General features: G+C 60.6%; 50 protein-coding genes (2 of these 50 cut by a window edge). 13 read left to right on the top strand and 37 right to left on the bottom strand.

Going from position 1 to position 57671, the window contains the following annotated elements; genetic code table 11:
• The 19 genes from BUB69_RS23565 to BUB69_RS23475 form a co-directional block, all read right to left on the bottom strand.
• Positions 1-2533, bottom strand: partial view of a motility hub landmark protein FimV gene (locus tag BUB69_RS23565; protein ID WP_073171328.1) — the 5' portion only. Its footprint begins 299 nt before the window's first position; 2533 of the gene's 2832 nt are visible here — the first part of the coding sequence; the start codon lies at positions 2531-2533; its stop codon lies off the left edge, out of view.
• Positions 2534-2641: 108 nt separating this feature from the next.
• A complete protein-coding gene (locus BUB69_RS23560; protein WP_073171324.1) occupies positions 2642-3652 on the bottom strand; it encodes an aspartate-semialdehyde dehydrogenase in 1011 nt (336 codons plus the stop codon).
• A gap of 85 nt (positions 3653-3737) precedes the next feature.
• Positions 3738-4298 (bottom strand): DUF1285 domain-containing protein, encoded by a 561-nt coding sequence (locus tag BUB69_RS23555; protein WP_073171320.1) that lies wholly within the window; start codon positions 4296-4298, stop codon positions 3738-3740.
• An 8-nt stretch (positions 4299-4306) separates the two neighbouring features.
• Positions 4307-4909, bottom strand: a complete 603-nt coding sequence (locus BUB69_RS23550; protein ID WP_073171376.1) for a DUF4823 domain-containing protein — start codon at positions 4907-4909, stop codon at positions 4307-4309.
• A 103-nt stretch (positions 4910-5012) separates the two neighbouring features.
• Complete coding sequence (locus tag BUB69_RS23545) at positions 5013-5675, bottom strand: TetR/AcrR family transcriptional regulator (protein WP_073171316.1); 663 nt, start codon at positions 5673-5675, stop codon at positions 5013-5015.
• Positions 5676-5829: 154 nt separating this feature from the next.
• On the bottom strand, positions 5830-6480 hold the full coding sequence (locus tag BUB69_RS23540) for a LysE family translocator (protein ID WP_073171313.1): 651 nt from the start codon (positions 6478-6480) through the stop codon (positions 5830-5832).
• Positions 6481-6817: 337 nt separating this feature from the next.
• Entirely contained in the window at positions 6818-7603 is a 786-nt protein-coding gene (locus BUB69_RS23535; RefSeq protein WP_073171310.1) for a TatD family hydrolase, read from the bottom strand.
• Positions 7604-7617: 14 nt separating this feature from the next.
• Positions 7618-7974: a PilZ domain-containing protein gene (locus BUB69_RS23530; RefSeq protein ID WP_073171307.1), complete on the bottom strand. Its 357-nt coding sequence runs from the start codon at positions 7972-7974 to the stop codon at positions 7618-7620.
• Between the two features lie 31 nt (positions 7975-8005).
• Entirely contained in the window at positions 8006-8992 is a 987-nt protein-coding gene (locus tag BUB69_RS23525) for a DNA polymerase III subunit delta' (protein ID WP_073171304.1), read from the bottom strand.
• On the bottom strand, positions 8985-9617 hold the full coding sequence (gene tmk / locus BUB69_RS23520) for a dTMP kinase (RefSeq protein WP_073171301.1): 633 nt from the start codon (positions 9615-9617) through the stop codon (positions 8985-8987). The genes BUB69_RS23525 and tmk overlap by 8 nt, the downstream gene beginning before the upstream one ends.
• Before the next feature lie 19 nt (positions 9618-9636).
• Positions 9637-10773 carry an endolytic transglycosylase MltG gene (mltG, locus tag BUB69_RS23515; RefSeq protein ID WP_073171298.1) on the bottom strand — a complete coding sequence of 379 codons (1137 nt, stop codon included), beginning with the start codon at positions 10771-10773 and terminating at the stop codon, positions 9637-9639.
• 3 nt (positions 10774-10776) lie between these two features.
• Positions 10777-11592, bottom strand: a complete 816-nt coding sequence (gene pabC / locus BUB69_RS23510; RefSeq protein WP_073171295.1) for an aminodeoxychorismate lyase — start codon at positions 11590-11592, stop codon at positions 10777-10779.
• Positions 11592-12836: a beta-ketoacyl-ACP synthase II gene (gene fabF / locus BUB69_RS23505; protein WP_073171292.1), complete on the bottom strand. Its 1245-nt coding sequence runs from the start codon at positions 12834-12836 to the stop codon at positions 11592-11594. Before fabF ends, pabC begins: the two co-directional genes overlap by 1 nt.
• Positions 12837-12949: 113 nt before the next feature.
• Positions 12950-13189, bottom strand: coding sequence for an acyl carrier protein (acpP, locus tag BUB69_RS23500; protein ID WP_073171289.1), 240 nt, complete (start codon positions 13187-13189; stop codon positions 12950-12952).
• Positions 13190-13381: 192 nt separating this feature from the next.
• Positions 13382-14125: a 3-oxoacyl-ACP reductase FabG gene (fabG, locus tag BUB69_RS23495; protein WP_024685224.1), complete on the bottom strand. Its 744-nt coding sequence runs from the start codon at positions 14123-14125 to the stop codon at positions 13382-13384.
• A 15-nt stretch (positions 14126-14140) separates the two neighbouring features.
• Entirely contained in the window at positions 14141-15079 is a 939-nt protein-coding gene (gene fabD / locus BUB69_RS23490; RefSeq protein ID WP_073171285.1) for an ACP S-malonyltransferase, read from the bottom strand.
• 114 nt (positions 15080-15193) lie between these two features.
• Positions 15194-16216, bottom strand: a complete 1023-nt coding sequence (gene plsX, locus BUB69_RS23485) for a phosphate acyltransferase PlsX (protein ID WP_073171282.1) — start codon at positions 16214-16216, stop codon at positions 15194-15196.
• Positions 16217-16220: 4 nt separating this feature from the next.
• On the bottom strand, positions 16221-16403 hold the full coding sequence (gene rpmF / locus BUB69_RS23480; RefSeq protein ID WP_003179396.1) for a 50S ribosomal protein L32: 183 nt from the start codon (positions 16401-16403) through the stop codon (positions 16221-16223).
• A gap of 13 nt (positions 16404-16416) precedes the next feature.
• On the bottom strand, positions 16417-16944 hold the full coding sequence (locus BUB69_RS23475) for a YceD family protein (protein ID WP_004884585.1): 528 nt from the start codon (positions 16942-16944) through the stop codon (positions 16417-16419).
• A gap of 106 nt (positions 16945-17050) precedes the next feature.
• Between BUB69_RS23475 and BUB69_RS23470 the strand changes: the two genes are divergently transcribed.
• Positions 17051-17629 (top strand): Maf family protein, encoded by a 579-nt coding sequence (locus tag BUB69_RS23470; RefSeq protein WP_073171278.1) that lies wholly within the window; start codon positions 17051-17053, stop codon positions 17627-17629.
• A gap of 54 nt (positions 17630-17683) precedes the next feature.
• Here the strand turns inward: BUB69_RS23470 and BUB69_RS23465 are convergent, their stop codons facing one another.
• Genes BUB69_RS23465 through rluC form a run of 3 tightly spaced genes read right to left on the bottom strand, consistent with a single transcriptional unit; the run spans position 17684 to position 20315 of the window.
• A complete protein-coding gene (locus tag BUB69_RS23465; RefSeq protein ID WP_073171274.1) occupies positions 17684-18682 on the bottom strand; it encodes a S49 family peptidase in 999 nt (332 codons plus the stop codon).
• A gap of 24 nt (positions 18683-18706) precedes the next feature.
• A complete protein-coding gene (locus BUB69_RS23460) occupies positions 18707-19369 on the bottom strand; it encodes an HAD-IA family hydrolase (protein WP_073171271.1) in 663 nt (220 codons plus the stop codon).
• A complete protein-coding gene (gene rluC, locus BUB69_RS23455; RefSeq protein ID WP_073171268.1) occupies positions 19359-20315 on the bottom strand; it encodes a 23S rRNA pseudouridine(955/2504/2580) synthase RluC in 957 nt (318 codons plus the stop codon). The genes BUB69_RS23460 and rluC overlap by 11 nt, the downstream gene beginning before the upstream one ends.
• 725 nt (positions 20316-21040) lie before the next feature.
• On the opposite strand from rluC, the gene rne reads away from it, so the two are divergent.
• Positions 21041-24307, top strand: coding sequence for a ribonuclease E (gene rne / locus BUB69_RS23450; RefSeq protein ID WP_217654479.1), 3267 nt, complete (start codon positions 21041-21043; stop codon positions 24305-24307).
• 216 nt (positions 24308-24523) lie between these two features.
• Here the strand turns inward: rne and murB are convergent, their stop codons facing one another.
• The 10 genes from murB to BUB69_RS23400 form a co-directional block, all read right to left on the bottom strand.
• Complete coding sequence (gene murB / locus BUB69_RS23445; RefSeq protein ID WP_073171262.1) at positions 24524-25543, bottom strand: UDP-N-acetylmuramate dehydrogenase; 1020 nt, start codon at positions 25541-25543, stop codon at positions 24524-24526.
• Positions 25544-25577: 34 nt separating this feature from the next.
• Complete coding sequence (kdsB, locus tag BUB69_RS23440) at positions 25578-26342, bottom strand: 3-deoxy-manno-octulosonate cytidylyltransferase (RefSeq protein WP_073171259.1); 765 nt, start codon at positions 26340-26342, stop codon at positions 25578-25580.
• The gene (locus tag BUB69_RS23435; protein WP_073171256.1) at positions 26339-26524 is read right to left on the bottom strand and encodes a Trm112 family protein; all 186 of its coding nucleotides are present in this window, start codon (positions 26522-26524) and stop codon (positions 26339-26341) included. The genes kdsB and BUB69_RS23435 overlap by 4 nt, the downstream gene beginning before the upstream one ends.
• Before the next feature lie 17 nt (positions 26525-26541).
• Positions 26542-27537 (bottom strand): tetraacyldisaccharide 4'-kinase, encoded by a 996-nt coding sequence (gene lpxK, locus BUB69_RS23430; RefSeq protein WP_073171253.1) that lies wholly within the window; start codon positions 27535-27537, stop codon positions 26542-26544.
• Complete coding sequence (locus BUB69_RS23425; RefSeq protein WP_073171249.1) at positions 27537-27968, bottom strand: ExbD/TolR family protein; 432 nt, start codon at positions 27966-27968, stop codon at positions 27537-27539. The genes lpxK and BUB69_RS23425 overlap by 1 nt, the downstream gene beginning before the upstream one ends.
• Entirely contained in the window at positions 27965-28681 is a 717-nt protein-coding gene (locus tag BUB69_RS23420; protein WP_073171246.1) for a MotA/TolQ/ExbB proton channel family protein, read from the bottom strand. The genes BUB69_RS23425 and BUB69_RS23420 overlap by 4 nt, the downstream gene beginning before the upstream one ends.
• Before the next feature lie 42 nt (positions 28682-28723).
• On the bottom strand, positions 28724-30940 hold the full coding sequence (locus tag BUB69_RS23415) for a DNA internalization-related competence protein ComEC/Rec2 (RefSeq protein WP_073171243.1): 2217 nt from the start codon (positions 30938-30940) through the stop codon (positions 28724-28726).
• A gap of 136 nt (positions 30941-31076) precedes the next feature.
• Positions 31077-31865 carry an ABC transporter permease gene (locus tag BUB69_RS23410; RefSeq protein WP_073171240.1) on the bottom strand — a complete coding sequence of 263 codons (789 nt, stop codon included), beginning with the start codon at positions 31863-31865 and terminating at the stop codon, positions 31077-31079.
• On the bottom strand, positions 31862-32794 hold the full coding sequence (locus BUB69_RS23405; protein WP_073171235.1) for an ABC transporter ATP-binding protein: 933 nt from the start codon (positions 32792-32794) through the stop codon (positions 31862-31864). The genes BUB69_RS23410 and BUB69_RS23405 overlap by 4 nt, the downstream gene beginning before the upstream one ends.
• A gap of 187 nt (positions 32795-32981) precedes the next feature.
• Complete coding sequence (locus BUB69_RS23400) at positions 32982-33605, bottom strand: glutathione S-transferase (protein ID WP_024685242.1); 624 nt, start codon at positions 33603-33605, stop codon at positions 32982-32984.
• A gap of 163 nt (positions 33606-33768) precedes the next feature.
• Between BUB69_RS23400 and BUB69_RS23395 the strand changes: the two genes are divergently transcribed.
• Positions 33769-36216, top strand: a complete 2448-nt coding sequence (locus BUB69_RS23395; RefSeq protein WP_073171232.1) for an acyl-CoA dehydrogenase — start codon at positions 33769-33771, stop codon at positions 36214-36216.
• 96 nt (positions 36217-36312) lie between these two features.
• Positions 36313-36723 carry a PA2817 family protein gene (locus tag BUB69_RS23390; protein WP_073171229.1) on the top strand — a complete coding sequence of 137 codons (411 nt, stop codon included), beginning with the start codon at positions 36313-36315 and terminating at the stop codon, positions 36721-36723.
• 160 nt (positions 36724-36883) lie between these two features.
• On the opposite strand, the gene BUB69_RS23385 is transcribed toward BUB69_RS23390, so the two are convergent.
• The 3 genes from BUB69_RS23385 to recQ form a co-directional block, all read right to left on the bottom strand.
• Entirely contained in the window at positions 36884-39097 is a 2214-nt protein-coding gene (locus BUB69_RS23385; protein ID WP_073171226.1) for a FimV/HubP family polar landmark protein, read from the bottom strand.
• 95 nt (positions 39098-39192) lie between these two features.
• On the bottom strand, positions 39193-39627 hold the full coding sequence (locus BUB69_RS23380) for a MarR family transcriptional regulator (protein ID WP_073171223.1): 435 nt from the start codon (positions 39625-39627) through the stop codon (positions 39193-39195).
• A 92-nt stretch (positions 39628-39719) separates the two neighbouring features.
• Positions 39720-41849 (bottom strand): DNA helicase RecQ, encoded by a 2130-nt coding sequence (gene recQ, locus BUB69_RS23375; protein WP_073171210.1) that lies wholly within the window; start codon positions 41847-41849, stop codon positions 39720-39722.
• A gap of 176 nt (positions 41850-42025) precedes the next feature.
• On the opposite strand from recQ, the gene BUB69_RS23370 reads away from it, so the two are divergent.
• Together BUB69_RS23370 and BUB69_RS23365 are read left to right on the top strand one after the other, a co-directional pair.
• On the top strand, positions 42026-42613 hold the full coding sequence (locus BUB69_RS23370; protein WP_024685248.1) for a UPF0149 family protein: 588 nt from the start codon (positions 42026-42028) through the stop codon (positions 42611-42613).
• 10 nt (positions 42614-42623) lie between these two features.
• On the top strand, positions 42624-43025 hold the full coding sequence (locus BUB69_RS23365) for a YbaN family protein (protein WP_073171206.1): 402 nt from the start codon (positions 42624-42626) through the stop codon (positions 43023-43025).
• A 140-nt stretch (positions 43026-43165) separates the two neighbouring features.
• Here the strand turns inward: BUB69_RS23365 and BUB69_RS23360 are convergent, their stop codons facing one another.
• Positions 43166-46378: a VWA domain-containing protein gene (locus BUB69_RS23360; protein ID WP_073171203.1), complete on the bottom strand. Its 3213-nt coding sequence runs from the start codon at positions 46376-46378 to the stop codon at positions 43166-43168.
• 418 nt (positions 46379-46796) lie between these two features.
• On the opposite strand from BUB69_RS23360, the gene BUB69_RS23355 reads away from it, so the two are divergent.
• The 4 genes from BUB69_RS23355 (at position 46797) to chrA (ending at position 52949) form a co-directional block, all read left to right on the top strand.
• The gene (locus tag BUB69_RS23355; protein ID WP_073171200.1) at positions 46797-48152 is read left to right on the top strand and encodes a TolC family outer membrane protein; all 1356 of its coding nucleotides are present in this window, start codon (positions 46797-46799) and stop codon (positions 48150-48152) included.
• A gap of 30 nt (positions 48153-48182) precedes the next feature.
• Positions 48183-50339, top strand: coding sequence for a type I secretion system permease/ATPase (locus BUB69_RS23350; protein WP_073171373.1), 2157 nt, complete (start codon positions 48183-48185; stop codon positions 50337-50339).
• A gap of 13 nt (positions 50340-50352) precedes the next feature.
• Positions 50353-51681 (top strand): HlyD family type I secretion periplasmic adaptor subunit, encoded by a 1329-nt coding sequence (locus BUB69_RS23345; RefSeq protein WP_073171197.1) that lies wholly within the window; start codon positions 50353-50355, stop codon positions 51679-51681.
• Positions 51682-51761: 80 nt separating this feature from the next.
• The gene (gene chrA / locus BUB69_RS23340) at positions 51762-52949 is read left to right on the top strand and encodes a chromate efflux transporter (RefSeq protein WP_073171193.1); all 1188 of its coding nucleotides are present in this window, start codon (positions 51762-51764) and stop codon (positions 52947-52949) included.
• 48 nt (positions 52950-52997) lie between these two features.
• Here chrA and pap read toward each other — a convergent pair whose 3' ends face one another.
• On the bottom strand, positions 52998-54494 hold the full coding sequence (pap, locus tag BUB69_RS23335) for a polyphosphate:AMP phosphotransferase (protein ID WP_073171189.1): 1497 nt from the start codon (positions 54492-54494) through the stop codon (positions 52998-53000).
• Between the two features lie 150 nt (positions 54495-54644).
• Between pap and mnmC the strand changes: the two genes are divergently transcribed.
• From mnmC to BUB69_RS23320, 3 genes are all read left to right on the top strand, one after another.
• Positions 54645-56627 carry a bifunctional tRNA (5-methylaminomethyl-2-thiouridine)(34)-methyltransferase MnmC2/FAD-dependent 5-carboxymethylaminomethyl-2-thiouridine(34) oxidoreductase MnmC1 gene (gene mnmC, locus BUB69_RS23330; protein ID WP_073171185.1) on the top strand — a complete coding sequence of 661 codons (1983 nt, stop codon included), beginning with the start codon at positions 54645-54647 and terminating at the stop codon, positions 56625-56627.
• Between the two features lie 113 nt (positions 56628-56740).
• On the top strand, positions 56741-57409 hold the full coding sequence (locus BUB69_RS23325; protein ID WP_073171182.1) for an ABC transporter ATP-binding protein: 669 nt from the start codon (positions 56741-56743) through the stop codon (positions 57407-57409).
• A gap of 1 nt (position 57410) precedes the next feature.
• On the top strand, positions 57411-57671 hold the start of the coding sequence (locus BUB69_RS23320; protein ID WP_073171179.1) for an ABC transporter permease. 2208 nt of this gene lie beyond the right edge of the window; 261 of the gene's 2469 nt are visible here — the first part of the coding sequence; the start codon lies at positions 57411-57413; its stop codon lies off the right edge, out of view.

The following is a 57671-nucleotide window of genomic DNA, read 5'->3' as shown; positions in this document are numbered from 1 at the left end:
CCTGGCTGGCCTGATCCGATTCGATTTCGTCAGCCAGCGACAGATCAAAGTCCTCCGGCAACTCCAGGTCATCGCTGACAGGCGCAGCAGCAGTCGGCTCGACAGGGCTGTCACCAAGACCGAGCAGGAAGTCGTCCTCGTTCTTGAGTGCCGGATCCTCTTCAGTCAGGTCCAGATCGAAATCGGCCAGATCATCAGGTGTTGCTGCCGCACGAGCAGCTTCCTGTTCCTGCATGATGGACTCGAAACTGAGCTCATCGTCATCAGGTGTTGCCGCAACCAAAGGCTCATCCAACAACAGATCATCCGGGTCGGTCACCGTCGGCACTGCTGCCGCTGATGGCTCCTCGAACTCATCCAGACTCAGGTCGAAGTCATGGTCAAAATCATCTTCAGCGGCGTCTGACCGAGCAACCAGCGGCTCAGGCTCGCTGACCTCAGGGGCGGCAACCGGTTCGGGCTCGGGCTCGGCTTCCGGCTGATCAGCGTCATCGGCCAGCAGTTCTTCCACATATTTGGCATCAAGTTCAGCAGCCAGCGCTGCGGCACTGGCCGCTGCCGCGACGGCTGCAACCGGTGCTACCACAGGCGCAGTTTCAACCACTGTGGGCGCCACGACAGGCGCCACAGTGTTTCGGGTCGAGTGTGGATCTTCTAGCTGCTCGCCCTCAGCTTCACGCTTTCCCGCTGCCACCAGTTTACGTTCGTGAGCGGCATAGGCCTTGTTGTTGCCCTGCTCGGCGTAGATTTCCATCAGCTTGAGACGAATGTCATCACGCTTTGGATCGTCCTTGACCGACTCTTCGAGCAGTTCGACAGCCTGGTTCATACGCCCGTAGGCGATATGGATTTCGGCCTGCACCAGCGGATCGGCCGGTCGCTCACGCGCCGCGGCGGCCACCGAACCTGCGGCAGTCGCCGCTCCCATCCGCACATTAGGTGGTGGAACGTCCAGTCCGTCAAAGCTGGCAGGAGGAGCATTCATGTCCATGTCGGAGACGAACTCGGACTCTTCAGCCAGTGCACGCGCCATGCGGCGATGCTTCTCGGCCTCAGCCTTCGCGGCACGACGGCGCGCCAGAAACAACAGCAACAGCGCAAGGATCAGCAACACTGCGCCGCCGATGAGCCCCAGCAACACAGGGTTGTTGAGAACCTTCTGCAGCGCGTCTTCATCCTCTGGAACAGCGACCGGCTCAACTGCCAGAGGCTGATCGGACGCCGGTGTGGCGACCTGCGCAGCACCGGCAGGCAGTGCGTCTTCAGGAGCGATTTCACCCGCAGGTTTTACAGGCGCACCATTGGCATCAACCAGTGAGGCGGGTACCGCTGCGTTGGCAGGGGTGGTTGCACCTGGCGGCGTGCCAGCAGGCGTGGCGGCCGGTGGAACAGCGGCGCCGGCCGCCTGCATCTTGGCCAACTGACCGTTCTTGAGTTCAATCAGACGCTGCAGCTTGTCCAACTGGCTCTGCAAATCATTCATGCGGCTTTTCAGCTCGGCATTGTCGCGCCGCGAGGTATCCAGCGCCTCCTGGGCAACAGCCAGCTTGTTGCTCACATCGCTGTCGCCTGCAGCACCTTTGGCAGCAGGCTTGCCGCTGGCCGAGACCAGGCTGAGGTTATCCGGTGTATCGACCCGGGACGGCGCAGCACCGGCACGATCACGACGCGTGGCATCGACCTGGCGAGTGCCGGTCGGCAAGCGACGCCCTTCCCGCCAGGCGCTGTACTGTCTGGAAACCTCGGCAACGGCCTGCGGCTGTGGCAAGGCGGTGGTCTGCTGGGGCGTGGGCAGGCGCAGCACCTGACCTTTTTTCAGGCGGTTGATGTTGCCGCCGATGAAAGCTTCAGGATTGAGCGCCTGAATGGCCAGCATGGTCTGTTGCACAGTACCGCCGGTACGAACCTTGGCCGCGATTTCCCACAGCGTGTCGTTGTTGGCGGTCACGTACTGGCCCTGCTTGTCGGCAGCGGGTGGCGGCAAGGCCGCGTCCGGCGATGCAGGGGGCTGGGCAGGCGTGGCAGGCGCCGGGGCTTCTGCAGCCGGGGCGACGCTTGCCAACTGCGCAGGAGCGCCAGCGGCCGGTGCCGCGGGAGCAGGCGCAGCGGCAGCAGCGGCCGCTTCAGGGGAAAACTTCGGCGGATCCAGCAGCAGGCTGTACTCGCGCAACAGGCGTCCGTTGGGCCAGAGCACCTGAATCAGAAACTTGACGTAAGGCTCACGCACCGGCTTGGTGGACGTAATGCGCAGCACGCTCTTGCCGCTGGCATTGATGACCGGGGTGAAACTCAGATCGTTGAGAAACGCCTGGCGAGTGATGCCCGCCTGAGCGAAGTCGGCCGTCGTCGCGAGGCTTGGCACCACCTGCGCAGCGTTGACCCCTTGTGCATCGGTCAACTCGATCTCGGCTACCAACGGCTGGTTCAGGGTCGACTTGACAGACAATTCCCCGAGCCCCAACGCCTGCGCCATCCCTGATGACAGCGCCGAAGCCGCAGCGATCGCTAATACCAGTTTACGAACCTGAACCATAGCCCATCCCTTGTTTAAAGATTCTCCATTGTCTGGAGAGGTAGTCCTGCGTTGGGTGTAAGGCGTGTCGCCGCTGGAACAATTATTCAAATTGTTGCCAAGTATCTTTTACACATCGTCTTTTATCAACAATTCGCCAACCTGCACAGCGTTGAGCGCTGCGCCTTTGCGAACATTATCCGAAGTCATCCACAGATTAAGTTGCTCACTGTCGTTTATACCGGCTCGCACACGCCCTACATAAACTACGTCCTGACCGACCGCATCGCCCACAGGCGTCGGATAATCTCCGGCATCGACAAGCTCGATGCCCGCCGCTGATTCGAGTGCTGCATTCACCGCAGCCAGATCGACCGGCGCAGCCGTTTGAATCGATACGGTGAAGCTGTCACCGAAAAATACCGGCACTTGAATGCAAGTAGCAGACACTTTGAGCGATGGCAGGGCCAGCAGTTCGCGCAACTCTTCAACCAGACGTTTCTCCAGCGGTACATGCCCTGAATCATCGGGCGTACCCACCTGCGCCAACAGGTTGAACGCCATCTGACGGTCGAAGAAGCGTGTTTCCAGTGGACGTACATTAAGCAGCTCGGTGGTCTGACGCGCCAGTTCGCTGACACCTTCACGCCCCTGGGCCGAAACCGCCAGGCACGCGGTGACCGAAATGCTGCGCATGTCGAGCAATTCGCGCAGCGGCGCCAGAACCAGGGCGACGGCCGTGGCCGATGCGCTGGGGCTGGAGACCAGACGCGACGATCCGCCCGACGTCAGCAACGCCGCGTTGATTTCCGGCACCACATTCGGTGCCTGCGAAGCAGGCAGCGCGCCAGACAGGTCGATGACCAGGCAGCCAGCCGCTACCGCCTTTTCGACATGGCTGCGACTGATGGCAGGGCCGGCTGCAAAGAACGCGAGCAGGACCTTGCCGAAGTCGAATGTATCAACCTCGCGCACGCGCACGTTCTTGCCGCGAAAAGGCACCGAATGGCCTGCCGATTCGATACTGGCCAACAGATGCAGATCGCCTACCGGAAAGTCTCGCTCCTCCAGTATCTGGACAATGGTTTCGCCGACAGTACCGGTTGCGCCGACGACGGCGATATCAAAGGACTGACTCATGCAAAAACCTCAGGAAAATCAGGGAGCGGCACTTTAACCGCCGAACTGCCGACAGGCAATTGACCCCATCGGATACTCAAGCGCCTCAGGGCTCCAGCCCAATCGGGAAAAACACGCCATCACTCCACACACCCAACCAGCGCTGTCCGTCGATTTCACGGCTGACCGCCAGCTCCACCAACTGATAGAACACATTGCGATGAATCAGCGCCTCAAGGTTGCTGCGCACATGAATGTAAGGGGCGGGTTCCTGCGTCTCTGGATCAATCAGGACCCGCAACGGGTGATCGACACCGGCCTGGGCTTCATCCTCGACATTGGTCACAAAGCGCAGGACCTGCGTCTCGCCCTCGCCTGTCACATGCAGCACCACAGCGATAAAAGGCGCGTCATCGACCTTGATGCCGACCTTCTCGACTGGCGTGATGAGGAAGTAATCGTCGCCGTCACGGCGCAGGATGGTCGAGAACAGCCGCACCATCGGCTTGCGCCCGATCGGCGTGCCCTGGTAGTACCAGGTGCCGTCGCGGGCGATACGCATATCGATATCGCCGCAAAAATCGGGATTCCAGAGATGAACAGGCGGCAAGCCTTTGCTCTTGGGGATCTGCGCAAACAGATCGTTGGCCTTGCCTGAATCGGTCATGCTTACTCCTAGCGCTCAACACCCAACAAGGTACGAGCGTAGTCTTCAAGGGGCGGACCTAGCAAATCTTCGGGACTGGTGTCATAGAGCGTCAGCAATCCGCCACGGCTGCGAATACGGGCGCTGTCGATCAGGTAGCGGGTGCTGGTCTCGATCAGCATGAGCTGAATGACGCCCGAGTCTACGCCCAGACGGTCCACCGCTTCCTGATCCGACCACTGATCGCCATTCCCTATACGGTCATCGGCCTTGGCAAAGCGGGTGTACAGCAGGTAGTGCGCGCCGGCACTTCGGGCCTCGATCATCGCTTCGTCAAGGCCAAGGGGCGCAGGCGCGCGACGGACCATGGGAAAGTATTCGATGAAGCCCTTGAACGCTTCTTCAGCCACAACGTTGGGCCGCGGATAAGCGTTGCCGGGCGGCACGAAGGCACCCTGAGCAATATAGATGAAGGAGTCGGGTTGCACGCGCCAGTTGGCAATGCGACGGGTTTCACTGTGATCAAGCAGGCCAGCATCGCTGAACTGCTCGCGAACGCCATTTCCCATGTCGCTGACTTTCATACAACCGCTCAACGCCAAAAACGTCAGCAGCAGAAACAGGCTACGCATCATCCCCTCCCAAGTGCCGGTGACGGAAAACCGGCGAATGGTCGTCGGATGCAGCTTCCGCGCCATCTCTGCTCAAGTGCGCGGCGAGTCTTGATCTACCGGGTCAGGATTCGACCGGATCAGGCCTGGGTTCGTGAGGCACATCCCCGTCGCGCTTGCGCTTGTTGCCCATGCGCACGCCGATGTCCATGAGGAAGTGGAAGAAGCCTTCCTGATCTTCCAGCACATTGCTCCAGAACGGCGAGTGATACAGCGCGACAGCGCCATGCACCAGCGCCCAGGCTGCGCAGTAGTGGTAGTAAGGCGGGACGTCTTCCAGCTTGCCTTCGGTGATGCGGCCCTTGATCAGCAGCGTCAGGTGCTCGAAGTTCGATGCGCGGATCTTGTGCAATTCTTCGACCAGCTCAGGCACCTGATTGCCCTTGACCACCTTTTCTTCGAGGCGATCAAAAAGGCGATAACGCTGAGGGTCGCGCATGCGGAACTCAAAGTAGGCACGTGACAGCGCCTCCTTGTCCTTGTCGACATCGGCCGAGTGCAGCAGCTCGTTCAGATCCCGCTCGTAATCGAGCATCAGGCGCAGATAGATCTCCGCCTTGGACTTGAAGTGCTTATAGATCGTGCCTTTGCCGATGCCAACGGCATCCGCGATCATCTCGACCGTGACGCTGTCTTCGCCCTGCTCGAGGAACAGTTTTAGCGCGGTGTCGAGAATTTCCTGCTCACGGCGGCGAAACTCACGGACCTTACGAGGTTCTTTTTGCATAAAAAGGTCTGTCAGGAATCGAAATCGAAGCCGCGTATTATGCCCAATTGGCGCTAAATTGCACGGATCATCCGACCATATAGAGGGAAATGAACAATTCAGCGCATCATTCGCAAATCACACCAAGGCAACGTTGTGCCCGTGACTCGGTTATTTAGTGGCTGATGCCGGGCACAGGACCGACAAACTCCAGGTAGCCGGTAATCACGACATAGAGCGTGAAATAGGCAAATATCAGTGCCGACGCAATATAAGACATTCTCAGCATGCGTTCGCCCATCAGGCGTCCACCCTGATGCGCCAGCGCGCAGAGCGTAATTGACCAGACCACGCCTGCCGCCACGAAACCTGCGAGAAACACCGAAGCACTGGCCAGGTCCGAACCTTGCCGCGCAATAAGTGCACCCCCTACCGCCGCAAACCAGAGGATGGCGCTGGGCGACGACATGGCCAGAAAAATGCCGCGAAAGAACAGCGCGCCATTGGTGTTGCCCCATTGCACGTTCTGGCTTTCAACGCCCGTGCTGACCGTGACGGCGCTCATGACCATTCTGAAACAGAACCACGCCAGCACCGCCGTACCGCCCAGCCATAGAACGTAGCGAACCACCTCGTATTGCAGCAGCACGGCCATGCCCAACATGGCCAGTACCGCATAGGCCAGATCGCCCACACAGGTGCCCAACCCCAGCCACAGCCCTCTGGAAAAGCCGCGCTGCATGGAAAGCGTAATCATCGCGATGTTCGCCAGGCCAATGTCCAGGCACAACGACAGACTCAATAAAAAACCGTTGGAAAAACCCACGCCACACCCTCGGACAGACCGTCTGGCAGCCAAAGCCATCGGCTCACCCTGCCCCACACAACGAACGCCATGAACATCGGCTCGAACTCATGCGCGAACGCCTATTGAGTGCTCAAGAACCGGTTTAGTATTCCAAAATTGTTTAAAAAATGAACAATTGCCGCTGGACGCCCCTCGATACTGGTCAATAATTAGACCGTTGGCGCGCCATTCCCCCAAGTGGTTCGCCAGTAAAGGCGCCAAAGGACAGCGTGCCTTTGTTTTACTCCTAATGGTCTTAACCCGGCTTCACCCCCCCAGAATCCGGGTTTTTTTTGCCTGCGATTTGACCATCCGCTCAGCGGCGCAGATGCGCCAGCGGGAACAGGCGAGCGAAGTTTTCGGTCGTCTGCTCGGCAAAGCGTTCGTAGGACTCACCGCGAAGCATGGCCAGAAACTCCGCGACTTCACGCACATACTGCGGCAGGTTCGGCTTGCCTCGGTAAGGGATCGGGGCGAGGTACGGGGAGTCAGTCTCGACCAGCAACCGGTCGGCAGGCACCTGGCGTGCGACATCACGCAGTGCGTCGGCATTGCGGAACGTCACGATCCCGGATAGCGAGATATAGAAGCCCAGATCCAGCGCCGCCCTGGCCATGTCCCAATCTTCGGTGAAGCAATGCAGGACGCCAGCCTGCGGCAGCGCCGCTTCGCGAAGAAGATCAAGGGTGTCGGCGCGCGCGCCTCGGGTATGCACGATAACCGGCTTGCCGGTCGTGGCAGCGGCCTGGAGATGCAGGCGGAACGACGCCTGCTGCAACTCGGCAGCTTCCGGCTCGTAGTGATAATCCAGACCGGTTTCGCCGATGGCCACTACTCGGGGATGGTCGAGTTCGGTCAGCAGCCAGTCCAGTGCCGGCGCTTCCCCAGGCTTCAGGTCGAGCGGATGGATACCGACCGAGCAATCGACATCGTCAAAACGCTCTGCCAGCGCCTTCACGGCCCCCGCATTGTCAGCGCTGACGCCGATGCACAGAAAATGCCCGACGCCCCTGCCCCGCGCAGCCTCAAGGGCGGCATCCAGAGAGCCATCGTGCTGGGTGAGGTCAAGACGATCAAGGTGACAATGGGAATCTACAAGCATGGGCAAAAGAACAACTACATCGTGTGGGTAGGACGGTCGGACTTCAGAGCGCCGACCAGATAGGTTTCAATCAGGTTGCGAGCCGTGTTGTCACCGTCATTGAATTGCACGCCGACACCCGCCGCGCGGTTGCCCTGCGCGCCCTTGGGGGTAATCCAGGTCACGCGGCCAGTGACGGGCACCTTCTCGGCCTCATCCATCAGGTTGAGCAGCATGAACACTTCATCGCCCAGCGTGTAACTCTTGCTGGTGGGAATGAACAGTCCGCCGTTCCTGATAAACGGCATGTAGGCCGCATACAGCACGGACTTGTCCTTGATGGTCAGGGACAGAATGCCGTTACGCGGACCTGTATTAAGCGGCGAACTCATGACAACACCTCAACGGTTGATGACCGGCAGTCTACGCCTGTCCGGGCAGCCCTGCCCACTGAACCAGCAGGGCTTCAAGCAACAGCACGCGATTGAGATTGGCCTTGGACATGACTTTCTGGCGTTGAGCCAATACCCAATCCTGAATATCCAGCACTTTGCCACGCGTGGACTTTTGCGCCAGGTATTGCACGACCTTGCGCATGTCACTCAGGCCGAGCCCCTCTTCATCTTCCGTCAGTTGATAACGCAGGATCAGGTGCGACCAGTCGCAGAACCAATCGAAAAGCAACAATAACGGAATGTCCTTCCAGCCTTCCGCCAGTTGGGTCGGCGATTGCTGCTGCTTGAGCAGCTTCTTTACGCCATCTACCACCAGGGCTCGCTGCTCGCGGACACCTTGCGCATGCAGCGAAACGGCAGCCAGAGGCGATCCGGCTGCCAGCGTGAGCAATTCCAGGCGCTCCTGACCGGAGCAATCAGGCAGCGCGGTATTCAGCCATTCCAGACTCATCCGCTCATCGGGCAACGGACAGACTTGCTGTACACAGCGGCTCTTGACGGTCGGCAACAGCCGACTGGGCTGATGGCTGACCAGCAACAGCACGGTATTGCCCGACGGCTCTTCAAGGCTTTTGAGCAAAGCGTTGGCCGCATTGATGTTCATCGCCTCGACCGGCTCGATGAGCACCACCTTGCGTCCCCCCATCTGCGAAGTCTGCACGACGAAACTGACCAGATCACGCACTTGATCGACTTTGATCGGCTTGTCGGCCTCTTCCGGTTCCAGCACGTAATTATCGGGATGGCTGCCAGCGGCCAGCAGCAGACAGGATTTGCAGCTTCCGCATGCATCCAGCCCTTCGAGCCGCTGACACAGCAGGCTGGCCATCAGCCGCTCGGCCAGAGCCCGCTTGCCGATACCGGCCGGGCCATGCAACAGGTATGCATGCGCATGCTGAGCACGTCCGGCCATCTGCTGCCAAAGCGTCTGTTGCCAGGGATAGGCCTCAGCCACGTCGCAATTCCAGCAGTTTTGGCAGCAAGGCGTCCAGCGCGAGCTGGACCTGTGCCAGGCTCTGCGCCGCATCCACCAATTGATAACGCGACGGCTGCGCAGCAGCGCGTGCCAGATAGGTGCTGCGCACCGCATCGAAAAATGCCCGGCCTTCCTGCTCGAAGCGATCCAGCCTGCCGCGCGCCGCGGCGCGTGAAAGACCGACCTCAACCGGCAGATCGAACACCAGCGTCATGTCCGGGCGCAGGTCTGCCTGAACGAACTGCTCCAGCACGGCAATGCGTTCCTGGGACAGGCCACGTCCGCCGCCCTGATAGGCGTAGGTGGCGTCCGTGAAGCGGTCGCAAAGGACCACCTGACCTTGCGCCAGCGCCGGGCGAATAACCTCGGCCAGGTGCTGGGCACGCGCAGCGAACACCAACAGTAGCTCGGTATCCGCGCACATGGCTTCGTCACTGGGCGCCAGCAACAGCTCGCGAATGCGTTCAGCCAGCGGTGTGCCGCCTGGCTCGCGGGTCAGCAAAACGTCGACACCCTGCGCGCGCAACTGCGCTGCCAGGTACTCGCGGTTAGTGCTTTTTCCGGCCCCTTCCGGGCCTTCAAGGGTAATGAACAGGCCAGTCACAGATAATCCTTAGTCATATTCATTGCGAGCCGGACTCGCTTTGCGAGGGGTCCGGCACAGCAGGCGCGGGCTCTGAGGAGGCCGGATCGGGCTCGGGCGCAGAGGTCGGTACCGGGGCCGGAATCGGTGCCGGGCTGGAGCGGTAGTCGGCACGTCGCTTGATCTGGTATTCGCGGACAGCAGCGTTATGGGCATCCAGATCAGCAGAGAAGACGTGGCTGCCGTCACCTTTGGCGACAAAGTACAAACTCTCACCCGCCACCGGATTGAGCGCGGCATGAATCGCTTCACGTCCGACCAACGAGATGGGCGTCGGCGGCATCCCGGCAATCACGTACGTGTTGTAAGGCGTCGCCTCTTTCAGATTGGCTCGAGTGAGCTTGCCGTTATAGCGCTCGCCCATGCCGTAGATCACGGTCGGATCGGTCTGCAACTGCATGCCGAGTTTGAGGCGTCGCACGAACACACCGGCAATCTGCCCGCGTTCCTGCGGTACACCGGTTTCCTTTTCGACCAGAGACGCCATGATCAGCGCCTGATAGGGATCGGCATATGGCACGTCTGCAGCGCGAGCAGCCCACTCTTCGTCAAGCACCTCTTCCAGACGACTGTAGGCTTGCTTGAGCAACTCGGCATCGGTCATGCCGCGTACGTAGCGATAAGTGTCCGGGAAGAAACGGCCTTCGGGAAATACGTCCGGGTGGCCGATTTTCTTCATCAGCTCGGCATCACTCAGGCCTGCCAGCGTCTGATCGAGCTTGACCTGTCTGGACAGCGCCGCGCGAACCTGACGAAAGTTCCAGCCTTCGACCAGCGTGAGGCTGTACTGCACGACTTCCTTGCGCTTCCAGACGCCGAACAAGGCGTTCACGTCCATGCCCGGGACCATCCGGTATTCGCCGCTATGAAGCGGTTGGCCGGACAGATTGAAGCGCCAGTACAGGCGCAACCAGAAGGCATCCTTGATGACGCCGTCGGCCTGCAGTCGGTTGAGGACGCCGGTCGGCGTCGAACCGGCTGGCACATCCAGCAATTGTTCCTGAGCGACCTCAAGCGGCTGATGCAACGCTTGATACTGTTGCCAGAACGCAAAACCCAGCGCCAGGCCTGCCAGGACGACAGCGGTTTCCAGCAACACGAATATTTTTCGGATCACGAATCAGATATCCAGAAGGGCGCGAGCAATGCCTTGCAGTTTACGGGTCAGCGGGCCAACGGGCCAGCCGAGGTGTTCGAAACCGCACACCGGCCAGATGCCATAAACGCTGTTGCACAGGAACACTTCGTCAGCCTGCGCGAGGTCAGACGCGTACAGATCACGGATATCGACAGCGACGCCCAGGGTTCGTGCCTGATCCAGCAATTCGGCGCGCATCACGCCAGCGACGCCACATCGACTCAGGTCAGCGGTCAGTAATCGCCCCTCCGACACCAGAAACAGATTGCTGTAAACACCCTCGATCAGACGGCCTGACGTATCGCAGACCAGTCCTTCGGCATGCTCGGTGTCCTGCCATTCCGAGCGCGCCAACACTTGCTCAAGACGGTTCAGGTGCTTGAGGCCTGCCAGCAGCGGCTGCTCGGCCAGACGGGTCTTGCAAGGAAACAGGCGAACACCGGTATCGGCATGCGCAGCCGGGTATAGGGGCGCCGGACCACCCTGCAGGATTCGCCGTGACTGGGTATCGGGGGCCGGGCCGTAACCGCGCTGGCTGTCGCCTCGGGTCAGGATCAGCTTCATGACGCCCTCACCGAGCTGGCCTGCGAAACGGGTCATTTCAGTACGCACCAGCGCCTTATCGACCGGAATCGCCAGGCGCTGACAGGCAGTCTCAAGGCGTTGCAGATGTCGCTCGAACATCAACGGCTGCCCCGCTTTAACGGCAACGGTCTCAAACACACCGTCGCCGTAGGCCAGACCTCTGTCCTTCAAGGACACGGTATCGGCCGGGCAACCGTCGATCCAGCCGAGCATTAGTCAGCTAACCGGCGAAACACCAGCGAGCCATTGGTGCCACCGAACCCGAAGGAGTTCGAGAGTACGACGTCAATCGGCATGCGGCGGGCTTCGTGAGGCACGAAGTCCAGATCGCAACCTTCGCCCGGCTCGTCCAGGTTGATGGTCGGCGGAGCGACCTGATCAACCAGCGCCAGTACACTGAAGATCGCCTCGACTGCGCCCGCTGCACCGAGCAGGTGGCCAGTCATCGATTTGGTGGAGCTGACCGCCAGCTTATAAGCGTGATCGCCAAAGACACTCTTGATCGCAGAAGCTTCCGCCAGGTCGCCAGCAGGCGTGGAGGTGCCGTGTGCGTTGATGTACTGCACCTGATCAGGATTGACCTTGGCATCGCGCAGAGCGTTGACGATACACCGAGCTGCACCCGCACCGTCATCCGGTGGCGAAGTCATGTGGTAAGCATCACCACTCATCCCGAAACCTACCAATTCGGCGTAGATGGTCGCGCCACGGGCTTTTGCGTGCTCCAGTTCTTCCAGAACCATCGCGCCGGCACCGTCGGACAGAACGAAACCGTCACGACCCTTGTCCCAGGGACGGCTGGCACGTGTCGGATCATCATTGCGGGTGGAAAGCGCACGCGCCGCGCCAAAACCACCCAGCCCCAGACCGCAGGCCGCCATCTCAGCACCACCGGCGATCATGACGTCGGCTTCGTCGTAGGCGATATTGCGCGCCGCCATGCCGATGCAGTGAGTGGCCGTGGTACAGGCCGTAGCAATGGCGTAGTTGGGTCCCTGTGCGCCCAGATGGATGGACAGGAAACCGGAAATCATATTGATGATCGAGCCTGGCACGAAGAACGGAGAAATCCTCCCCGGCCCCTGCTCGTGCAGCAGGCGGCTGCTGTTTTCGATGTTGGTCAGACCACCGATACCCGATCCCATGGCAACGCCAATGCGCTCGCGGTTTGCGTCGGTGACTTCCAGACCCGCGTTGCGCACAGCCTGAAAGCTGGCAGCAAGTCCGTATTGAATGAAAAGATCGAGCCGACGCGCTTCTTTGGGCGCCAGGTACTCTTCCACGTTGAATCCCTTGACCGAGCCGCCGAAGCGGGTGGTGAAGGCAGACAGATCCGTGTGCTCGATAAGGCCAATGCCACTGCGGCCCGCCAGAATGCCTTGCCAACTGCTGGGCACATCATTACCCAGTGGCGACAGCATGCCCATCCCGGTGACCACGACGCGTCTACGCGACACAGGACTCTCCTTTTCTCTCGTTAACGGAACATCACAACGTTTTTTAAAGAAAAAACCGCACGCCGATTAAAGCAGTGCGGTTTTCCCGTGACAGCAAGCAGCGATTACGAATCTTAAGCAGCCTGGTGGCCGTTAACGTAATCGATAGCAGCTTGAACGGTAGTGATCTTTTCCGCTTCTTCGTCAGGGATTTCGGTCTCGAATTCCTCTTCCAGAGCCATAACCAGCTCAACGGTGTCCAGGGAGTCAGCGCCCAGGTCTTCAACGAAAGAAGCAGTGTTGACAACCTCTTCTTCCTTGACGCCAAGTTGCTCGGCAACGATTTTCTTGACGCGCTCTTCGATGGTGCTCATACCTAGTTTTAACTCCTAGTGGAAATATTCAGGCATCTGGCCAGAAGGTAAGTGTATAGAAGAGGTTTTACGTTTTTCAAGCATAACGCTCTCCCCCCTTGCCCAACCGCCCGTTTACCTATTTATAGATTGCAGCTTTATAACGGATTTTAGACAGATCGTATGACATTTTTTTGAAACAGATCGTCACATTCAGCTCATGTACATGCCGCCGTTGACCGGGATTGTCGCCCCGGTCACGTAACCCGCTCCTTCGGATGCAAGGAAGGAAACCACGTTGGCGATTTCCTGTGCCTGCCCCAGACGGCCCAGAGGGATCTGGGTGATCAGGGACTGGCGCTGTGCTTCCGGCAGCTCACGGGTCATATCTGTATCAATGAAACCTGGCGCTACCGAGTTCACGGTCACGGCACGCGAACCCACTTCACGGGCAAGAGCACGACTGAAACCTTCCAGCCCGGCCTTCGCGGAAGCATAGTTTACTTGACCGGCATTGCCCATGGCACCCACTACGGAACCAATGCTGATGATACGACCCCAGCGAGCCTTGGTCATACCGCGCAGTACGCCCTTGGAAAGGCGGAACAGACTGTTGAGGTTGGTGTTGACGACGTCATACCATTCGTCGTCTTTCATGCGCATCATCAGGTTATCGCGAGTGATGCCCGCGTTATTGACCAGAATCAACGGCGCACCGACACGCTCCTGAATGGTCGACAGAACCGAGTCGACCGACTCGGCGCTGCACACATCCAGCATCAGGCCGAAACCTTCGATGCCGGCCTCCTTGAACGCCGCGCTGATACGCTCGGCACCGGACTCGGAAGTCGCAGTCCCCACGACCACAGCACCATTGCGTCCCAACTCCAGGGCAATGGCTTGACCAATACCACGGCTGGCACCAGTCACCAGTGCAACTTTACCTTGCAGGCTCATGCAGGCTTCTCCTAATCAGGCCAGTGCCGCACGCGCGGCGGCAAAGGCATCTGGGGTATCCAGGTTGTAAGTAGTCACGCCCTCGGCGCAACGCTTGTTCAGACCGGTAAGCACCTTGCCCGGCCCACACTCCACCAACTGGGTTGCACCACGGCTTGCCAGGCACTGGATGGATTCCACCCAGCGAACCGGCTTGTACAACTGCTCCAGCAAATCTCGCTTGAGCGTCTCCAGATCACTTACCGCACTGGCGCTGACGTTCTGCACCAGAGCAATCTCGGGGGCCTGCCATTCAATGGCCTCGATGGACTGGGCAAAGCGCTCGGCGGCCGGACGCATCAATTCGCAATGCGAAGGAACGCTGACTGGCAACGGCAATGCACGCTTGGCGCCCCGTGCCTTGCACAGCTCCATGGCGCGCTTCACCGCCTCAGCGGATCCTGCGATCACGACCTGGCCCGGCGAGTTGAAATTCACCGCACTGACTACATCGCCCTGAGCCGCTTCGGCGCAGGCTGCAATGACATCGGCATCGTCCAGACCCAGAATGGCAGCCATCCCGCCCTGACCGGCAGGAACCGCTTCCTGCATCAACTGGCCACGGCGCTCGACGAGCTTGACCGCGTCGGCCAGGCTCAGGCTCTGCGCTGCAACCAGCGCGCTGTACTCACCCAGACTATGGCCCGCGACAAAGGCGGGAATCGCGCCGCCTTCCGCCAGCCAGACATGCCACAACGCGACGGAGGCAGTCAGAATGGCAGGCTGAGTCTTGTCGGTCTGATTCAGCAGTTCGGCAGGACCAGCCTGAGTCAGTGCCCAGAGGTCATAGCCCAGCGCATCGGACGCCTGTTCAAAAGTATCGAGGATCAACGGATGCTGCTCGGCCTGCCCGGCAAGCATGCCCAGCGATTGCGATCCTTGACCCGGAAATACGAATGCGAGGGATGCAGACATTTAACAAGCCCCTGAATGGTTGTCACAAAAAATGCGTTCGGCATGGCCAAACACGGTATTCAAAATTACATGACTGCTCGGTTGGATGACCGGGCAGTCTAATGCGTCACATTTTCAGACCCGGTCGTTCTGAAGCAAGGCCTCAAGCTGCCCACGCAGCCGCTGAGGCTGGTTCTCGCGGGTTTCGATCAACGCACGGTTGATCGCACTCTGAAACCCCTGAGCACTCGCGGAGCCATGGCTCTTCACGACAATACCCTGCAAGCCCAGCAAGCTCGCTCCATTATGACGGGCAGGTGCCAGATCGGCCTGCAGACGCTTCAACAACGGCAGCGCCAGTGCGCCCACAGCCTTGGTCAGCAGATTGCGACTGAACAGCATCTCGATCCGGGCAGCGATCATGGAGGCGAGCCCCTCGCTGGACTTGAGCAGCACGTTGCCGACAAAGCCGTCGCACACCACCACATCCGCCTCCCCACGGTACACACCATCACCTTCGACATAGCCGATGTAATTGAGCCCCGGAGCTGCCTGCAGCAGACTGGCCGCCCGCTTGACCTGCTGATTGCCCTTGATGTCTTCGGTGCCGACATTGAGCAAGGCCACCCTGGGCCTGACAATACCCAGCGTCTCAGCCATCACCGAGCCCATGACCGCGAACTGATATAGCGTTTCGGCGCTGCAATCGACATTGGCACCCAGATCCAGCAACTGACAATAGCCCGCGCGTGTCGGAATGGCAGCAATCATTGCCGGACGGTCGATACCCGGCAACGTCTTGAGCACAAACCGCGACAGCGCCATCAATGCACCGGTATTGCCCGCACTGACGCAGGCCTGCGCCTGACCGCTGGCAACCAGCTCCAGCGCAACGCGCATCGAGGAATCCGGCTTCCCGCGCAACGCCTGCGCAGGCGGCTCATCCATGGTGATGACTTCGTCAGCATTGATAATCTGCAGGCGCGAGCGATCCACACCAGACTGGCGGGCGATCAGTTCTTCAATCAGGGAGGCTTGGCCGACAAGGGCCAGATGAAGCGAGGGCGTAGCAGTCAGGCACGCGAGGCTTGCCTGAACAATGTTGCGGGGACCGAAGTCCCCGCCCATTGCGTCGATCGCAATGATCGGAGCGGACAAGAAATTACTCGTCAGCGCCCTTGTCGATCACTTTACGACCACGGTATACGCCTTCTGGCGATACGTGGTGACGCAGGTGAACTTCACCAGTGGTCTTTTCTACCGACAGAGTGCTTGCCTCAAGAGCGTCGTGCGAACGACGCATGTCACGGGCAGAGCGGGATTTTTTGTTCTGCTGAACAGCCATAATTGATTAACTCCTAAACGTTTGGGTCACGCTTTAACTGCGCCAATACACTGAACGGGTTGGACCGTGTCACCTCGTCCACGCTCGGTTCGGGCTCATCGAGACCCGCCGGTTGCTGGCATTCTTCCGGATGATGAGCAGGCACGATGGGCAAGGCGAGCAAAAGCTCCTCCTCGATCAGTGCCAGCAGATCCAATGGATCTTCGCCCAGTTCCAGCACGTCATAACCTTTCGGTAACGACTGGGTATTCGCACCCTCCTTCACCACAGCGTAACTGCATTCGCTGTGGATCGGCAGGGTGACCAGCTCAAGACAACGCTGGCAAACCATCTTGACCGAGACATCTATCGCACTGTGGATAACCACCGAACGGCGTTCGTCACGCTCGAAAATGAATTTGGCCTGCACCGTACCGACATTGTCGGCAAGCGGGTCGCAGAGTCTCTCCAAATCGGCCAGCAGCACTTCGCCCTGAAGGGTAGTGCCGCGATCAGCCAATTTGCGCGGGTCAACGTGAGGTGGAATCGGGTCATTCAACATAGGCGCAGCATTCTAGGGATGCCCCCTTGGCATGTCAAAGGAAATTCAGGCCTGTTCGCAACTCCGATGGATCATTAGAATCTGCGCTCAGCCCATGGAGAATCGCATGCCTTCCCTGCTTCTAGCTTCCAGCTCGATTTATCGCCGCGAACTGCTCACCCGACTGCGCTTGCCGTTCACCTGCAAATCGCCTGATGTCGATGAAAGCAGACGCCCTGGCGAGCCCGCTCTGGAACTGGTGAAGCGCCTCGCACAGAAGAAGGCACAGGCGCTTGCGAGTGAGCATTGCGACCATCTGATCATCGGCTCGGACCAGGTGGCCGTGCTCGGCGATCAGATACTCGGCAAACCTCATACCTTCGAGCGCGCACTGGAGCAACTGTCCGCCGCCAGCGGCAACAGCGTGACCTTCCTGACCGGCCTGGCCCTGCTTAACAGCAAGACCGGCGTCTGCCAGGTGGACTGCGTTCCCTTCACGGTCCACATGCGCAAACTCGACAACGCCAGCATCGAGCGCTACCTGCACGCGGAGCAGCCTTTCGACTGCGCAGGCAGCTTCAAGGCTGAGGGCCTGGGTGTGAGCCTGTTTCGCGCCACCGAAGGCAGTGACGCCACCAGCCTGATCGGCCTGCCACTGATCCGACTGGTGGACATGCTAATAAAGGAAGGAATCCCCCTTCCCTGATCCAGCAAGAAAAAACCCGACGCGCGTCGGGTTTTTTACAGGCTGCGCGTGCGATCAGCGCAGCGTCGGACCATTGAAGCCCGCCAGCATGGCCAGCCGCTCGGCAATGCTGGTCCCGAGCTTCTTGGAGAAGCGATCAAAAGGCGACTCTTCAACGGTGTAGTCGACCATATCCTTTTCGCCAATCACCTCGCGCGCCACGTAGGCAGCACTGCCCAGACCGTCCACCAGACCCAGCCCGACTGCCTGCTCGCCGGTCCAGACCAGACCGGAAAACAGCTCTGGGTGATCCTTGTCCTTCAGACGCTCGCCACGACCCTGCTTGACGCTGGCAATGAACTGACGATGCGTGGTGTCCAGCACACCCTGCCAGAACTGCGTCTCATCGGCCTTCTGCGGCTGGAACGGATCAAGAAAAGCCTTGTGCTCGCCAGAGGTGTAGGTCCGGCGATCGACACCCAGCTTCTCCATCGCACCGACAAAACCAAAACCCGCCGCCGTGACGCCGATGGAGCCCACCAAACTCGCCTTGTCGGCATAGATCTGATCCGCCGCACTGGCAATGTAATAAGCCCCGGAAGCGCCCAGATCACTGATGACCGCGTATACCTTGATATCGGGCTTCTGCGCACGCAGGCGACGAATCTCGTCGTAAACGTACCCTGACTGCACAGGGCTGCCGCCCGGGCTGTTGATGTTCAGAATCACGCCCTTGGTCTTGGCGTCTTCGAATGCAGCCCGCAGCCCGGTGATGATGTTGTCGGCACTGGCAGGCTCCTTGTCGGCGATCATGCCCTGTACATCGACCACGGCGGTATGACTGGCCCTGCGCGAGGCACCACCACTTAGATCCAGCATCGGGACGATGAGCACCGTGAACAGCACTGCAAACGTCAGGAGCTTGAAAAAGATCCCCCAACGACGCGCGCGACGCTGCTCCTGAACACTGGCCAGCAGCGTCTTTTCCAGCAACTTCCAGCTTTTCGCCTCTTCCTTGCTGTCAACGGCCTCATCCACCCTTTGGGAGGCAGGCGCTTTCCATTCGTCAGACATGCTCAACTCGCTCCAACCCGATAATTAAACGCCGCACCGGTTCAACCAGGTGCGCAGCTCCGAAAAGTGTTCGATGGCCAGACAAGGCTGGTACTCACGCAGCGAATCCAGCGATTGCGCGCCGTAGCCCACCGCAACCGAATCCATACCCGCATTGCGCGCCATCTGTAGATCGAACGACGAATCACCGATCATCAGCGAACGCTCGGGGGCAACATCACAATGCGCCATGATTTCGTGCAACATCAGCGGATCAGGCTTGCTCGCCGTTTCGTCGGCAGCCCGGGTGATGTCGAAAAAATCCTGCCAGGCGTTGGCCTTGAGCACTCGATCCAGCCCACGACGCGCCTTGCCCGTCGCAACCGCCAGCCGATACCCCTCATGACGAAACGCCTGCATGGACTCCAGCACCCCCTCGAACAAGGGCGATGGCACTTCATCCATGGCCATGTAACTGTCAGCGTAGCGCTGCCGAAAGTCGATCAGCTCGTCAGCGGTAATCAGCGGATAAAGGGTGCGAATCGCCTCCGGCAGGCCCAGACCGATAATGCCCTTGATCGCATCGTCGTCCCGCACCGGCATATCACCGCCGATAGCCGCAGTCCGCATGGCGTGAACAATGCGTCCGATAGAGTCTGCCAGCGTGCCATCCCAGTCAAAAATCAGCAGATCGTAATCACGGCGCACTCAAACGCTCCACAGTCTTGGCCCACATTTCATCAACCGGCGCCTGCAAGGTCAGCTTGCCGCCATCCTGCAGCGGCACGGTCAACATGTAGGCGTGCAGAAACAGGCGCTTGCCGCCCAGGTCGCGAATTTCGCGACTGAAATCCTCATCGCCGTACTTGGTGTCACCCGCAATCGCATGCCCGGCATGCAGCGTGTGAACGCGAATCTGGTGAGTACGACCGGTCACCGGCTTGGCCTCGACCATGGTGGCGAAATCGCCGAAGCGGCGCAGCACCTTGAAGATCGTCAGCGCCTCCTTGCCTTCTTCGTTGACTTCAACCATTCGCTCGCCGGAACGCAGATTACTCTTGAGCAACGGCGCACGGACCTGCTTGACGGCCGTCGGCCAGTTGCCACGCACCAGCGCCATATAGCGCTTATCCACGCCGTCGCCGCGCAGGGCTTCATGCAGGTGGCGCAACATGCTGCGCTTCTTGGCAATCATCAGCAGGCCGGAGGTGTCGCGATCCAGACGGTGCACCAGTTCCAGCTCCTTGGCATCAGGGCGCAACTGGCGGAAGGCTTCAATGACACCGAAGCTCAGGCCGCTGCCACCATGCACGGCAATGCCGGCGGGCTTGTTGAGCACGATCAGCGCCTTGTCCTCGTAAACAATGGCTGCTTCCAGGCGCTGCAAAAGCCCCTGCGCAACGGGCACAGGCTCGTCGCGCTCAGGCACACGCACAGGGGGAATGCGGACGATATCTCCTGCCTGCAACTTGTACTCGGGCTTGATCCGCCCCTTGTTCACACGCACTTCGCCTTTGCGCAAAATGCGGTAAATCAAGGTCTTGGGCACACCCTTGAGATAAGTGATCAGAAAATTATCGATGCGTTGACCGGCAAGTTCCGGCGCAACCTCTACCAGCTGGACGCCGGGGGTTGGAGGGGCAATATTCGTCATGCCGCAAATCATAACAATTTTTTATGGATTTGAAGCACTTAATGATTGCTGCTATAGTCGCGAACGCCGCCAAAAGCGGCCGGACAGCGGACCAACGGTTGACAACCGACCCTGACCAACGCAATTCAACAGGACGTGAGGCCGTCCTACGAGGCTTTCGGTGACAACGCAGCATGCTGGAAACGTAACAAGCGCGGGTGACATGAGGCCGGAAACACGCCAGATCGCTGAGCAGACAGCTCGCCTTCAGTGCGAATAATTCACGGCCAGTTCACAAGGTGCAGTCGCTTCCAGACGCTACGAGCGAATGTTTCGGGAACAACGCCTAAAGCCATGATGCGCGACCTTCCCTATCGAAGATCGCGGTAAATGCCAACCCGCTGCGGATTCTGCGCGCGGCAGCACCCGAATTATCAGGGATACGTGTAGGGTGGAGACGCACAACCATCGGACTGTGTAGCAAAAGGCTTGTTCTAGACGCTTCATCTCGTCCGCTACCGATGGTCGATTCCTCCTCCTGACAAAGCTTTTGCTGAAAGGGTGTCCTAGGTCACCACAGCAAGCAGGAAACGTCGTCGCGACGCCCTGCCCCTTCTGGGCAGGAAAATCGCTAGACACTGGAGTGTCCAACCACTCTTGACGTGCCCTGACACCGACCGTGAGAAGTCGTGTGTGCCGAACGCCGTTTCCGGCAGCCCGGAAACCGACGGTACTACATGAAAAGAATGCTGATTAACGCAACTCAACCTGAAGAGTTGCGTGTTGCACTGGTAGACGGCCAGCGCCTCTACGACCTGGACATCGAATCAGGTGCACGCGAGCAGAAAAAGGCCAACATCTACAAAGGCCGTATCACTCGCATCGAACCAAGCCTTGAGGCTGCCTTTGTCGATTTCGGCTCTGAGCGCCACGGCTTTCTGCCCCTCAAGGAAATCTCCCGCGAGTACTTCAAGAAAGCCCCTGAAGGCCGCGTCAACATCAAGGACGTCCTGAGCGAAGGCCAGGAAGTCATCGTTCAGGTCGAGAAAGAAGAGCGTGGCAACAAGGGCGCAGCCCTGACCACCTTCATCAGCCTGGCAGGCCGCTATCTGGTCCTGATGCCAAACAACCCGCGTGCCGGCGGCATTTCGCGTCGCATCGAAGGTGAAGAACGCAATGAACTGCGTGAAGCACTGAACGGCCTGATCGCACCGGCCGACATGGGTCTGATCGTGCGCACCGCAGGTCTGGGTCGCAGCAGCGAAGAGATGCAATGGGACCTCGATTACCTGTTGCAACTGTGGACCGCCATCAAGGAAGCGTCCCTGGATCGCTCCGCACCTTTCCTGATCTACCAGGAAAGCAACGTCATCATCCGCGCCATCCGCGACTACCTGCGCCAGGACATCGGTGAAGTCCTGATCGACAGCGTCGAAGCCCAGGAAGAAGCGCTGACCTTCATCCGCCAGGTGATGCCGCAGTACGCCAGCAAGATCAAGCTGTACGAAGACAGCGTTCCGCTGTTCAACCGTTTCCAGATCGAAAGCCAGATCGAGACCGCTTTCCAGCGCGTCGTCGAACTGCCTTCCGGTGGCTCCATCGTCATCGATCCGACCGAAGCCCTGGTGTCCATCGACATCAACTCGGCGCGCGCCACAAAAGGCAGCGACATCGAAGAAACCGCCCTGCAGACCAACCTTGAAGCGGCTGAAGAAATCGCCCGCCAATTGCGCCTGCGTGACATCGGCGGCCTGATCGTCATCGACTTCATCGACATGACGCCGGCCAAGAACCAGCGCGCCGTGGAAGAAAAGGTCCGTGAAAGCCTGGAAGCCGACCGCGCCCGCGTTCAGGTCGGTCGCATCTCGCGCTTCGGCCTGCTGGAAATGTCCCGTCAGCGTCTGCGTCCATCGCTCGGCGAAAGCAGCGGCATCGTCTGCCCGCGCTGCAACGGCACCGGCATCATCCGTGATGTTGAGTCGCTGTCGCTGGCCATCCTGCGCCTGATCGAAGAAGAAGCCCTGAAAGACCGTACTGCCGAAGTACGCGCCCAGGTGCCGATCCCGGTTGCTGCATTCCTGCTCAACGAGAAGCGCAACTCGATCACCAAGATCGAACTGCGCACCCGTGCACGCATCATCATCCTGCCGAACGATCATCTCGAAACTCCGCACTTCGAAGTGCAGCGTCTGCGTGATGACAGCCCGGAAGCCCACAACAACCAGTCCAGCTACGAAATCGCTGCTGCCGCTGCCGAAGTGGAAGAAATCGCTCCGCTGGCTGCAGCGACCCGCACCCTGGTTCGCCAGGAAGCGGCAGTCAAGACAGCCCCGGCTCGCGCCAATGCGCCAGTTCCTGTGGAAGCCGCCCCGGCAGCGCCAGCGCCGGTCATGCCCGAGCCAAGCCTGTTCAAGGGCCTGGTGAAATCGCTGGTCAGCCTGTTCGCGACCAAGGAAGAGCCTGTTGCACCGGTAGTGGTCGAAAAACCAGCTGCCACCGAACGCCCGGCCCGCAACGAGGAACGTCGTAACGGTCGTCAGCAGAGCCGCGGTCGCAACAATCGTCGCGACGAAGAGCGCAAGCCTCGTGAAGAACGTGCTCCACGTGAAGAGCGTGCAGAACGCGCTCCGCGCGAAGAACGTGCACCTCGTGAAGAACGTGCTCCACGCGAAGAACGCGCACCTCGTGAAGAGCGCACACCTCGCGAAGTACGTGACGACGCAGCAACGACCACCACTCCACGTGAAGAGCGTCCGGCTCGCACCTCCCGTGAGCGCAAGCCTCGCGAAGGTCGTGAAGAGCGTCCGGTGCGCGAACTGCGCGAACCTCTGGATGCCGCACCTGCGGTGAGCCTGGCACGCGAAGAGCGTCCTGAGCGCGCACCGCGTGAAGAACGCCAGCCTCGTGCCCCGCGTGAAGAGCGTCAGCCACGTGCCGAGCAGGCGGTTGTTGAGACGAGCGAAGAAGAAGTGCTGCTCAACGAAGAGCAGGCTCACGAAGACAACCAGGACAGCAACGACGGCGAACGCCCTCGTCGCCGCTCCCGCGGTCAGCGTCGTCGCAGTAACCGTCGTGAACGTCAGCGTGACGCCAACGGCAACGTGATCGAAGGCTCCGAAGAGAACGGCAGCGAAGAAGAGCAAGGCACTGATGTGGCTGCCGGTCTGGCCGCTACCGCTGCTGTCGCCAGCACCGTGATCAGCGCTCCTGCCGAGGCTCAGGCCAACGAGCAGGCCGAACGCGCCAACAGCTCCGTTGAAGCGCCTGTGGCTGATACTGCAGAGCCAACGCCGGTTGTCGAGACACCCGCGACCGAAGCGCCAGCGGTTGAATCGCCTGTCGTTGAAGCACCGGCCGAACCAGCGCCAGTCGCAGCAGAACCGACTGTCGAACTGCCTGCTGTCGAAGCGCCTGTTGCTGACGAAGCACCAAGCGTACACGCGGCCCCTGAGGTTGAGGTTCAACCGACAGTGACCGAAGCACCGGCCATCGCTGCGCAGACCGAACTGTTTGAAGCGCCTCACGCAGAGCGCGTCGTACCGTTCACGCCAACGCCGGAACCCACGCCAGAGCCGCAGGCTCCGGTCGAAGCCAAGGCCCAGGAAGACGTGCCAGCCACTGAATCCGCCGAGCTGCCAACACCTGCCCCTGCTGCAGAGCCTGTGTTCGTGAAGGAGGAGCCTGCTCCGTACTTCGCACCACAAGCCCCCGCGGCTGAAGAGGCACCGGCTGTGCACGAAGCTCAAGAGCCTGTGGCTGTTGAAGCCCCTGCCTTGCCGGTCAGCAGCACAGGTCGTGCACCGAACGATCCTCGTGAAGTTCGTCGCCGCAAGCGTGAAGAAGAAGCTCGCCGTCAGAAGGAAGCCGAACAGGCCGCCTCCGCTACGCCGGTCGTTGCCGAACCTGCACCGGTTGCGCCTGAAGCAGAATCGGCCCAGCCTTCGCTGACAACCGAGGAAAATGCTGAGCAGCAACACGCCGGGAAAGAAACCGAGCCTAAACCCCTCGTCTAAACCCGACCCATGAAAAAGCCCTGCCTGTGCAAACAGGCAGGGCTTTTTTATGCCTGCGATTTGAGCGATCCGGTGATTGATCGCACCCAGCGTTACAACGCAACCCCTGAAGAGAACAGGAGGACTCCCTGCCACTTAGCCTGGTATTCATCCAGCAGGGTTAGGTGTAACGAAATGCGATGGGGAGGATCAGCCAGCGATTTTAAAAAGCACGACTCAGTAAAGATTCGGCTCCATCTCAAGCTCGACATTGAAGCGCTCTGCGATGTCAGCCTGTATACGATGTGCCAGGTTCAACAGTTGCAAGCCAGTGGCCTGCCCATAGTTGACCAGCACCAGCGATTGAAGCGCGTGTACGCCCGCGTCCCCCTCTCGAAAGCCCTTCCAGCCAGCCTGCTCGATCAACCAGCCGGCCGCCAGCTTTACTCCGGCATCAGCCTGTGGATAACCAACCACATTCGGATGTTCATGCTTGATTGCAGCAAAGGCGTCAGCGGAAACGACCGGGTTCTTGAAGAAACTGCCCGCATTGCCCAACACCGCAGGATCCGGCAGTTTTTCGCTGCGGATCGCACAGATTGCCCGACTGACATCAAATGGGGTCGGATGCTGGATACCCAGCTCGTCCAGCCGCTGACGGACAGGTCCGTATTCCAGGTGCAGCTTCGCCTCCCAACAGAGCCTGAAGCGCACACGCAGGATCAGCCAGCGACCCACCTCGTGCTTGAACACGCTGTCGCGATAGCCGAACGCGCACTCCTCCAGCGAGAACTCGCGCAGCTCACCGGTTTCACGGTCCAGCGCAGTCAGGCTGTGAAACACGTCCTTGATCTCGACCCCATAGGCACCGATGTTCTGCATGGGCGCAGCGCCGACCGTACCGGGGATAAGGCTGAGATTCTCCAGCCCGGCGAGCCCCATTCGCAGAGACTCCTGAACAAAGGGATGCCAGGGCTCACCTGCTTCAGCCTCGACAATGGCCTCAGAACAGTCCTCGCGCACAATGCGAACGCCACGACTGGCCATACGCAACACCAATGCGTTGACATCACCACTGAGCAACAGGTTGCTGCCACCGCCGATAACCAGCAGCGGCACATCGTGCTCGGTCGAGTACGCAAGGGCCTGGCGGACATCATCGTCGCTGTGCGCCTCGGCAAACAGTTGTGCCCGCACATCCACACCGAAGGTGTTGAAAGGCTTGAGGGAAACTGCAGACTGCACCTGCAACGTCATTGGACTGCCTTCCCGAACGACTGGAGAACTGACATCAAACCTCCAGCAGGCGTTTTACGCGCTCAAGGTCTTCAGGGGTGTCGACACCCGCAGGCGGCGCCTCGATTGCATCGGCAACATGAATACGCACGCCATTCCAGAGCGCACGCAGTTGCTCGAGGTTTTCGGTGTTTTCCAGCCAGCACGGCCCCCAACTGACAAAGTCATGCAGAAAGCCGGCGCGATAGGCATAAATACCGATATGACGGCGATAAGGCACGTCTGCAGGCAACACGTCACGGCTCACAGCCAGGGCATCACGCGCCCAGGGCAACGGCGCACGGCTGAACGTCAGCGCGAGACCGTTGATGTCGGACGAAACCTTCACCACATTCGGGTTGAACAGCGCCGTCACATCATCGATGGGCTCGGCCAACGTCGAAATGCCAGCCTCAGGATGAGCCGCGAGATTAAGCGCCACCTGATCAATCACCGCAGGCGGAATCATCGGCTCGTCACCCTGCACGTTGACGACGATCGCATCAGCCGCCAGCCCCAGTTGCGTGGCCACTTCGGCCAGACGGTCGGTGCCGGAGTTATGATCCTCGCGGGTCAACAAGACTTCAGCGCCGAATGCCTGGCAGGCTTCAACGATGCGTGCGTCGTCAGTGGCAACCACGACACGCTGAGCGCTGCTCTTGCGGGCCTGCTCCCAGACATGCTGGACCATGGGCTTGCCCGCGATGACTTTAAGCGGCTTGCCCGGAAAACGGCTGGAGCCGTAACGCGCCGGAATCACAACGGTGAAGTCGGTGGTCATTTTTCCAGACGCTCATCGGCAGTCAGCGTGCGTGCTTCGGTTTCGAGCATCACCGGAATGCCGTCGCGAATAGGGTACGCAAGGCCTGCGCCCTTGCTGATCAGCTCGGTCTTGTCCGCACTGAGCTTCAAGGGGCCTTTGCAGATCGGGCAAGCAAGGATGTCGAGTAGTTTGGTGTCCATGGGAGATCCTGAAGCAATCAAGGAGAGAGACGTGACAGCTGCTCATCGAACCAGCTGACAAAAGCGTCGGAAGGCACCGCATCCACCGCCAGATACCACCAGTCCTCAGCCGCAAAGGCCCGGCATTTCACGGCATCCTTCTCGGTCATGACCAGAGGCAGAGATGGCGTGAAGGTCAGTGCCTGAGCGCTATAGACCGCATGGTCGGCGAATGCGTGCTGCACAGGCCGCCAGTGTAATCCTTCGAGGGTGTTGAAGAAACGTTGCGGGTTGCCGATCCCGGCCACAGCGTGCACCGCCTGCCCGGCAGGGAAATGATCCACCGGCTGGCGCGCACCGCTGCGCAGGTTGACCAATGCGGCTGGCTTGAGCCTGAACGCATAGCCATCCTCGCGATCCGCCGTGGCACCGTTGTAGAGCACGGCATCGACGCTGCTCAGCCGCTCTGCTGGCTCGCGCAATGGCCCGGCAGGCAGGCAACGACGATTGCCCAGGCCACGCGCGGCGTCGATCAACACCAGCTCAAGATCACGCGCCAGCCGGTAATGCTGCAATCCGTCGTCGCAAAGAATCAGGTCAAGGGGTTCGGCAGCCAACAATGCGCGCACGGCCTGGGCGCGGTCCGGGTCGATCATCAGCGGCACTGCGCAACGCTGCACGATCAGCAACGGCTCATCACCGGCTTGGCCAGCACTGTGTTCGGGCAGGACCCGCCAGGGCAGGCTTGGCGGTTTGGCGCCATATCCGCGACTGACCACGCCAACCCGCAGACCGCGACGCTGACAGTGTTCGATCATCCACACAATCAACGGCGTCTTGCCTGTGCCGCCCACGGTGATGTTTCCAACCACGATGATCGGTACCGGCGCCCTGTAGATATCGCCCTCGCCCGCCACAAACCGCGCACGTTTGCCTTTGACAACGCGGCGGTAAAGGCTTTCGAGAGGACGCAACAGCGCCAGCGCAGGATGGCCGTTGTACCAGGCGTCAAGCAAACGGTCAGTGAATGCCATCAGTTAGCCTGTGTGGCCTCGACCGTGGTCATGCGCAAATGACTGAACCCAAGCTTGCCTGCTGCATCCATCGCCGTAATGACGGACTGATGCGGAGTCTTGCCATCAGCGCTGATGGACAGTGGCAGGCTGGTGTCACCTGCCGACTCACGCTGCAGGGCCTCGATCAATGTAGGCAGATCGTTTTTCGGCAATAGCTGATTGTTCAGGGAAAAGATCCCGTCGGCATTAATGGCAATGTCCAGGTGTTTGGCGCTTGCGTCCACTTCCGGCGTGCCTGTGACCGCCTGCGGCAGGTCGACCCGCAATTGGGTTTCCCGGGTGAAGGTGGTGGTCACGATAAAGAACAGCAGCAGAATGAACACCACGTCGATCAACGAAACCAGGTTGATGTCGATGTTCTCCCGCGGCCTGCGGCGACGAAACTTCACTTCTTCTTGCTCCCGCCTGCCTTGGCCAGGGATTTGAGGTCAACCTTCGCGTCGATCAGATCGACATCCCGGTCACCCTGCACCACCTCGACCAGACGAATCGCCTGCTGCTCCATGCCAACCACCAGCTCATCGACACGGCTTTGCAGGAAACGGTGAAAGAAGATGGCCGGAATCGCAACGATAAGGCCAGAGGCAGTACAGATCAGCGCCTTGGAAATACCACCAGCCAGCACCCCGGCGTTGGCCGTCGCACCCGAGCTGTTGAACGATCCGAAAATGTCGATCATGCCCAGCACGGTGCCCAGCAGACCCAGCAGCGGTGCCATGGCGGCAATCGAACCGAGTGCGCTCAGGTAACGCTCCAGATCGTGAATGACCCGGGCAGCGGCTTCTTCAATGCACTCTTTCATGATCTCGCGACCATGCTTGGAGTTGGCCAGGCCCGCGGCAAGAATTTCACCCAGAGGCGAATCGGCGCGCAGTTGCTTGAGCTTGTCGTTATCGAGTTTGTGTTCCTGAATCCACTGCCAGACCTGCCCCAGCAGATGCGGCGGCGTGATACGACTGGCGCGCAACGTCCAGAGACGCTCGATGATGATGCCGGCAGCGGCGATGGAACTCAAAATGATCGGCAACATCATCCAGCCGCCAGATTTGACCAGTTCCCACACAGTGACCACTCCCTTGAAAAATTGGCGCCACTCTACCATAGGGTCGCCGGGTGCCGAACGATCAGATCGATATCCGTGGATTCAGTCACGCCAGAAACGCCGCTGCGCACGTTGTGCTTCAGGCGATCCGAATGTTCCCAGTTGCAGGCGAATTGCGCCCAGCTCGGCGCTGTCGTAGCTGGCAATGCCAAACCATCTATAACGCGCCATGACGAGCGGATGCGGATGGCCGAACGCATTGTTGCGCCCGCGCGAGATCAGGACGCCGGTTGGCATGACGGCTTTCAGAAACGGCTTGGAAGACGAAGTCCGGCTGCCATGATGCGGCGCCTGCAACCAGTGCGCGCGCAGGTCGAATCCGCTGTCGATGGCCGCCTGTTCGGCTTCGGCATCGACGTCGCCGGTCAGCAACAATCGCTCGCCATTGGCGTCGACACTCAGCATGCAGGACCCCGCGTTGCCTTCCGGTGCCTGCTCCCAGATCCAGGTTGAAAAGACCACACCGTCCCATTCCCAACGCTCACCGTTTTCGCATCGACTGGCATCGAGTGCAGGCGCAAGCCGGGCAATGTCACCCCCAAGCACACGCCCGACCGACAATGCCCCGTGGACAGCCAGCGCGCCGCCGGCATGGTCCGCGTCGGCATGACTGAGCAGCATCATGTCCAGATGCCGTACCCCGCTCTTGCGGATGGCGGGCAAGACCACGCGCTGGCCGATATCGAATTCGCCAAAGCGCGGCCCGGCGTCGTAGAGCAACGTGTGATGACGCGTGCGAAGCAATATCGCCAGCCCCTGACCGACATCCAGTTGCAGGACATCGACCTGCCCGACGGGCACCGGCTTGAGTGGTGCAAATACACATAACAAGAGAAGCGGCCAGCCCAAGGGCCTGACCGGCACGCCCTTGGGCAATAAGACCAGCAACGCACCGAGCAGACTCAGCGCCAGAACCCAGGCGGGTGTTGCGCTGGGCAGCCACGCAGGCGCTTGATCAGCCATCCAGCCCAAAAACACGAACAGCCACTCCAGCGCTCCACCGGCCACCCACAGAAGGCTTTCGCCCAGCCAGGGAACGGGCAGCAACAGGGTGCCGATCAGCGCCGGGGGCAGAACGATCACGCTGACCCAAGGCACCGCGACCAGGTTGGCGAGCGGACCGCTGATACTGATCGGCAGGTTCAACATCATCAGGATTGGAAGCAGGCCCACGGCAATCAGCCACTGGGCTCGCGTCCAGCTCTGAATCCAGCCCCAGGCACCAAGGCGTCCGCTGAAGATAAGAATCAGAATCCCCACGGCGGCAAACGACAGCCAGAAACCGGGCCGCAGACTCACCAAGGGTTCAAAAACCAGCACTGCGTCAAGCGACAGCAGCAACGGCCAAAGCAGGCCCAAATGCCGAAAGCGCAAGCGCCACAACAGCACCAGGCCCACCATCACGCAGGCACGCCTGACCGGCACATCGAAGCCGGCCAGCAGCCCATAACCAAGCGCCGAAGCGAATGCCAGACCACAGGCCCACGGCAGCCAGGGCAACGCGCGCGGCCACAGCCCCCAACGTACCAGCAGACTCACCAGCGCATACATCACCCCGGCCAATAAGCTGACGTGCTGACCGGATATCACCAACAGGTGCACGGTGCCGGTATCCTGCAGCACCTGCCAGTCGATGCTTGACAGCCCCGAGCCGTCACCCAGCACCAGCGCCGCCAGCCCCCCTTCTCGCCCCTGTGCATCAACGGCCAGCAAGCGCTGGCGTATGGCATCACGCCAGGCGGCACGAGCCGGCGCCAGCAACTGACCGTCCACGACCGTTCCGGTCGCCCCGATACGCTGAGCCAACAGCCAGGCTTCATAATCGAACGCATCAGGATTGACCAGCCCGCCCGGCCGCTTGAGTTTTACTGCCAGCCGCCAACGCTCACCACTGCGCACCTCGGGGCCGCCATACCAGGCAATGCGCATCAGCCCGGGCAGCTTCGCGCGACGTGACACGCCTTCTGCGAGTTCGAAACGCACCACTCCTTCAGATGCGCTCGGCAATCCGACCACCTTGCCCTGCAGCCACAGCGTCTGTCCGTCGAGCCGGGGCAACAGGCGATCGTTCAGTGCCGACTGCGCCGAGACGCAAGCCCAGGTAAGTCCGAACAGGAAGAAAGCCAAGGGGTAGGTGCGAAACGGCAGCAGCATCAACGCCACGACGGGCATCAGCAATAGCAGCCAGGTGGCGGGCAAGGCAGGCAGAAAACGCAAGGCCAGCAGGCCCAAAGCCAGCGCGATCATCCCTGTGCGCATGGGTCTTCCTCGAAGTGGGGAGCTTCAAGGATGGGCGTAACTGGAGATTCGTGTACCTCAGGTGTGTTTCAGAATCTGAACAGACAGGCTTGTAGAGGTATCAACCCGCCTTCAGGGCGGGTCGATGTTCAGCAGATTACTGACGCATACCCCGACCACTCACCAGCAAGCGTGCGCAACCCGCGTACAGCACGAAGGTGGCCACGATCATGAACGCCAGGGCGATGCTGATCTTGATGTCGGAAACACCGAGGATGCCGTAGCGAAAGGCGTTGACCATATGCAGGACCGGGTTGGCCAGCGACACGGTCTGCCAGAATGGCGGCAGCAGGTTGATCGAATAGAACACGCCGCCCAGGTAGGTCAGCGGGGTCAGCACGAAGGTCGGGATGATCGAGATATCGTCGAAGTTGCGTGCGAAAACAGCGTTGATGAAGCCCAGCAGCGAGAAGATCGTTGCGGTCAGCACGACAACGACGATGGTCACGCCCAGGTGATGCACTTGCAGGTCGGTGAAGAACATCGACAGCATCGTCACGATGAAGCCGACCATCAGGCCGCGCAACACGCCACCCAGCGTATAGCCGATCAGAATGGTGTGCGGTGAGACGGGCGACACCATCAGCTCTTCAATCGAATGCTGGAACTTCGCACCGAAGAAGCTCGAGACCACGTTGCCGTAGGAGTTGGTGATCACCGACATCATGATCAGCCCCGGCACAATGTACTGCATGTAAGTGAAGCCACCCATGTCACCGATCTGACGGCCGATCAGGTTACCGAAGATGACAAAGTACAGAACCATGGTGATCGCCGGCGGCAGAAGGGTCTGCGGCCAGATGCGCATGAAGCGATGAACTTCACGGTAAACGATGGTCTTCAGGGCAATCAGGTTGGGGCGAAGCTCGCCGGCGTGAGCAGTCATAGCGCCACCTTCGCCAGGTTTTTTTCCACCAGAGACACGAACAACTCCTCGAGGCGATTGGATTTATTGCGCAGGCTCAGCACTTCGATGTTCTGTGCGGCCAGTTGGCTGAACAGCGCCGTGATGCCGACGTTCTTGTCGACCTGCACTTCCAGCGTGTGACTGTCGAGCAGACGGCTTGAAAAACCCGGCAGTTGAGGCGCGGTTTGCCAGGTCGCCTTGAGATCGAGCAGGAACGTCTCGACGGTCAGGGTGCTGAGCAACTGCTTCATGCTGGTGTTCTGCACAATCGTGCCGTGGTCGATGATGCCGATATTGCGGCACAGTTGCTCGGCCTCTTCAAGATAGTGCGTGGTCAGAATAATCGTGATGCCCTGACGATTCAGCTCGGTGAGAAACGTCCACATCGAGCGGCGCAGTTCGATGTCCACACCGGCAGTCGGTTCATCGAGGATCAACAGGCGCGGCTCGTGGATCAGCGCCCGGGCGATCATCAGACGGCGCTTCATGCCGCCGGACAGCGAGCGAGAAGGCACATCGCGCTTGTCCCACAAGCCCAGCTGGGTCAGGTATTGCTCGGCACGTTCCCTGGCAACTTTCGCGGGAATGCCGTAGTAACCGGCCTGGGTCACGACGATGTCGAACGTTTTCTCGAACTGGTTGAAATTGAATTCCTGCGGCACGACACCGATGGAACGCTTGAGCGCAGCGGGCTCGCGGTCCAGGTCATGGCCGAAGATGTTCACCGTACCGCTGGTCTTGTTGACCAGGGTCGAGATGATGCCGATCGTCGTGGACTTGCCAGCGCCGTTAGGGCCCAGCAACGCGAAGAAATCGCCTTCGGCAACGTCCAGGTCGATACCACTCAGGGCCTGGAAACCGTTGCCGTAGGTTTTGGTGAGCTGCCGTATGGACAGAGCGGAAGACATATAGGAAAAAACACCAAATCAGAATAGGGAGAATGGGTGGGCTGTACGCCGCGGCATGCGTGGCCAGAGCCCGATCAGGCAATGGTGCTTGGCCGGACCACTCAAGTACAGACACATTTGTTAATAGTAAATATCGAAGCTCGATGAAAACCCGGCGAGCCGCGCCCGCCGGGATTTTCCAGACGGATTACGTCAACGGACTCATGACGGCCTTGCGGTATGCCGGACGCGTCTTGAGGCGTTCATACCAGGCTTGGAGGTGAGGCAGCGGCGGACGTTCAATCGGCATTTCGAACCAGCCGTAGGCAAAACAGCCCAACGGGATGTCGCCCATGCCAAACGTCTGACCTGACAGGTAGGGCTGCCGGGACAACGCCTCGTCGGCGACCAGAAGCAGACTGTGCAGGTTTTTAATGCCTTCGTTGATGGCGTTCCAGTCCTGCTTGTCAGCCGGCGTACGCACCACACCCCAGAACACGGGGCTGAAGGGCGCGGCGATGGTCGAACTGGTCCAGTCCATCCACTTGTCCGCCAGCGCACGCGCTTGAAGATCAGCGGGATAGAGGTCCGAGTCCGGTGCGTGGCGAGCGGCCAGATAACGCACGATGGCGTTGGACTCCCAAAGTACGAAATCGCCGTCTTCGATCATGGGGATACGGCCGTTGGGGTTCTTGGCGCGATACGCCGCCTCGTTGACCAGCCCGAAGGCGCCACCCGCGTCTTGCGTTTCATACGGCACGCCGACTTCTTCGGCAATCCAGAGTGCCTTGCGCACATTGCTGGAATTCTTGCGTCCCCAGATCTTGAGCATTGCGTTCCCCTCGCATTGGCGGTGAAAAAACTGACTACTCAGTCTACCTGATATGGTGGCAACTTCCTCGTCAGGGCAGGGTCACTATCGATGTCGCCCCACCACTGCCTGGCGACCAGTTCTTGATCGCTGCGAGAGCGGCTTTCATCACGGAGGAATACGTATGCTGCTGTTGTGGATTGTCGTGCTGGTCGTGGGCATTGCCTGGCTGGCTCACCGTCGTACCGACCCGCTCCCCGCACTCGGGGTGGTTGCTGTCTACCTGCTGGCGATGGGCATTTTCAGCCACGCACCGGGCTGGCTGCTGACGATTTTCTGGGTAGTGTGGCTGGCGGTGTTCATACCGATGGTACTGCCCGACCTGCGCCGCAAACATTTCACGGCGCCGATGTTCAGCTGGTTCAAGAAAGTCTTGCCGCCCATGTCCGAAACCGAGCGCGATGCCATCGACGCCGGTACGGTCTGGTGGGATGGCGAGCTGTTCAGCGGACGTCCCGACTGGGACAAATTGCTGGCCTATCCGAAAGTCCAGCTGACTGAAGAAGAGCAAGCTTTCATTGATGGTCCCACAGAAGCGCTGTGCGCAATGGTCAGTGACTGGGAGATCGGGCAGGCCATGGACCTCTCGCCCGAAGCCTGGGCACACATCAAGCAGCACGGCTTCTTCGCGTTGATCATCCCGAAAGAATTTGGCGGCAAGGGCTTTTCGGCCTACGCCCACTCACAAGTCGCCATGAAGCTGGCGACGCGCAGTGGCGACCTGGCCTCGACCGTGATGGTGCCCAATTCCCTCGGCCCTGCCGAGTTGCTGTTGCATTACGGCACGGACGAGCAGCGCAATCACTACTTGCCGCGTCTGGCCCGTGGCGACGACATCCCCTGCTTCGCCCTGACCGGTCCGCTGGCGGGCTCCGACGCCGGTGCGATGCCGGACACCGGCATCATCTGCAAAGGTCAGTGGCAAGGCGAGGAAGTCATTGGCCTGCGCCTGACCTGGGAAAAGCGCTACATCACGCTGGGTCCGGTTGCGACGCTACTGGGTCTGGCGTTCAAGGCTTATGACCCCGAGCATCTGCTGGGCGAGGAAGAAGACCTGGGCATCAGCCTGGCGCTGATTCCCACCGACACACCGGGTGTGGAAATTGGCCGTCGCCACGTGCCACTGGGTGCGGCATTCATGAACGGTCCCAACTCTGGCAAGGACGTGTTCATTCCGTTGAGCTACCTGATCGGCGGCCAACCCATGCTCGGCAAGGGCTGGATGATGCTGATGAACTGCCTGTCGGTGGGTCGTTCGATCTCGCTGCCAGCGGTAGGCACCGGTGCTGCGAAGTACACCAGCCTGGTGACCGGCCAGTACGCCAAGGTGCGCGAGCAGTTCAACGTGCCGCTGTCGGCGTTCGAAGGTATACAGGAGGCGCTGGCGCGCATTGGCGGCAACGCCTGGCTGATGGACAGCGCGCGGATGTTGACGGCCAATGCAGTCGATCTGGGTGAGAAACCCTCTGTATTGTCGGCCATCCTCAAATACCACCTGACCGAACGCGGCCGCGAATGCATCGGCCATGCCATGGATGTTCACGGCGGCAAGGGCATCATCATGGGCCCGAATAACTATCTGGGCCGCAACTGGCAAGGCGCGCCGATCTTCATCACGGTCGAGGGCGCCAATATCCTCTCGCGCAACCTGATGATCTTCGGTCAGGGCGCGATTCGTTGCCACCCGTTCGTACTCAAGGAGATGGCGCTGGCCGGACGCACGGATCACGACAACGCGCTGGCCGAGTTCGATACCCTGCTGCTCAAGCACATTGGTTTTGCGGTCAGCAACGCTGCCAGCACCTTGATCCTGAACCTGGGTTTCGGGCATTTCGAACGAGCGCCGGGCGACCGTCTGAGCCAAGGCTATTTCAGAGCGCTGAACCGTCAGGCTGCGGCATTCGCCATGTTGGCGGACCTGAGCATGATGCTGCTGGGTGGCGAGCTGAAACGTCGCGAGCGTCTGTCGGCGCGTCTGGGTGATGTGCTCAGCCATCTGTATCTGGCTTCTGCATCGCTCAAGCGCTACCACGACCTGGGTTCGCCGGACCACATGAGCCCGCTGTTCCGCTGGGCGATGGAGGAAAGCCTGGGCCACTCGGAACGAGCGATGGATGAGATCCTCAGCAATTTCCCGAATCGTGTCCTGGGTGGTCTATTGCGGGTAATTGTGTTCCCGTTCGGCCGTCGCCACAAAGGCCCGTCGGACAGGCTGGATGCCGAAGTGGCCCAAGTGCTGGGGCGCGCCAAGGGCGACCCGACGCTGGAAGAGCTGCTGGCGGGTTGCTATCGCCCGCAGTCCGCAGACGATCCAGTGGGTGCGCTGCAGCATGCCAGCGACCTGCTGAGCGCCGCTTATCCGCTGCACAAAAAGCTGCAGACCGCCGTCAAAGGCGGCCAGGTTCTACCGGAAGCTGGCGAGCCACTCATCGACGCAGCGTTACGTGTCGGTGTGTTGCAAGCCGAAGAAGCACAGACACTGAAAACCGCCGAAGCGGCGCGCCGCAAGGTGATCGACGTGGATGACTTCGACAAGGACGAACTGACACCTACCCCGGGCAAGATTAGATAATTTGCCGCAGCTGGCCCCAGCAGGTCAGTTGATCCACAAAACAGGCGCGCAGAGCTTTATACTCTCGCGCCTGTTTTTGCATTTGAGGATTACATCATGGCCGACGCCACACTCGACCACACTCTCGGTCTGCTTGCGCACCTGCGCAGTATTCTGGTCGCGCTGGGCGAGGCCGAGCAGGTTCCCGAGGAAAGCCATGCGCTGTTCATGGAGCGCTTCGACGAGCTGGTCGAGCTATTGCCGCAGGACCCTATCGAAAGCCAGTACCTGGGCCAGGACATCCTGTGTCAGGTGATCCAGCGCTACCCGCAGATTGCCCATCTGGTGCCGCGCGACCTGCTGTGGTTCTTCGCAGGCGACTGCCTGCACTTCATGCCGGACGACGAAATCGCTCTCTATCAGGCACTCGAAGAACGCCGCTACGAGGCGCAAGAGAACGACGAACCGTTCGACTGGAACCAGGAAAAGCAGTTCCTGACCATGTCGACGCAAGGCAGCAAGCACTGAGCGACACCTACGCCTCACAGCCTGGCGGGAGAGAATTCGCTCCCGCCAGACAAACATAACGTGCTGAATGAAAGAGCCTTCGTGGGAGCGAGCTTGCTCGCGAAAGGGCTGGCGCTGATGCCTGGCATCGAGGCGTTTCTCACACCGTTCTATCTGCCTGTCAGTTGATGCTCGCCAGCAGTTCCCGCGCCAGGTCTTTGTGCTCTTCGTCTGACTCGGCAATGACCTGCAGCAACATCGCCCTGGCAGATTCGATCTCGCCTTCGTCAATCAACACCTGAGCCTGATTGATCGGGCTCAACGGCGGCTCTTCAAGATCCAGCAAATCGAAGTCCGAATCGTCGCTCATGAAGCTGTCGAGGAAATCGTCGCTCAGGTCCTCGCCACCCGACGGCGGGACCACCTCAATCGGATCAATCTCATCCGTCTCGGAGAAGTCGCTGAGGAATTGCTCATCGGACAGCTCGAATACTTCCGGCAGTTGATTCAGGTCAGAAGAAAACTCCGGATCAACTTCAGGCGCTACGACAGGCTTGGTCCGGACGGGCGGCGAGTCGAACGGGTCAACCAGATCCCACTCGGCATCCATCGAAAGCTCGTCCAGATTCAACTGAAACTCGTCGGAAGGTTCCGGGTTGAGCGCTGCTGCGGTGGTCTCGTCCAGTTGCTCGATTTGCTGCTCGGCAGGCCCGGGCGTGGCAGGTTGGCCTGACACGGCGTCGCTCTTGCCCAGCGACAGCGCGGAAGCTGCGACCACAGCTGATACAGCGGCTGAAGCGGCTATCGTTTCCTGGCTCTTTAAATGAGGGTATCGGTCGCGGATCACCTCAATGGTCTGGGGCGATACACCGTGCTCCAGGGCCGACGCTTCTTCACGGGCAAAACCGTCGCTGTCGTTCTGTTCGGCCAGCAACTCAAGCAGCCTGACGCGGATGTCTTCCCGTTCGGGCTGCTTTTGCGACGCGCTGCGCAAGATACCAATGGCCTCACTGAACCGCCCGTAAGCGATATAGATGCTGACACCGTCCAGCGCGTCAGGCGTCGTGCCCGCCATTCGCTGCGACGACGCTGCTTTGATCGGACCAGGCGTGGCCACTGGCTGCGGCGCAACCGTCGGCACTTCGTAAACCGGAAGAATGGTGCTCTGCGCAGGCTTGATCAGGGGGTCGTCCGGCGCAGCGGCAGGCGCTGCAGACTGATCACGCTGCTGACGTCGTCTGGTGTAGGCAAACGCAAGGAGCAGCAAGACGATAAGCAAGGCAGCCAGCAGAACCGGCACGCTGACAAAAGGCTCGTCAGCCGTCACGGCCACCGGTTGCGAAGCGACCGGCACCGGCGTCTGCGCGGGCGTGGATGCAGGCGCAGGTGCCGCAGCAACGGGTTGCGGTTTCGACTGAGCCTGGAGCAGGTCGGCGCGCAGGGCTGCGATCTGCTTGTCCTTGCCGATGATCTGTTCTTGAAGCGCCTGGGCCTGGGTCTTGAGGTCCTCGACTGATTGCGCCAATTGCTGGGTCTGAAGTGTCGCAGCACTTACTTGCTCGGCGGTCTTTGCAAGCTCGGCAGACCGGGGAGCAGGCGCTGCCGAACTGGCAGCGGGCGCGGCGGGACTGGGCAATACAGCCGAATCAGGCAGCAGCAAATCCTGGCCAATGCTGAGCCCGGAACTGGCGCCCTTGCTGAAGACCTGCGGGTTGAGCAGACGGATACCGTCAGCCAACTGGCTGGCCGACACCTTGCTGCCTGGCCCCTGCAACCGACCGGCAATGCCGTTGAGGGTGTCGCCGCTGGCCACGGTGTAACGTTTGCCCTGCACAGCAGCTGGTGGCGCGACGGGCATGCGCGACTCAGGCGTCGCGGCAGAGGCCGAGCGCTGCGAGTTACGGCTGCGGGTTGCGGCCAGTCCTTCAGGTGAAGTCGCAGGGTCGAGCAGCACGGTGTACTCGTGCAACAGATCGCCGTTGGGCCGGGCCAGTTGCACCAGGAAACTCAGGTAGGGTTCGGTCACCGGCTTGTTTGAAACCACCCGGATCACGCCACGTCCGCCACGCAGGACCGGGGTGAAACGCAGGTCGTTGAGGAAGAAGCCTCGTTCGACGCCTGCCTTGGCAAACGCCTCGGGGGAGGCCAGCCTGGCCACGATATCCTCGGGGCTCAGGCCATCGGTTTCCAGCAGCTGGATTTCGGCATTCAATGGCTGGTTGAGCGCCGAATGCAGGGTGATTTCTCCAAGCCCCAACGCCGACGCCAACGATGAATACAGCAGTGTCGAGGCCACGACAGACGCTGCCATGAAGCGTGCGCATAAACGAGGCCCGACGACGTTGCGGCACGTGTCGCCGGTACGCTCGATACCTGCCAGAGAACTCTTCAGCATGCTAACCCTTATGGAAACCACAGCAGGCTTCTCACCTATCCCGATGAACTTGATTATTCCTTGCAAGAGTATGGAGTAGAACCCGCAGGCTCGTCTCAGGATCTTTCGAGATTGGCCAGAATTCGCGAGTGCACGCGCATGCTCACGCGCAGGTCTTCTTCGTTCACGCCTTCGAAGAGTTCGATGCGCAAAACGTTGGCAATGGTTTCGATTTGCTCGATCAGCGGCAAGGCGCTATCACAGAGCAGGATTTTCTTCGCCCGACGGTCTTCGACGACCGCCTGACGCTGCACCAGGCCCTGACCTTCAAGACTGTCGAGCAGCCTGGCAAGGGTCGGTCCTTCGACACCGACGCTTTGCGCCAGCTCGCGTTGGGTGGGCGGCTCTTCGAAACGGGCAAGGTGCAATAACACCAACCACCGGGCCTGGGACAGCCCCAGGTCGGCAAGACGACGGTCCAGCTCGGCTCGCCAGCCTCGGGAAATATGCGCAAGTTGCATCCCGAAGCGATGTTCATCAGTCATTGGCATAAGGAACTCGTGATCAAAACTAACTATTAGCGAGCTAAGCATGCTCCTTGCAAACAGGCAAGCGCCCGACCGTGGCGTCTCGTCGCAGGCCCTTATACCTCAAATTCGGATTGCAGGGCTGCCCGCACGCAGTACAGCACACCTTCAGGCACACGGCCGACGAACTGCTCGGCGACCGCCGAGACGGGTGGCAACTCACCCTCTCCATCCAGAAACGCATCCTGAATCTCGCCCAGCAGGTCTTCCGGAAGATCGAGCGCCTGCTCGACGGACAACTGCTGTTTGCCGATGGCTTCGGCAAGCAAGGTGTAGACATTCTTCTCCGAACACTGCAACTGGCCGGCGATCTGCGTCGGGGTCATGCCGGCATGCGCCAGGCTGATCAGTTCGTGACGGATGTCGGCAACCACGCGGGGCGCTTCGGCCTTGCCGCTGAGCACCTCCAGAAAGGCCTCGCCGTAACGCTCCAGCTTGCGTGCGCCCACACCACCGACCCTGGCCATTTCGGCCATCGAGCCCGGTTTGCTGCGCAGCATTTCCAGCAAGGTCGAGTCCGGGAAAATAACGTAAGGCGGTACGGCGTGTTCTTCTGCCAGCTTGCGGCGCAATGCGCGCAGGGCTTCCCACTGCTCACGCTCCTCGCCCCGCACCAGTTGGCTGGCGGGGCTGCCGGAATGACTCTTGGCGGAGGTCTGCGGCTTGAGATCGCGACGCAACTCAAGGGTGACCTCACCGCGCAACAGTGGCCGACAGGTGTCGCTCAAACGCAGACCGCCATAACCTTCCAGGTCGATATCTGCCAGCCCGCGCGCGACCAGTTGCCGGAACAATGAGCGCCATTCACTTTCAGAGCGCGCCTTCCCGACCCCGAACACCGACAGGTGTTGATGACCGAAGCTTTCGACCTTGTCGTTGGACTTGCCGAGCAGGACATCAACCAGATGCCCGACGCCGTAGCGCTGACCGGTGCGGTAAATGGCTGACAATGCCTGGCGAGCAGGCTCGGTGGCGTCCCAGGTCTGCACGCCATCGACGCAATTGTCGCAATGGCCGCACGGGTTGGGCATGTCTTCGTCGAAATAGGCCAGCAACGTCTGGCGACGGCAACGGGTTTCTTCGCACAACGCCAGCATGGCGTCGAGCTTGTGGTGCTCCAGTCGCTTGTGCCGCTCATCGCCTTCGGAATTCTGCAGCATCTGCTTGAGCATCAGCACGTCCTGCAGGCCGTAGGCCATCCAGGCATCGGCAGGCAGACCGTCGCGCCCTGCCCGGCCGGTTTCCTGATAGTAGGCTTCCAGCGACTTGGGCAGGTCCATGTGCGCGACGAAACGTACGTTGGGTTTGTCGATACCCATGCCGAACGCGATGGTCGCGACCATGATCAAGCCTTCCTCATTAAGGAAGCGTTTCTGGTTCGCCGCACGGGTTTCCGAAGGCAGGCCTGCGTGGTACGGCAACGCCGGATAGCCGTTTTCACTGAGGAAAACCGCCACTTCGTCGACTTTTTTGCGCGACAGGCAGTAAACGATACCAGCATCGCTGCGACGCTCGGACAGGAATGCCAGCAACTGCTTGCGTGGCGATTCCTTGGGCACGATGCGATAAAAGATGTTGGGCCGGTCGAAGCTGGACAGGAAGCGCTCCGCACTCTGCAGGTGCAGGCGCGTGACGATTTCTTCCCGGGTCCGCTTGTCGGCGGTGGCGGTCAGCGCGATGCGCGGCACGCTAGGGAACAACTCGGCCAGTTGCCCCAGTTGCAGGTATTCAGGCCGGAAATCGTGGCCCCATTGAGAAACGCAATGCGCTTCGTCGATGGCGAACAGCGCGATATCGAGGTTCTGCAGAAAGGACAGCATGCGCGGCTGGACGAGACGTTCCGGCGCCAGGTACAGCATTTTGACTTCGCCCTGGCGAATCCGGTTGGCCAGGTCGCGCTGCTGCTCGGCGCTGAGCGTGGAGTTGAGCGCGGCCGCAGAAACGCCCAGCTCATCAAGGGTCGCCACCTGATCGTCCATCAAGGCGATCAGCGGCGAAACCACGACGCACAGACCGTCGCGCAACAGGCCGGGCACTTGAAAACACAGGGACTTGCCGCCGCCAGTAGGCATCAGCACCAGTGCATCGCCGCCGTTGGCTACACGTTCGATAATGGCACCCTGGCGACCACGGAAGCTGTCGTAGCCGAAGATGTCTTTAAGTACGCGTTGTGCCTGTTCGAGCATAAAAACCCCAGATTGTCCTGCTGCACTGCAAAACGGGGGAGTATACCCGAGCACTCACAGGCAAAGGATGACTGGGACATGAGTGGTCGAAATTAACTGCATTGGGCCTTCGCGCTGGCGCCACAGACGCTCAGGGCCTAGAATTCAGCATCGTTTATTTTCAAGGTAGTGCGTCCATGTCCTTCGCTGAGCAACTAACCCGCCTGCAAGTCTTCCTCGATGCAGATGAACTGCACGAAGAAGCACTGGACTACGTGGCCGCTCATGGCTACCTGACCGCCCTGTCTATCTGTTCCGAGCAAGTACCGGAGCGCGAGTGGATCGACGCCCTGTTCTCCGAGCCGCCGCACTACGCGAGCGACGCACAGCGTGTGGAAATCGAAGCCACGCTGGTTGCGCTGCAGGCGCATATCTCCCGTCAACTGGCGTCGGACGAAGAGTTCGAACTGCCTTGCGATCTGGATCTGGGCGATGACCCGGACGATTCGGACCTGCGTGGCTGGTGCATCGGCTTCATGGAAGGCGTGTTCCTGCGTGAAAACGCTTGGTTCGAAAGCGCCGAGGAAGAAGTCAGCGAAATGCTGCTGCCGATTATGGTCGGCTCAGGCCTGTTCGACGAGCAACCGGAGTTCTCCGATATCGCTCAGGACGCCAACCTGATGGACGACATGATCGTGCAGATCCCCGAGGCCCTTACCGCCCTGTACCTGCTGTGTCAGGCCCCGGACGAAAAGCCGGCGATCCTCAAGCCCCGCCATCACTGAGTCCGCGCCTATGGCGCAGGCGTCATCGCGCACCAGCCGTCATCGGTCGGTGCGCTACTTTTTGCTGGCCGTTGGCTGGCTGAGCGTGGCACTGGGCGTCATCGGGATTGTGCTGCCGGTATTGCCCACCACCCCCTTTCTGCTGTTGGCTGCCGCGTGTTTCGCTCGCAGCTCCCCTCGTTTCTACAACTGGCTGGTCAACCACAAACGGCTCGGTCCGTGGATCCGGGATTACCTGGAAGGTCGCGGCATTCCCTTGAAGGGCAAGGTTTACGCGATTGGCACCATGTGGGCCAGCATCGGCCTGTCCTGCTATCTGGTTCCCCTGCCTTGGGCACGTGGCTTCATGTTGCTCAGTGCAGTGCTGGTGACGGTTTATATTCTCAGGCAGAAGACGTTGCGTCGGGGTTGAGATGCTGGGGCGTGGTAAACCTCAACACCTCCACCGACTGAGCGCGCTTTCGTGAGCAGAAACACAGCGTAACTGACTGAATAACCGCCGTCCGCACTCGCGGGTTTGCCGCGATACAGCGCTGTGCCTGAACCGGGCCACTACACCACATCCGCCTTCAATGAATGATCCCCCAACATGCCGTTGATGATGGTCGCGGTGTCTGGACCGCCTGCTATCCAGCCACCGGCACCGGGTGCGACGCCGAACTGCGCGGCCAGATCGACGCCGGCCAGCTCTATGCTCTGGCTCGGGTGCCCGGCATCCAGGCCGACTTCAATGGTCGAGACCGGCTGTGTGCCGACGCCATTGACACGCACGTGCAGAAAATCTTCCAGTGTCTCGGCACGAGCCCCCATGCCCTGCAAGAGTTGCGACAGGTCGAGGGTATCGACGCCGACGCTGAAGTCCGTCACACGGTCATGCCCCGTGTCGCCCGCCAGCCACATGAACCTGTCCTGTCCTTCGCCGCCGGTCAGCACGTCATCGCCCGGCCCGCCGATCAACACATCGTTGCCGTTGCCGCCGCTCAGGCGGTCATTGCCACTCGCTGCCAGCAACACATCATCGCCCTGCGTCCCGATCAAGGAGGGGCCGTGCTGGAAATCGATGCTGACCGCAGCCGAGTCGCGACCGCCATGCGCGTCTTCAACGGTATAACTGCCTTGGTAATCCGGGGTGGTATTGGTCTGACGATAATCGATGCTCAGGCCCAACTGATAATCCAGCCCTTCATTGGCGACGCCCGGATCAGGCTGGTGAATCAGGATCAGGCGATAGACATTGTCTTCGCTGGCAGTGAACGATCCATCCGCCGCCAGACTGTGGAATTCGCCGTCGTCCATCTGCCACGCCAGCCCGACCTGATCCGAGAGCTGCCGGGTATCGATCGTCAGCGCCTCACCCGCCTTCAGTTCAACGCTGTACAAATCCTGATGATTGAATGTGTCACCTTGCCAGGCACCGAGATAGCCACTGAGCAGCAAGGTTGCGGTCGCCGCATGCGTGATGTGAAAGTCGGAACGCTGCAGGTCCTTGACTCGATTTTCCGACACATCTGCCTGCCCGCCGAACTGAATCGTGTTCAACCGCGCAGAGGAAAAGTCTGCGCCTGCGTCAGTCCAGCCGGTTTGGAAAACAGTCGGGCTCGCACTCAGTGGATCACCGCCAGGGGAATGATCGTTGGCCAGCAACGCTGCGGCAGGCACCTCGATGCTCGGCGCCAGGATGCTGGTGATGATGTGATCGGCAAACGCCTGGGGAGCGGGCGTGGACGCCGATGGCTGCACATTGATAGAGAGCGTCGCCGCCGAGAGGTCACCATCATGATCACTGAGCAGGTAGCCAATGGACTCTGTCGCAGGCGTTTGGGCACTGCCTGGCGTGTAGCTGAATGCGCCACTCTCCATGTTCACCACCAGCGTGCCACCGGCCTGGGTCGTCAACGTCAGGGTACGAGCGGCGCTGTCAAAGAGTGCTTGTCCCAGGCCGCCACTGACACTGCCCTGCCCGCTGCGGTCGTAGGTGTACGCCTGCCCGTCGACCATCAACCCCCTGACGAAGCCACCGTCGGCACCGAACGTGCCGCCCGTCAGCAGACTGCCTTCGGTGCTGCCTTGAACCATGCCGCTGAGCACTGCGCTCAATTCACGCGGTTCCAGAACAATCACCGAGCGAGTGTCGGTGCCGGTTTGCCCATCATGGGCGATGGGATCCAGGTAGCTGTGCTCAACCTCGCGCCCCACGCCAATGGCGAATGACTTGATGCCATGGCTGTCGAGAAAAGCCGTCCACGCCGCTTGTTCGGCCGCATCGATACCGTCGCCCTGGCCTGGGTCAGGCTGGCCGTTAGGGTCGGAATGCCCGGGCGACAACGTAGGGTTGCCGTCGGACAGAAAGTACACCAGATTCTGCGCACCGCTCAGACTGCCCGCCCCCAGAAACGCACTCTGCGCACCCGCCAGCGCCGCATCGTAGTCGGTGCCATTGCCCGCCTCCAGCGAATCGACCATCGCGAGGGCGGTCGCCACATCGACCCACACAGGGCTGAGAACGTCGGCCTGACTGTTAAAGGTGACCACCTGCACCCGCACATCGCCCATGGCTGCGTACTGATCCAGCAATTGATTGATCGCCTGTTTGGCCAGGTCCAGACGCGACAGACCATCGACCCCTGACGCACCGTTCATGCTTTCCGAGTTATCGATGACCAGCAGCAGGTTCGAGTCAAGCGGCGCAGGCGTGATCGTCAGTTCGATATCCGACGCCTGCGGCTGGTCGTCCACAATGCTGATCGCCAGTTGCGCGGTTCCGATATCGCCATCGCTATCGACCGCCACCACCTCGATCCGCTCGCCCAGTGCGTTGGCGCCCTCGCCGTCGGGATGAGCCAGCGGATTGAGCAAGGTGTAGCTGTAACTGACCTGACCACTGACCGGATCGTAGCCGGTGATGCTCAGGCTGTTGCCCAACGCCGTCGGCGCAGGCTGCGAGAAGTCCATCACCACACCGGCCCTGATGATTTCGATACCCCCCACCACCAGACTCTGCAAACCATCAACGGCCGTGACGATGAAGCTTCCATGCTGGGTCAATGCGGCCGGATCAGGGTCGGAGCCGCCACACAGGTTGGCTTCATTGAGCGTCAGTTGACTGCCCGACACACTCACGCAGTGATCCGCCGGAGGCTCGACGGGCGGCTCGACAGGCGGCTCAATCGGCGGCTGCACAGGCGGCTCGGTGACGGGCGGTTCTGTGATCGGTGGCTCAATCACCGGAGGCTCGATGACAGGCGGCTCAACAATGGGCAGCTCGGGTAACGGCGGGGTCACCTGCTCAGGCGGTGTGCCCCCAAAGCCTCTACCGCGCGCAAAGTCGTCGGGGACTTCAGGAAAGATCGGCGTCATGACCAACCCTTCAGTCGCAAAGCCGATCACCGGCAGGACCTCGCCCCCCGCCTCACTGAGCATGACGACGGTGTGCCCGCCGCCATCCGCATCACTGGCAGGCTCACTCACAGACTCGGGATCGCTGATCGTCACCACGCCGAGCGTCGGGGTCAGCGGGTCGAGGGTTTCCACGTGAGGGGCCTGGCCTTCGAGCAATGAACCCTCAAGCAGTACACGGCTGTCGCGCCCCAAGGTCAGTTCGCGGCCGCTCTCAAGCCTGATGGCAATGCCACCTTCAGGTCCGGCCTGCACCTGTTCGCCGACAAACACCCGGTCCCCTACGCTGAGATTTCTCCTCGAGCCGTCATCTGCCACGGCGAACACATCGCTCGCTACCCTCAACACTGTCCCGATAACGTTCGCCATAAGCTTCTCCACTGTCGTGATGATCAGCGCTGTCACTGCCCGGCAACACGTTCGACTGCTGTACGCGTGTAACACCTCGGTGCTGAAAAATAATGATCGCCAAAATATCGACACTTCATGAGTACATGGAGGCCAGGGCCAGCCAAGGGACGTCTACAGCGTTGACAATATTCCGCCGACCCTTACGACCTTGCCTTTCAGCCCTCATAAACACTTGAAATATCTGATCTCAGGCACGCAACCATCGCTTGAAACGAGAAAATAGCAAAAGTATTTTTTGGCATAAGACTTATGAAAAAAGCGTCTGAGGTTTTCTCAAAGTTGTTCTTAGCTGTGTTGTTACACGCCTGATACGGCTGACACCACACAACGCGTCATTTTTATGGCGACCTAGAACCACTTCAGGGAGAAGTGCCTCATGCGCGATTTAACTCCGCTTTACAGTGCTGTTGTCCTGGCGGTGGCCTGTGCGCAAGCGCAAGCCATCTCATTGACCGAAGCCATTCAAAGCACCCTCGACACTCACCCCGAAGTGCAGGCGGGCAAGCATGAACGCTTGTCAGCCGACGAGGAACTGAACGTGGCCAGAGGCGGTTATCTGCCGGTGGTCGACGCCATCGCCGCCTACGGCAGACAAAAGAGCGACAGCCCTGGCACCCGCGCACTTTACGGGCATAACACTGATGCCCTGACCTACACCCAGTCGGAGCTGCGCCTGCGTCAATTGCTGTTCGATGGGTTCAACACCCCCAACGAAGTCGGCCGCACCCAGGCAGTGGTCAACTCACGGGCGTATTACGTGCAAGGCACCTCGCAAAGCCTGGCCCTGCGCGCTGTCGAGGTGTACCTGGAAGTGCTCAAGCGCCGCGAACTGCTGACGCTGGCAAGAAACAACCTGCAAGCGCACCTGCGCATCAACGACCAGATCAGCCTGCGCAGCGAGCGCGGCGTCAGCAGCCTCGCCGACCGCGATCAGTCATTGGCACGCCGGGCGCTGGCGCAGAACAACTATTACACCGCCCAGGTCGATCTGGCAGACGCCGAAACCAGCTTCCAGAGCGCTGTGGGACGATTGCCGGACGAGCTGGAAACACCCCCGTCGATCAAGGGCGAAGTGCCGCTGAGCCTGAGCGATGCCCAGCAGAGCATGTTGCTTAACAACCCTTATCTGAAGTCGGCGCAGGCCGATGTGCAGGCGGCCGAAAAGCAGTACGAAATCGCCAAGGCACCGTTCTATCCACGCTTCGACGCCGAACTGGCGGTCGGGGCCAACGATAACCTGCAAGGCGAACGCGGCCACGACAACCAATGGCGTGCTGCCGTGGTGATGAATTACAACCTGTTCAACGGCAACCGCGACACGGCGCGCATGCGCTCCAACGCGCACAAGGCCGGCCAGGCGCTGGACATTCGCAACAACGCCCTGCGCATGCTCAACGAAAACATGTCACTGGCCTGGAATGCCATGAGCAACGCCCGCCAACAGACACCGATTGCCCATGACTACGTTCAATCGACCACACGCGTACGCACCGCCTACCAGGACCAGTTCGGCCTGGGCCAGCGCAGCCTGCTTGACCTGCTGGACAGCGAGAACGAGCTGTACAACGCCAGCCGCCGCTACACCGAGGTGCGCTACACCGAAGAACTGGCCATGTACCGGGTGCTGGCCAGCGAAGGTGAACTGCTGCGCAAACAGCGTGTAGTGCTGCCCGCCGAAGCGCTAGCGCTGACCGAGGTGCAGAGCGATGCCCGCCTGCCCGCACTTAAATAATCCATGGCAGGGAGCACGCCCTTGAACAGTCTGCATAGGCCTGACGCCGTCACTCATGAGGCATCGTTCACCGATGTCGACGACCCGCTGCTCGACGGCCTGCTGCTGCTCTGCCAACTGCATGGCAGCACCCACAGTCGCAGCAGCCTGAGTGCCGGTCTGCCGCTCCACAACCAGCGGCTGGAACCATCGCTGGTGCCACGGGCCGCCGCCCGGGCGGGTTTGCAGGCGCGCTGGCTGCGGCGCAGCCTGAATCACATCGACTCATTGAACCTGCCCGTGCTGCTGTTGCTGAACGACCAGCGTTGCGCAGTGCTGGTGCGTCGGGATGAAACCGGGCGTCTGCTGATACTGCCTTCGGAAAACCAGGGCGGCGAACAGTGGATCGAGCCTGACCAGTTGGCGCAGCACTACACTGGCCAGGCGCTGTTCGCCAGCCCGCGCCATGAACTGGAACAACTGCGCTCGCCTTTGCTGCCGCGAGTGACGTCCTGGTTTCGCGACACCGTAAAACGTTCCCGCAGGCTGTACGGCGACGCGATTCTCGCCAGCCTGCTCATCAACGTGCTCGGCCTGATGGTGCCGCTGTTTGTCATGCAAACCTACGACCGTGTGGTGCCCAATCAAGCCACGGCAACCTTGTGGGTACTGGCCATCGGTCTATTGATTGGCACCCTGTTCGAAATGGGCCTGCGCCTGATTCGCGCCCGGCTGCTGGATCAGGCGGGCAGCAAGACCGACCTGATTCTGTCCGCAACGCTGTTCGAGCGCATCGTCGGCATGAACCTCAAGGCACGTCCGGCGACCATCGGCGGCTTCGCCCAGAGCATTCATGACTTTCAGGGGCTGCGCGAGTTTCTGACCGCCGTGACCCTGACCAGCCTGATCGACCTGCCCTTCGCACTGCTGATGCTGGTGGTCATCGGCCTGCTGGGCGGCTGGCTGGTGCTGATTCCGCTGCTGGCCTTTCCGCTGACCATCGCCTTTGCCTGGGCAATCCAAGCGCGTCTGCGTGACACCGTGCAGGCCAGCCTGAGCCTGGGTGCCACCCGGCAGGCCCTGCTGATCGAAACCCTCGGTGGGCTGGAAACGCTCAAAGCCTGTAACGCTCAGGGCGAGCGCCAGCATCAGTGGGAAAGCACCCACGCCGCCCTGACGCGCCTGGACAGCCACGCCCGACACCTTGCGGCGCTGGCCAGCAACGGCACGCTGTTCGTGCAGCAGTTCTGTGGCATGGCCACGCTGGTGGCCGGGGTTTACAGCATTATTGGCGGTCACCTGAGCGTCGGCGCACTGGTGGCGACTTATATGCTGGGCAGTCGAGTGCTTGCGCCACTGGGGCAAGTCGCAGGCCTGATCACCCGTTATCAACAGGCACAATTGACGATGAAAAGCACCGATGCATTGATGGCACTTCCTCAAGAGCACGATGCCTGCGCACGCCCGTTGCAAACGCCGCCCCTCAAGGGCGCTGTGAGCGCCAGCAACCTAAGGTTTGCCTACGAGCCAGCGGGTGCGGCAGCACTGAACGGCATCCGCTTCAGCCTGGAGCCGGGAGAACGTGTCGGCATCATTGGCCGCAGCGGCTCAGGCAAAAGCACCCTGGCGCGATTGCTGATGGGCTTTCATACGCCGGACGAGGGCCAGGTGCTGCTGGACAATCTGGACCTGCAACAGCTGGACCTCAGCGAACTGCGCCAACAGATCGGTTACGTGGCCCATGACCTGTCGCTGCTGGCAGGCAGTCTGCGCGACAACCTGACCCTGGGCGCACGGCAGGTCAGCGACACACGGATGCTGGAAGTCGCACGCATGACCGGTGTCGACGACCTGGCGCTGCGTCATCCTCGCGGCTTCGAAAGGCCCGTGGGCGAGCGCGGCCAGTTACTTTCCGGCGGGCAACGTCAAAGCGTGCTGCTGGCCCGCGCGCTGTTGCTGGACCCGCCCATCCTGCTGCTCGACGAACCCACCAGCCACATGGACAACGCCAGCGAAGAACACCTGCGCCAGCACCTGCATCGGCTGATCCCTGGCAAGACCCTACTGCTGATCACCCATCGCCCGTCGATGCTGACGCTGGTCGACCGTCTGCTGGTGCTGGAGAACGGCCGACTGATTGCCGACGGTCCCAAGGACGCTGTTATCGACGCACTGCGCAAGGGCCAGACCGGCCCGGCGCCGGTTTGAAGGAGGATGGTCCATGAGCACACCCGGTAGCCGTCACGCTGAACACGCCTTTCTGCCCTATCGCTATGCCGCGCTGGCCGAGCACTCCTCACGCGCTATGAGCCTGACCGTGTGGATTGCCGCCGCACTGCTGCTGACCGCCCTGCTCTGGGCCCGGTTCGCGGTGCTTGAAGAAGTCACCACCGGTGAAGGCAAGGCTATTCCATCGAGCAAGGTGCAAGTCATTCAGAACCTGGAAGGTGGGATCGTGAGCGAGATTTTCGTGCGTGAAGGTCAGGTGGTGAGCAAAGGCGACACCTTGCTGCGCCTGGATGACACGCGCTTCATGTCCAGCCGCGGTGAAAGCGAGGTGGACCGCCTGACCCTGACCGCGCAAGTGGAGCGGCTGGCTGCCGAAGCCGAAGGTCGCGCGCTGACACTGCCCGCCGACGTGACTTCCAGCGCACCACAGGTGGCCGCCGACGAGCAGGCGCTGTATCAATCCCGCCAACGGCGACTGGCCAGCGAGCAGCGCACACTCAATGAGCAACTGCGCCAGAAGACTCAGGAGCTGGCCGAGGCTCGCTCCAGGCAAGAGCAGTTTCGCAACAGCCTGGGGCTGGTTCAGCAAGAGTTGGACATGTCAGTTCCCCTGGTCGGCTCAGGCGCTGTATCGCCCGTGGAAATCCTGCGCCTCAAGCGCAGCGCTGTGGAGATTCGGGGCTCGATGAACGCCAATACACTGGCCATTCCGAGGGCCGAGGCGGCGATCAGTGAAATCAGGAGCCGGGTACAGGAATCGGAACTGGCGTTTCGCGCCGACGCTGCCCGCGAGCTCAACGAAAAGCGCAACGACCTGGCCAGAATCAGCGCTGGCCGCATCGCCATCGATGACCGCATGAGTCGCACGACTGTGATGTCGCCGGTGCGCGGCATCGTCAAGACGCTTAACGTCAACACCATCGGCGGTGTGGTCCAGCCCGGCAGTGATCTGCTGGAAATCGTGCCGCTGGAAGACAACCTGCTGATCGAAGCGAAAGTGCGCCCTCAGGACGTGGCCTTCCTGCACCCAGGCCAGAAAGCCATGGTCAAGTTCAGCGCCTACGACTACACGCTTTACGGCGGCCTGCCGGCGCGGCTGGAGCTGATCGGCGCCGACACCATCACCGACGACAAGGACAACAGCTTCTACCTGATCCAGGTGCGCACCGACAGCAACCACTTGGGCAGCGCCAGCAAACCGCTGCTGATCATCCCCGGCATGATCGCCACGGTAGACATCATCACGGGCGAGAAAAGCGTGATGGATTACCTGCTCAAGCCCGTGCTCAAGGCCAGGGCCGAGGCACTGCGCGAGCGGTGAACACTCGCGCGTCACAGACTTTGTTTTCGCCGGGCGGACCCGTCATGATCCAGGTTCCGACATCGAATCGACGTTTAGTCATGCCTGCCGAAGACTCCCGTAGCGCCTGGTCGATCTTCCTTGTGTTCCTGCGCCTTGGCCTGACCAGCTTCGGTGGGCCGGTCGCGCATCTGGCTTATTTTCGCGAAGAGTTCGTGATACGACGGGCGTGGCTGAATGATCGCAGCTACGCCAGTCTGGTTGCCTTATGTCAGTTTCTTCCGGGGCCGGCGAGCAGTCAGGTGGGCATGGCGCTGGGCCTTTCACGGGGTGGCTATCGCGGAGCGCTGGCCGCATGGTGCGGGTTTACATTGCCCTCTGCGATCATCCTCACGCTGCTGGCGCTGGGCGTGACGAACGACCATGCGCTTGTGCCTGAAGGCATTTTGCAGGGTCTGAAGATCGTGGCCGTCGCCGTTGTTGCACACGCGGTGTATGGCATGGCCCGCCAGCATTGCACCACTCTATCAAAAATCGCCTTGGCACTCATCGCAGCCAGCGTGGTGCTGCTGGTGCCACTGGCATGGACACAGATCGCCGTCATCGCCGTTGCAGGTCTCGTGGGTATGCTCTTGTTCAGGCCCGGCTTACCCCTGAATGCCGATCATTTACCGACGCCCATCAGCCTTGAAGCAGGCGCTGGCTGGCTGATCGCGTTCGTCTCGCTTCTGCTGGGTTTGCCACTGCTCAGCACGCTATTCCCCAGCCAGACCCTGGCACTGATCGAAAGCTTTTATCGCGTCGGCTCGCTGGTTTTCGGCGGCGGCCACGTCGTACTCCCTCTGCTGCAGAATGAAGTCGTCCCCAGTGGGTGGGTCAGTCATGAAACCTTTCTCGTCGGATACGGTGCGGCCCAGGCTGTACCAGGCCCACTGTTCACGTTTGCGGCGTATCTAGGGGCGTCAATGTCGGTGCCACCCACTGCCTGGACGGGGGCATTGATCGCCCTGCTGGCGATTTTCGCGCCCTCTTTTCTGCTGGTGGCAGGTGCCTTGCCTTTCTGGAACCGGCTTCAACATAACCGCCGCATCCAGGCGGCCTGCTTCGGGATCAATGCGGCAGTGGTCGGGGTGTTGCTTGCCGCCCTGTATCGCCCGGTCTGGACCAGCGCCATTGAAGGGCCTCAAGACATCGTCCTGGCCCTACTGGCGCTGGCCGCGTTGCTCTGCAAGGTAGCCCCATGGCGCGTCGTGATACTCAGCGCCATGGCGGGTGGATTACTGGGGTGAGTTCAGACTCAGACTGCCTGTCGTGAAGCCGTCGCTCAACTGCCGGACTTACTTCTTCTTGTCCTTGGCAAACGCCGCCTCCAGCGCTTCGTTGAGGGTGCGCAGCACCTTGACCCTTGCCCAGCGCTTATCGTTGGCCTCGATCAGGGTCCAGGGCGCGATCTCGGTGCTGGTGCGATCCACCATTTCACCCACGGCCTGCCGGTATTGCGGCCACTTCTTGCGGTTGCGCCAGTCGTCCTCGGTGATCTTGTAACGCTTGAACGGGATCTTTTCACGTTCCTCGAAGCGCTTCAGTTGGGTCTGTTCGTCAATTGCCAGCCAGAACTTGACGACCACCACGCCAAAATCGGTGAGTTGCTCTTCGAAGTCATTGATCTCGGAATAAGCACGCATCCAGTCGGACTCGCTGCAGAACCCTTCAACGCGCTCCACCAGCACTCGCCCGTACCAGGAGCGGTCGAAGATGGTGAACTTGCCGCGTGCCGGAATTTGCCGCCAGAAGCGCCACAGGTACGGCTGGGCGCGCTCGTCCTGTGTAGGCGCGGCAATCGGCACGATGGCGTACTGCCGCGGATCCAGCGCAGCCGCGACACGACGAATCGCCCCGCCCTTGCCGGCCGCATCGTTGCCTTCGAACACGGCCACCAGCGCATGACGCTTCATGCGTTTGTCGCGCAGGTTGCCAGACAGGCGCGCCTGTTCGGTGATCAGCGCTTCCTTGTAGTCGTCCTTTTCAAGACTCAGGCTCAGGTCGAGGCTGTCCAGCAAGGTCCGCTCTTCACTATGACTGGCCATCGGGCCTGCACTTTGCGACTTGGGTTCAGGTTCGACCTTGTTCAGCGCCGCCTGCATGCCTTCAAGCAACAAACGCCCGACGGTCAGGCTGCGGTAGTTGGCGTCCACCCCTTCGATCACATGCCACGGCGCATATTCCCGGCTGGTACGGCGCAACACACGCTCACCGAACCGCACGAACTTGTCGTAGGTGCGCGACTGCTGCCAGTCCAGCGGACTGATGCGCCAGCTGTGCAGCGGGTCATCCTTCAGGGTCTTGAGGCGCAACTTCATCTGTTTTTTAGACAGGTGGAACCAGAACTTGAAAATCACCGCGCCTTCATCGCAGAGCATCTTTTCCAGACGTTCCGCGCCACTGATGGCTTGGTCTAGCACTGCATCCTTGAAACGACCATGGACCCGACCCTGCAGCATCTGGCTGTACCAGTTGCCGAAGAAAATCCCCATGCGCCCCTTGGCGGGCAGTTGTCGCCAGTAGCGCCAGACCGGCGGATGGGCCAGTTCTTCGTCGGTCTGCTGGTCGAACGTACGCACTTCGATGTAACGCGGGTCCATCCACTCGCTGAGCAGCTTGACGGTCTCGCCCTTGCCCGCGCCTTCGATGCCGTTGATCAGCACGATGACCTGCCGTCCGGCCTGCTCATGCAGATCGTACTGGGCGTCAAGCAACGCTTCGCGCAAGGCCGGCACGGCGGCCTCGTAGGTTTCGTCGTCGATGGCATGACCGATTTCAGCGGATTCAAACATGCACGGCTCCCTTCAAGATGTGGCCTGGGGATGATGGCCAGATGCAATAGAGACCACTGAATGCCCGCTTGGGTCAATCGGTGCAACAGCAATACCGCTTTTATCCGCGCAGACGGCTAAAATGCCGCCATTGCCAACGCTGAGCCGAACATGACCATAACCCGCCACGCCCAGATCGACTGGGACGAACAAGGCAACCCGCATTCGCGAACGTTTTCCGACGTGTATTTCTCCACCGAATCAGGCCTTGAAGAGACGCGCCATGTGTTTCTGGTGCAGAACGATCTGCGTCGTCGCTTCACCGAGTTGCCCGAAGACGGGCGGCTGATCATCGGCGAAACCGGCTTTGGCACCGGGCTCAACTTTCTCTGCGCCTGGCAACTGTTCGATGAGTGCTCCCGCCCGGGCGCACGGCTGCATTTCGTCAGCGTCGAGAAATACCCGCTGGACCGTGCTGACCTGCAACGTGCACTGGCTTTGTGGCCCGAGCTTGCGGCCTTCGCCGATCCGCTGCTGGATCAATACGTCGCTGTGCACGAGGGCTTTCAACGACTGGTGTTCGATCAGGGACGGATCACCCTGACCCTGCTGATCGGTGATGCGCTGCACATGCTGCCGCAACTGGACGGGCAGATTGATGCGTGGTTTCTGGATGGTTTCGCGCCGGCCAAAAACCCCGAGATGTGGACGCCGGAACTGTTCGCCGAGCTGGCACGACTGTCGACGCCCCACACCACCATCGGCACCTTTACCAGCACCGGCTGGGTGCGTCGCGCGCTGAATGCAGCGGGTTTCAAGATGAAGCGCGTGCCGGGCATCGGCCATAAGTGGGAAGTATTGCGCGGCGTATTCATCGCCTGGCCAGCAGACGCTGCACCCGTGCCTGGCACCAAACCCTGGTTTGCCCGTCCGCCTGTTGTGCAGGGCGAACGCAAGGCACTGGTGATTGGTGCCGGGCTGGCCGGTTGCGCAACCGCCGAGAGCCTGGCCAATCGCGGCTGGCAGGTGAGCCTGCTGGAGCGCCATGCAACACTGGCGCAGGAGGCGTCGGGCAACCCGCAAGGCGTGCTCTATTTGAAACTGTCGGCCCACGGTACGGCGTTGTCACAACTGATTCTCAGCGGCTTCGGCCACACCCGACGCCTGCTCGAACGCTTGCAGCGTGGCGTGGACTGGGACGCCTGCGGCGTGCTGCAACTGACCTTTGACGACAAGGAGGCCAAGCGTCAGGCGCAACTGGCCGCCGCCTTTCCCGAGTCGCTGCTGCAGTTGCTGGATCAGCCTGCCGCCGAAGCGCGCAGTGGCATCGCACTGGCCAGTGGCGGGTTGTTTTATCCGCAGGGTGGCTGGGTCCATCCGCCTGCGTTGTGTGAATTGCAGGCCACGCATCCGAACATCCGGCTGATTGCTCATCATGAAGCCCTGGCGTTGCACCAGGTCGATGGCCAGTGGCAGGCGTGGGATGAACAGCGACTGATCGACAGCGCGCCGATCGTGGTGCTGGCCGGTGCGGCTGACATCAAACAGTTCAAACAGAGCGCCGATCTGCCGCTCAAACGTATTCGCGGCCAGATCACCCGCTTGCCCGAGACGGTGGCCAGCGCAGCCCTGAGCACGGTCGTTTGCGCAGAAGGTTATGTCGCGCCGGCCCGGCAAGGTGAGCACACGCTAGGGGCCAGCTTCGATTTCAACAGCGTCGATCTCACGCCCAACGTGACCGATCATCTGGGCAATCTGCAGATGCTCGAGGAAATCTCCCACGATCTGGTACAGCGTCTGCAAGTAACAGACGTGCCACCCGAGCACTTGGAGGGGCGCGCCGCGTTTCGCTGTACCAGCCCGGATTACCTGCCCATCGTCGGTCCGCTGGCGGACCGGGAAGCGTTTATCGAAGCCTTCGCTGCGCTGGGCAAGGATGCGCGTCAGGTGCCTGACGTCGCCTGTCCCTGGCTGGAGGGCTTTTACGTCAACAGCGGCCACGGCTCACGCGGACTTATCACCGCTCCCCTCTGCGCCGAATTACTCGGCGCCTGGCTCGACAACGAACCGCTGCCGCTGCCCCGCAGCGTCGCCGAGGCCTGTCACCCGAACCGGTTTGCCTTGCGTGGGTTGATTCGGGGCGAGAATAAATAGACGGGTTGTCCTGATAGCGTCCATGCTCTGCGCAGCCGAATGCACCACCCTGTGCGAGGCGCACCCGCGCTCAGCCGCTATTCTTAATCTTGGTACAGCCAGTCGAGCCCCTCATGTTGCAAGTGCGAGATGTCTTCAAGAATTACACCACGGCCCAAGGCCCGGTGGCGGTGCTGCGGGGTGTGGATCTGCAGATGGCGCGAGGCGAGAGTCTGGCGCTGATGGGCGAATCAGGCAGTGGCAAAAGCACGCTGCTGCACCTGATCGCAGGACTTGATCATGCGGATTCAGGCACCCTCGAAATCGCCGGGCAGCGTCTGGACCTGATGAGCGAAAGCCAGCTGGCAAACTGGCGGCGTACGGAAATCGGTCTGGTGTTCCAGCAGTTCAATCTGATCGGCAGCCTCAAGGTCGCTGACAATCTTGCTTTTCAGGCCCGTCTGGCCGGGCGTTACGATGCAGTCTGGCAGGCGCGGCTTGTCAAACGCCTGGGCCTTGATGAACTGCTGGACCGTTACCCCGAGCAGTTGTCCGGCGGCCAGCAGCAACGTGTCGCCATCGGCCGCGCCCTCGCCTCACGTCCGGGCCTGCTACTGGCGGACGAACCCACCGGCAACCTCGACGAGACCACCAGTGAAGAGGTGCTGCAGTTACTGCTGGACTTGCTCGATGACAGCGCAACCACGCTGCTGATGGTCACTCACAGCCCACGCATTGCGGCACGTCTGGCGCGCCAACAGGTGCTGCATCTGGGCCGCCTGGCGAACGAAGGCGAACGCTGAAATGCGGGTGTTCTACTGGACCTTACGCGCCCTGCTCAGCCACTGGCGACGCCATCCTGTGCAGTTTTTCAGCCTGCTGACCGGTCTGTGGCTCGCGACTGCCCTGTTGACCGGCGTGCAGGCGCTCAACAGTCAGGCGCGGGAAAGTTATCAGCGAGCCAGCCAGTTGATCGGCGGTCAGCCGCAGACCCGTATCGAAGCGACTGATGGCAAGCTGTTCTCACAAGAGCTGTTCATTGAAATGCGTCGTCAGGGTTGGCCG

It is taken from the genome of Pseudomonas asturiensis, assembly GCF_900143095.1.
Taxonomy (GTDB): Bacteria; Pseudomonadota; Gammaproteobacteria; order Pseudomonadales; family Pseudomonadaceae; genus Aquipseudomonas; species Aquipseudomonas asturiensis.
The sequence above is the reverse complement of the archived record's forward strand: the minus strand, read 5'-3'. Positions and strand labels throughout refer to the sequence as shown.

Coding starts and splice junctions, on each gene's coding strand:
- BUB69_RS23560 (WP_073171324.1), bottom strand. CDS start 3,652: ATGAGTCAGTCCTTTGATATCGCCGTCGTCGGCGCAACCGGTACTGTC.
- BUB69_RS23555 (WP_073171320.1), bottom strand. CDS start 4,298: ATGACCGATTCAGGCAAGGCCAACGATCTGTTTGCGCAGATCCCCAAG.
- BUB69_RS23550 (WP_073171376.1), bottom strand. CDS start 4,909: ATGCGTAGCCTGTTTCTGCTGCTGACGTTTTTGGCGTTGAGCGGTTGT.
- BUB69_RS23545 (WP_073171316.1), bottom strand. CDS start 5,675: ATGCAAAAAGAACCTCGTAAGGTCCGTGAGTTTCGCCGCCGTGAGCAG.
- BUB69_RS23535 (WP_073171310.1), bottom strand. CDS start 7,603: ATGCTTGTAGATTCCCATTGTCACCTTGATCGTCTTGACCTCACCCAG.
- BUB69_RS23530 (WP_073171307.1), bottom strand. CDS start 7,974: ATGAGTTCGCCGCTTAATACAGGTCCGCGTAACGGCATTCTGTCCCTG.
- pabC (WP_073171295.1), bottom strand. CDS start 11,592: ATGCTCGGCTGGATCGACGGTTGCCCGGCCGATACCGTGTCCTTGAAG.
- acpP (WP_073171289.1), bottom strand. CDS start 13,189: ATGAGCACCATCGAAGAGCGCGTCAAGAAAATCGTTGCCGAGCAACTT.
- fabG (WP_024685224.1), bottom strand. CDS start 14,125: ATGAGCCTGCAAGGTAAAGTTGCACTGGTGACTGGTGCCAGCCGTGGT.
- fabD (WP_073171285.1), bottom strand. CDS start 15,079: ATGTCTGCATCCCTCGCATTCGTATTTCCGGGTCAAGGATCGCAATCG.
- rpmF (WP_003179396.1), bottom strand. CDS start 16,403: ATGGCTGTTCAGCAGAACAAAAAATCCCGCTCTGCCCGTGACATGCGT.
- BUB69_RS23475 (WP_004884585.1), bottom strand. CDS start 16,944: ATGTTGAATGACCCGATTCCACCTCACGTTGACCCGCGCAAATTGGCT.
- BUB69_RS23470 (WP_073171278.1), top strand. CDS start 17,051: ATGCCTTCCCTGCTTCTAGCTTCCAGCTCGATTTATCGCCGCGAACTG.
- BUB69_RS23465 (WP_073171274.1), bottom strand. CDS start 18,682: ATGTCTGACGAATGGAAAGCGCCTGCCTCCCAAAGGGTGGATGAGGCC.
- rluC (WP_073171268.1), bottom strand. CDS start 20,315: ATGACGAATATTGCCCCTCCAACCCCCGGCGTCCAGCTGGTAGAGGTT.
- rne (WP_217654479.1), top strand. CDS start 21,041: ATGCTGATTAACGCAACTCAACCTGAAGAGTTGCGTGTTGCACTGGTA.
- murB (WP_073171262.1), bottom strand. CDS start 25,543: ATGACGTTGCAGGTGCAGTCTGCAGTTTCCCTCAAGCCTTTCAACACC.
- kdsB (WP_073171259.1), bottom strand. CDS start 26,342: ATGACCACCGACTTCACCGTTGTGATTCCGGCGCGTTACGGCTCCAGC.
- BUB69_RS23435 (WP_073171256.1), bottom strand. CDS start 26,524: ATGGACACCAAACTACTCGACATCCTTGCTTGCCCGATCTGCAAAGGC.
- lpxK (WP_073171253.1), bottom strand. CDS start 27,537: ATGGCATTCACTGACCGTTTGCTTGACGCCTGGTACAACGGCCATCCT.
- BUB69_RS23420 (WP_073171246.1), bottom strand. CDS start 28,681: ATGGTAGAGTGGCGCCAATTTTTCAAGGGAGTGGTCACTGTGTGGGAA.
- BUB69_RS23415 (WP_073171243.1), bottom strand. CDS start 30,940: ATGCGCACAGGGATGATCGCGCTGGCTTTGGGCCTGCTGGCCTTGCGT.
- BUB69_RS23410 (WP_073171240.1), bottom strand. CDS start 31,865: ATGACTGCTCACGCCGGCGAGCTTCGCCCCAACCTGATTGCCCTGAAG.
- BUB69_RS23405 (WP_073171235.1), bottom strand. CDS start 32,794: ATGTCTTCCGCTCTGTCCATACGGCAGCTCACCAAAACCTACGGCAAC.
- BUB69_RS23400 (WP_024685242.1), bottom strand. CDS start 33,605: ATGCTCAAGATCTGGGGACGCAAGAATTCCAGCAATGTGCGCAAGGCA.
- BUB69_RS23395 (WP_073171232.1), top strand. CDS start 33,769: ATGCTGCTGTTGTGGATTGTCGTGCTGGTCGTGGGCATTGCCTGGCTG.
- BUB69_RS23390 (WP_073171229.1), top strand. CDS start 36,313: ATGGCCGACGCCACACTCGACCACACTCTCGGTCTGCTTGCGCACCTG.
- BUB69_RS23385 (WP_073171226.1), bottom strand. CDS start 39,097: ATGCTGAAGAGTTCTCTGGCAGGTATCGAGCGTACCGGCGACACGTGC.
- BUB69_RS23380 (WP_073171223.1), bottom strand. CDS start 39,627: ATGCCAATGACTGATGAACATCGCTTCGGGATGCAACTTGCGCATATT.
- recQ (WP_073171210.1), bottom strand. CDS start 41,849: ATGCTCGAACAGGCACAACGCGTACTTAAAGACATCTTCGGCTACGAC.
- BUB69_RS23370 (WP_024685248.1), top strand. CDS start 42,026: ATGTCCTTCGCTGAGCAACTAACCCGCCTGCAAGTCTTCCTCGATGCA.
- BUB69_RS23365 (WP_073171206.1), top strand. CDS start 42,624: ATGGCGCAGGCGTCATCGCGCACCAGCCGTCATCGGTCGGTGCGCTAC.
- BUB69_RS23360 (WP_073171203.1), bottom strand. CDS start 46,378: ATGGCGAACGTTATCGGGACAGTGTTGAGGGTAGCGAGCGATGTGTTC.
- BUB69_RS23355 (WP_073171200.1), top strand. CDS start 46,797: ATGCGCGATTTAACTCCGCTTTACAGTGCTGTTGTCCTGGCGGTGGCC.
- BUB69_RS23345 (WP_073171197.1), top strand. CDS start 50,353: ATGAGCACACCCGGTAGCCGTCACGCTGAACACGCCTTTCTGCCCTAT.
- chrA (WP_073171193.1), top strand. CDS start 51,762: ATGCCTGCCGAAGACTCCCGTAGCGCCTGGTCGATCTTCCTTGTGTTC.
- pap (WP_073171189.1), bottom strand. CDS start 54,494: ATGTTTGAATCCGCTGAAATCGGTCATGCCATCGACGACGAAACCTAC.
- mnmC (WP_073171185.1), top strand. CDS start 54,645: ATGACCATAACCCGCCACGCCCAGATCGACTGGGACGAACAAGGCAAC.
- BUB69_RS23325 (WP_073171182.1), top strand. CDS start 56,741: ATGTTGCAAGTGCGAGATGTCTTCAAGAATTACACCACGGCCCAAGGC.